The sequence below is a fragment of the Actinocrinis sp. genome (assembly GCF_035653575.1).
In the GTDB taxonomy this organism is placed as follows: Bacteria; Actinomycetota; Actinomycetes; order Streptomycetales; family Catenulisporaceae; genus Actinocrinis.
The window spans coordinates 1-57,671 of record NZ_DASRBQ010000124.1 but is presented as its reverse complement, the minus strand read 5'-3'; the positions used below and the strand labels follow the sequence as shown (position 1 = coordinate 57,671).

The following is a 57,671-nucleotide window of genomic DNA, read 5'->3' as shown; positions in this document are numbered from 1 at the left end:
CGTCCACGAACACGTACCGGCCCGGCTTGCCCTCCTGCACCAGCTTGCGTTCCGGGCCCGGCACGTAGAACACCGGCTCCAGCCTGCGGTACCTGCCGCTCTCCTCGTTGTAGCTGAAGGTCCGGTGCCGCATGAACTCGCGGAACACGAAGATCGGCGCGGAGACGAAGAAGGTGAAGGAGTTGTGCTCGAACGGCGAGCCGTGCCGGTCGCGCATCAGATAGTTGATAAGGCCGGCCGAGCGCTCCGCGTCCGAGCCGACCTCGGCCAGGGACTTCTCGCCCGCGGTGGAGACGCGGGCGGCGAACAGCACGTCGGCGTCCGCGGCGGAGGACTTGACGAGCTCGACGGTCACATCGGAGCGGAAGCGCACCTCCGCCAGGCCGGCGGGGGTGTCCTGCGAGTCGGTCACGGCCTTGCTCCCTGCTGTGGTCGATCGTCCTGGCGGTTGAGCCCAGGTTATCCGGGCCGGCCGACAGGCACGCCGACGGCGAGGGCGGGTCAGCCGGTGGGGTTCAGGTTGGTCAGCTTCGCGCTGTCCAGCAGACCGTTGACCGTGCCCGCATTGCTCATAAGCCGCAGCACGATGTCCAGCTTGGCCGGGAGGACCACGGACGGGTAGGTGCCCAGCTGCATCGCCGCGATCACTCGCGAGTCGATGCCGCTGCCGGAATTGCGCAGCGCGGTCTCCACCACGACGCGCTGGCCGCTGGAGGCCTGAAGCTTCGCCATGACCGCCGCGAAGATCGCCGTCGAGTGCGGGTACTTCGTGACGAACGTCTTTGTCGCGAAGTAGCCGTCCACGGGCACCGCGGACGCGTTACCGGTCGCCAGGTCCTGGTCCAGCTGCAGGCCGCCGCTGATCTCGGCCGCCGTCACGTACGGTTCCTGAAGCACCGCCGCCGTCGCCTGGTGCGACGCGACCGCTCCAATCGCCTGGGCCGGGTTCGGGTTGGCCACGATCGCCGGGCAGTTGGTCGGCAGCGGCGAGCCGAGCGACTGGAACCAGGCGGCCAGGGCCAGGTATTCGGTGCCCGTCTTGCTCGGCACCACGATCGAGACCGAACCGTTGCAGTTGAACGCGTTGCCGGCCCCGGCGCCCCAGGTCGGCAGGGTGAAGCCGGTGCGCTTCAACAGCCCGATCGTCCCCGAGCCGGCGTCGTAGCCCTCGCTGACGACGCGGATGTTGTCGCTGGTCGCCAGCGTCGAGCTGCCGTTGAGGAACTGCGCGTACTCGCCGTAGGCGATGTCGATCTTGTCCGACGCGAGCGCGGCCAGCTCCTCCTGCTGGTTGTCGAACTTCTGCACCGAGATGTTCAGTCCGGCGTCCATGAACGCGTGCGTCGTGGTCGAGCTGCCGATCTGGAACGGGACGGCGCCGATCGAGTCGATCAGGCCGACCCGCAGGTTCGGCTGGTCCGGGCTGCCGAGCCCGTTCGAGCTGCCGCTGCACGCGGTCGCCGCGGCGGCGAGGAGCGCGGCGGCCAGGCCGAGCGCGATCCCGGAGCGATGGCGCGACCGGCGGGCTGGCTGGCTCGGCTGGAACATGGCTACCTCTCGGGACGTTCAGTCGTCGGCGGCGCCATGCTAATCCACCGGATACCCGCCCTGAATAGCGGGCGTGGAAATCCGGTGTGCGCTGCCGGCGTGAATGAGGACACGAATATCGCATATTCAAGGCACCGATTGGCGATCTGATTCGGCACTTCGCTACGCTTCGCGGTCAATCGGCCACGAACCGTAGAAGATCGCATTCTCGCTGCTCAAGGCGAGTATCCGAGGCGCGGTCGGCAAGTGTGGCAGCGCGGTGGCCGAAAACGCCAGGGCGTGGCGGGAAAATCTCGGGAATCCTGTCCGGATCATTGTGTTATGTCCGGAAATGTCGCATGCTGCGGAGTGATTTATGTCGGCCCCGTCTTGGCCTCGGTGCCGGTGCTGTGCTGGAATGCGTTTCCTGAACGAACCGCCGGGCGAGGCCCGCCGCGGTCGAGTCGCGACGACCGCCGAGCAGCCCGCCGATCGCGGCCGGTGTGCCCGGCCGCAGTGTTACAACTGACATGACGCGCGCAGTATTTGGTGCGGTCACGAACTTGGTGAGGGCAAGTGCAGACACGTCCCGTGACCCCGCGACGCGAGCCTGCCCAGTCGGGGCCGCGCGCGGGCCGGCCGGGTGCGCCGGAGCGCCGCCGTCCGTCTCAGCCCGCCGATCCCGCCCCGGTGCAGTCCGCAGCCAGGCCCGGCCTGTTCTCGCTGCGCAGCTGGCGCGTGCGCAACCGGCTCACGCTGCTGGTGCTGCTGCCGCTGCTGGCCGCCGTCGGCCTGGCCGCCGCCCGTATCAACACCCTGTACCAGGACGAGACGCACTTCAGCAACGCCCACTTCGAGGCGCAGACCACCACCTCGGTCGAGGAGGTGCTGCTCGCGCTCCAGCAGGAGCGGCTGGCCGCCTCGGTGTGCCTGTCCGTCATGCAGCCGTGCACCATGGCCGCCGCCGACGCGCGCGCCCAGCAGAACCAGGCCGACCAGCAGAACTTGAACCTCAAGCCGCTGCTCGAGTCCTACGTCACCGCCTACACCGACGCCCAGCAGGCCGCCACCACCGCGATCACACAGGTCAGCGCGGTGGCCAACCAGGTCATCAGCGGCAACTCGTTCAACCCCAACCTGCGCGCCTTCGCCACCGAGGCCTTCGGCCGGGTCACCGACCTCGGTGAGATACGCAAGGTGGCTACTGGCAGCCAGGTGCAGTCGAGCCTGGCCTTCCGCGCCTACACCAGCATCATCGACGACGTCATGGCCGTCATCGGCCAGACCGCCAGCGACACCTCCGACGCGCTGGTCGCCCAGGACAACGCCGCGCTCTCCGCGCTCGACAACCTGGTCGAGGCCCAGTCGGTCGCGCAGCTCTACACCCAGGAAGTCATCGCCAACGGCCAGATCGGCGGGCAGGGCCCGAACCCGGACCCGGTCGAGGCGAAGATCCAGTCGACGAACCTCAACCAGGCCATCGCGACGGCGACCTCCGCGCAGAACGCCTTCCTGAACGTCGGCGCGCCCTCCTTGATCCAGTCGTTCCAGGCGACGGTCTCCGGCCCGGACATCACCGCGGCGCAGGCGGCGGTCGCCCGGGTGCTCTCGATCCTGCAGGGCAGCGCCACCTGGCAGAGCAGCAGCTCCCAGCTCGGCCCGGCCATCGTCGACGAGTCGCTGCCGGCCACCATCGGCGACCTGCGCACCGTGCAGGGCACCGCGATCCAGCAGATGATCACGGACTCCGGGACGCTGCTGAGCAACGCGCAGTCGGACCTTTACAAGAACATCGCGATGATCGTGTTCGCGTTGCTGATCTCCTTCTTCGGCATCGCGCTGGTCGCGCGCTCACTGGTCGGCCCGCTGCAGGCGCTGCGTACCGGCGCGCTGGACATCGCCGCCAACCGGCTGCCCGAGGTGGTCCGCAGGCTGCGTGACGCGGACAATTTCGACGCCGAGACCGCGGTCGATCCGATCCCGATCAACTCCAACGACGAGATCGGCCAGGTCGCCCGGGCCTTCGACGAGGTCCACCAGCAGGCCGTGCGCCTGGCCTCCGAGCAGGCGCTGCTGCGATCGAACGTCAACTCGATGTTCGTCAACCTCTCCCGCCGCTCGCAGTCGCTGGTCCAGCGCCAGCTGCGGCTGATCGACGAACTGGAGAACAGCGAGCAGGACCCGGACCAGCTGGCGAACCTGTTCAAACTGGACCACCTGGCCACCCGTATGCGCCGCAACGGGGAGAACCTGCTGGTCCTCGCGGGCGAGGAGCCGGGCCGCAAGTGGAGCCAGGCGGTCCGCCTGCTCGACGTGATGCGCGCCGGCGCCTCCGAGGTGGAGCAGTACGAGCGGGTCGCGCTGCGCGACCTGCCCGACGTCAACGTGCTCGGCCGCGTCGTCAACGACCTCGTGCACCTGGTCGCCGAGCTGCTGGAGAACGCCACCTCCTTCTCCGCGCCGGAGACCAAGGTCTCGGTGACCGCCAACATGCTCAACACCGGCGGCGTCATGCTGGAGATCGAGGACGCCGGCATCGGCATGACCCCCGAGGAGCTCGACGACGCGAACGAGCGGCTGGCCAACCCGCCGGTCATCGACGTCGCCATCTCCCGCCGCATGGGCCTGTACGTGGTCGGCCGGCTGGCCACCCGGCACGGCATCCAGGTGCGGCTGCGCCGCTCGGCCGGCGGCGGCATCACCGCCCTCGTGCTCGTGCCCAGCACGCTCCTCGCCGGCGCCGACGGTGAGCAGCAGGCCCCCACGCCTGAGCTTTCGGCAACTGGCGCCCGCTCGCTGGGCGCGCTGCCCCGCCGCGGCGGCGGCCAGGCGGGCTTCCCGGATCAGGAGGGGACCGGCGACATCGCCGCCTTCCCGGCCGAGGGCGCGGGTGCTCCGCCGTACCGCGGTGCCGCACCGTCCGGTCTCGGTACCGCACCGGCCGGGCCGGGCAGCAGCTCGCCCGCGGGTGTCGGTAACGCACCGTCAGGTCTGTCCAACGGCGACCAGTTCGCCGATCTGCCGCCCTTTGGTGGCGCCCCGACCCCGCCGAACGGCCCGGACGTGCTCCCGCGCCGCGGCGAGCCTCGCGACGGCGGCCCGACCGCGCCCAGCCCGACGATCCCCGGCGCGCGCACCCCGTTCGAGGACCGCCCCGGCATGGCCTCCGGCCTCGACGCGCTGCTCGACCCCGACGCCACTACGCAGTTCCCGCCGATCAGCGGCGGCCGCCCGGGCAGCCCGCCTGAGGGACCCGGCCGGTTCCCGCCCTTCGGCGGCGGACGCGACGCCGAGTCCGAGCGGCCCGCGCCCGGCCGGGACACCGCCGGCCAGGGTTCCAGCGGCCAGTTCGACATCCAGGGCCTCAGCCGCGAGCCTGGCCCCGGCCGTCCGGCCGGCGGCCGCGGACCGGACTCCGCCTCCACCGGGCAGATCCCGCGGATCCAGGACCCCTCCTCGACCGGCCAGTTCCCCCGGATCCAGGACCCCTCGTCCTCCGGTCAGTTCCCGCGGGTGCCCAGCCCGGACGCCGCGCCGCAGTTCCCCGGCCCGGCCACCGAGCGCCCGGACGCCGCGGCGCCCGGCTCGCGTCCGCAGGACCCGGCCTCCACGGGCCAGTTCCCGCGGATCCAGGACCCGGCCGGCCAGGGCCCCGGCTTCCCCGGCCCGGCCTTCCCGCCGCCCGCCGGACCCCAGGTCCCGGCCGACATGCCCGCGGCCCAGGCTCCGTCCGCCCCGGTGACGCCGACCGCGCCGCCGCCGGTGCAGGTACCGTCGGAGCTCGACCTGCCGCAGGCCGCGCCGCTGGTCCCGTCCTCCGCGCCGACCGCCGTGGAGCGGCTCTTCGCCCAGGACCCGCTGCCCCCGGCCCCGGCCACCGACGAACGGCTCCCGATCTTCGAGGCGATGGAGTCCGAGTGGTTCCGCCGCCGGGACGAGGCGCGCGCCCAGGCCGCCCTCGCCCAGGCGAACACCGTGCTGCCGCCGCTGCCCACGATGCCGCCGCCGGCCGCTCCCGCGACCTCCGCGGCGCGCGGATCGGGTAGTGGCGGCAACGGCACGGCTCCCGGCGGCGGCCTCGGAACCACGCCGGGAAGCGGCTCAGGCTCCACCTCCGGACCGGCGGTGACGGCCCCGGCAGCGGGATCGTCCAACGGCACCGGAGCCAAGTTCGACCTCGGGTCGACGGGCACAAGCACCAGCAGCTCCGTCTCCAGCCCGGCCGCTCCCACCCCGAGCGCGCCGAGCGTCCCGACCCCGTCAGCTCCGGTCGCCGCGCAGGCACCGGCGGCTTCGGCGAGCGCGCCCGCACCGGCCGCCTCCGCCGCGCCGCCAGCTTCCGCTCCGGTCGGCCTCCCCGTGCAGCCCCTGGCGACGGCGCCCGCCACCGATGAGAAGCCCGCCGCCGACTCCCGAGGAGCCTCGCCTATGGAGAACACCTCAGCCGCCTGGTCATCGCCGGGAGACGAGGGGTGGAAGGCCGCCCAAGCTGCGGCCAAGCCGGTGGCTGCGGGTCTGACCACGAAGGGCCTGCCCAAGCGGGTGCCCAGGTCGAACCTCGTGCCCGGTTCCGCGGGCGGCTCGGGCGCGGCGAAGGCCACCCCGCCGATCATCCCGCCGCGTTCCGCGGACGCGGTACGCGGCCGGCTCTCCAGCTTCCACCAGGGCCTGCGGCAGGGCCGTGACGCCGCGGCGACCGACCACGAGCCCGGCCAGGACGGGAAGAATGACGACTGATGACCGCTTCGCGTCCGGTGGGGGACGCCCGGCGGCCCGCCAACCGCTCCCCGCACTCCCGCACCTGCCCGACCATGTACCGACGTTCCCTTCGGAAGGGGATGCACTGTGAGTGAGCTGAGCCAGGCGGCGCAGAATCTCAACTGGCTGATCACCAACTTCGTCGACCGGGTCCCGGGGGTGGCGCACACCGTCGTGGTCTCCTCGGACGGCCTGCTGCTCGCGGTGTCCAACGGCTTCCCGCGCGACCGCGCCGACCAACTGGCGGCGGTGGCCTCCGGCCTGTCCAGCCTGACCCAGGGCGCGGCCCGGATCTTCGAGGGCGGCGCGGTCACCCAGACCGTGGTCGAGATGGTGCGCGGCTTCCTGTTCGTCATGGCGATCAGCGACGGCTCGGTGCTCGCCGTGCTGGCGTCCTCCGACTGCGACATGGGTCTGATCGGCTACGAGATGGCACTGCTGGTGGAGCGGGCCGGCGACGTGCTCACCCCGGCGCTGCGGGCGGAACTGCAGAACGCGCTTCCCCGGTAGTCTGCGGACCAGGCCGAAACGGCGGCGCACGATTTCAGCGTGAAGGACGGTTTCATTGAGCTCAGGACACGATTCGTCACCGCTCGTGCGGCCGTACGCCATGACCGGCGGCCGGACCCGGGCGCGCTACCAGCTGGCCATCGAGGCGCTGGTGTCCACGACGCCGCGCGGCCGCACCGGGGGTTTCGGCCTCATGCCGGAGCACCAGCGGATCTGCGACCTGTGCGTAGAGGTGAAGTCGCTGGCCGAGATCGCCGCGCTCATGCGGATGCCGCTCGGCGTCGCACGGGTGATGGTCGGCGACATGGCCGAAGCCGGCCTGATCGCCGTCCACCAGTCCAACACCACCGAGGGCAAGCCGGACCTCGCACTTCTGGAAAGGGTGCTCATTGGACTTCGCAACCTCTAGCCCGCCCGAAAGGACCGCGGGGCCGACGACCTCTGTCAAGATCGTCGTCGCCGGGGGCTTCGGGGTGGGGAAGACCACGTTCGTCGGCGCGGTCTCGGAGATCAATCCGCTGACGACTGAGGCGGTCATGACCGCCGCGAGCGACGGCATCGACGACCTGACCAAGGTTCCGGACAAGACCACCACCACGGTCGCGATGGACTTCGGCCGGGTGTCCCTGGACCGCGAGCTGATCCTGTACCTGTTCGGCACCCCGGGGCAGAACCGGTTCTGGTTCATGTGGGACGACCTGACCCGCGGCGCCATCGGCGCGGTGGTGCTGGTCGACACCAGGCGGCTGGCCGACTGCTTCTCCGCGATCGACTACTTCGAGGACGCCGGCCTGCCGTACATCGTCGCGCTCAACTGCTTCGACGGCACGCTCAGCCACGCCGTGGACGACGTCCGGGAGGCGCTGTCCATCCCGAGCGACGTGCCGATCGTGACCTGTGACGCGCGCTCCCGCGAATCGACCAAGCTGACGCTGATCCGCCTCGTCGAGCACGCGATGAGCCGCTTCGCCGCGATGCGCTGACCCCAGGCCGGCGCTTCGCCGCCCGCCGACGCCCCGCACGCAGCTGCCAAACGTGCGGGACCGGCGGGCGGTCGCATGCTCGCGGCCCGGCGTCGTCCTTTTGGACGTAGGTCGGCCCGCCTGAATGGCACCGGCGCGTGCTCCGTGATGTTGTTCGAGGTATGGCTGCCGTCAAAACCTCGCCCGCGGTGATCCCTCACGACGAGACCCATTTCGGGTACGTGGTCTTCATCGCGGCGGCGGCCGCGATGGGCGGGTTCCTGTTCGGCTATGACAGTGCCGTGATCAACGGCGCGGTCACCGGCATCCAAAAGCACTTCAACGTCGGCTCCAACCAGACCGGCTTCGCGGTCGCGGCCGCGCTGATCGGCTCGGCGATCGGGGCGTGGATCGCCGGGCAGCTGGCCGACCGGATCGGTCGGGTCAGAGTCATGCTGCTGGCCGCGTTCCTGTTCACGGTGAGCGGCGTCGGCGCCGGCCTGCCGTTCAACATCTGGGACCTGGCGGCCTGGCGGGTGGTCGGCGGCCTGGGCATCGGAATCGCCTCGGTGATCGCGCCGGCCTACATCGCCGAGGTCGCGCCCCCGGCATACCGCGGCCGGCTCGGCTCGCTCCAGCAGATGGCGATCGTCCTCGGCATCTTCGTCTCCCAGCTGGTCAACTACGCGCTCGCCCAGGCCGCCGGAGGAAAGAGCGAAAACCATCTGTGGGGCCTTGAGGCCTGGCAGTGGATGCTGCTGATGGAGGTCGGGCCGGCGCTGCTCTACGGCGCGCTCGGCTTCATCGTGCCCGAATCGCCGCGCTATCTGGTCGCCACCGGGCAGGACGAGCGGGCCCGCGAGGTGCTGGCCAAGGTGGAAGGGCACGAAGACAGCACCGCGCGCATCGCCGAGATCCGCGCGGTGCTGGCCTCCGACCGGCGCGCCGGCTGGCGCGACCTGCTCGGCCCGTCCGGCCGGATCCTGGCGATCGTCTGGATCGGCATCGGCCTGAGCGTCTTCCAGCAGTTCGTCGGCATCAACGTGATCTTCTACTACTCCTCGCTGCTGTGGCAGTCGGTCGGCATCAACGAGGCCAACTCGCTGCTGATCAGCGTCTCCACCTCGCTGGTCAACATCATCGGCACGATCGTGGCGATCCTCGTGATCGACCGGATCGGCCGCAAGCCCCTGGCGCTGATCGGCTCGACCGGCATGATGATCTCGCTCGGCTTGGCGGCCTGGGCGTTCTCCTACGCCACCGGAACGGGCAGCAACGCGCACATCCCCCGCGACGAGGGCACGGTCGCGATCGTCGCCGCGCACGTCTACGTGTTCTTCTTCGCGATGTCCTGGGGCGTGGTGGTCTGGGTCCTGCTCGGCGAGATGTTCCCGAACCGGATCAGGGCGCTGGCACTGTCCATCGCGGCCTCGGCGCAGTGGATGGCGAACTTCGCGATCACCCAGAGCTTCCCGAGCATGTCGCGGTGGGACCTGAGCGGCGCGTACATCATCTACGCCTGCTTCGCCGCGCTCTCGATCCCGTTCGTCGCGTTCCTGGTGCGGGAGACGAAGGGGAAAGCGCTCGAACAGATGGGCTGACCGCGCCTAACGTTCGACCTTCGCGGCCAGCGAAGCCAGCACACGTAGTTTCTCCGCGCTCTCGCTGCCCGCGTCCGCGTAGTAGACCACGAGGATGACGTCGTCGACCGGCAGCTTGTCGCGGTTGAGGCGCATCTCGCCGACGAGCGGATGGTTCACCCTGGTCGTGCCGCCCTCAAGCCGGCGTACGTCGTGGCGTGCCCAGAGTGCGCGGAAGCGGCCGCTCGCCAGGGTGAGTTCCCCGACGAGTTCGACGATGCGCGCGTCGTCGGTCGCGTCGCCGACGGATTGGCGGAACGAGCCCACGAAATGCGCTGTGGCCGCCTCCCAGTCGGTGTGGAACTCGCGCTCCTCGGGATCGAGCAACAGCGAGCGCAATCGGTTCTCGCCCGGCCGCAGCCGGGGTGAGAACGCGACGGCCAGCGGGTTCGATGCCAGAACGTCGAAAGCCCGGCCCTCGATGAAGGCCGGCACCTCCAAGGCCGCGAGCAAATGGTGCAGACGGGCCGGGACACGCTCGGCGCGCCGGCGGGAACCCCGTTGCCGGGGTTGCGCGAGGTCGAGCAGGTATTGGTATTCGACCTCGTCGAGCCGCAGGACCCGAGCGAGCGCTTGCAGCACCTGCGGCGAGGGGTTCTTGTCGCGTCCGCGTTCGAGCCGCAGGTAGTAGTCGGCGCTGATTCCGGCCAGCATCGCGACTTCCTCCCGGCGCAACCCGGGGACGCGCCGGTTGAAGCCGGCCGGGATGCCGGCCTGCTCGGGTGTGACCAGCTCGCGCCGGGCACGCAGGTACGTGCCGAGCCGATTCGTGTCGGTGTCGTGGTCCATCAAAGACACGCTAACCCCGCATCCGCCCGCAGAAGGGGGTCCTGTCACTCCCTGGATCAACGGGGCCCTTCCTGCTGCCCGCCGCGCGCCCGAGCGTTGAGACATACCGTCCGTTCCACACGAGGAGCCCGGCATGGATATCTCAAACCGCACTGTCCTGATCGTGGGAGGCACGTCGGGAATCGGGCTGGCGCTGGCCCGCCGGTTCGCTGCCGAGGGCAGCACCGTTGTCGTCGGCGGCCGCAAGACCGCGAACGTCGACGACCTCCCGACGGTGGACATCGACGTGACCGATCCGGACTCGGTCCTGCGGGCTCGCGACAGCGTGCTCGAGAGTCATCCGGACCTGGACGTCGTGGTGACGATGTCCGGAGTCATGCTCACCGAGGATCTGCGCGACCGGTCGCACATCGCCGCCGCCGAGAGCACGATCGCCACGAATCTGCTCGGCACGATCCGGGTGATCGACGCCTTCACCGCGCACCTCATCGCCCGCGGCGCCGGCACGTTCATCACCGTGACCTCGGGTATCGCCTTCCTGCCGTTCCCGCTGATGCCGACGTACGCCGCGTCCAAGGCCGGGGTCCACGCCTATAGCGAGGCGCTTCGTCAGCAACTGCTCGGTACGGGCGTCGAGGTCGCCGAGCTCGTGCCGCCGGCCGTGGCCACGCGGCCGGAGCACAAGCGGCTGAATCCGAACGCGCTGGACCTGGACGCCTTCATCGATGAGGTGATGGCCCTGCTGGCGCAGAACCCCACACCCAACGAGATCCTTGTTCGGGGCGTCCATATGCACCGCTGGGCTGAGCGAGAGGGCACTTACGCGGAGCTCGTGGCCCGCCGGTCCCAGGCGCTTGCGAACCTGCCAGGGCGCTGACAAGCCCCCGACCCTTTGACGCAGAACACGGATTCGGCGTTCGTTGTTCGGTGCCCAGGCGAACCGGACAGGGCGAATCAGGTTGCCGCGCGCAGCACCAGGATGGCCATGTCGTCGGACAGCGGGGCGTCGCCGAACTCCTCGACCGCGCGCTGCACTCGAGCCGCCACGGCGGCGGCGGACATGGTCCGGCACTCGGCCAGGACGCTCGCCAGGCCGTCCGAGTCGAGCATCTGATCGCCCCTGCGGCGCTCGCTCGCCCCGTCGGTGAACGCCAGCAGCGTCTCGCCCGGCTTGAGGATCAGCGAGTCGAGGTGGAAGCCCGGGTCGCCGTCCAGCACGCCCAGCAGCGGCTGGCTTTCCGCACCAGGCACGACCGCGCCGTCCTGGCGCAGCACCAGGGGCGGCGGGTGGCCGGCGCAGACCAGCGCGAGGTTGAGCGACCCGTCGGCCAGCGGCTCGGCCTCGGCGTAGAGCAGCGTCAGGAACCTGCTACGCTCGCCCTCGTCCAGGATCGCCCGGTTCAGCCTGGCCAGCACCGCCGGCGGCCTGAGCCCTTCCCGCGCGAGCAGCCGCAGCGCGTGCCGCGCAAGGCCGGTGACCGCCGCCGCCTGGGGACCGGTGCCGCACACGTCGCCGATCGCCAGACCCCAGCAGCCCTGCCGGATCTCGAACACGTCGTAGAAGTCCCCGCCGACCAGCGCGTCCTGGCTCAAGTGGGCCGGCGCCTCGGTGTTTCCCGCCGGGTTGTAGACCACCGCGATGTCCGCGCCGGGCACGTCGGGCACCAGGGGCGGCAGCAGCGAGGACTGGAGCGCGTGCGCGGTTTCCCTGCGGCCCGCGTATGCGAGCGCTGAGTCGTAGGTGACCGCGACGCGGCGGCCGAGGTCCCAGGCCAGTTCCGCGGTGTCGTGCGGGAACCGGTACTCGGCCGGGCTGGCCAGGGTGAGCGTGCCAAGCTGCCTGCCGCGCGCCGAGAGCGGAACGATGAGCAGCTCGCCGGCCCGCAACGCCTCCGCCTCCGGCACTCCGGCCAGCAGCGGCCACTCCTCCGCGGTGCTCGACTCCTCCGGCGCGCCCGAATCGATCACCGCCTTCTCCAGCGGGTCGTGCAGGCTCTCGTCCGCGTGCCAGACCAGCGCCAGGGTAGCCCGGCCCGCCTCGTCCAGCCGGTGCACCGCGCACCAGCGGGCGAGCGACGGGACCACCAGCTGCGCGGCCAGCGCGAGGGTCCGCTCCGGGTCCAGCGACCCGGCGAGCAGCTCGCCGGCCTCGGCCAGGAAGGAAAGCGCGCCGCGGCGGGCCCTGCCTGCTTCGGCGAGCCGGGCGGATTCGACGATGGCGGCTATGCGTTCCGCGCCCTCGCCGAGGCGCAGCGCGTCCTGTTCGGTGAAGCGGCCGGGCTCGCGGGAGACGACGCAGAGCAGGCCGGTGGTGCCGTAGAGCCCGGCGATGCCCGGTGTCGCGGTCAGGGGAGCCGTCGCCATGGAGCGCATTCCGCCCGCCGCCAGCGCACTGATGAGCGGCGTGCCGTGGTCGGACGGCCCGCGCAGATCCGGGTACACGGCGGGCAGTCCGGTCAGCCCGATCCGGCCGGCCGCGCTCGGCGGCGAGGTGACTTGCGGCATTCCCGGCGGCAAGCCGGTCTGTGCGCGCAACCGCAGTCCGTTGTCCGGGCCGCCGTCCTCCGCGAGCAGTACGAACGCGCCGTCCGCATCCAGCAGGCCCTTGATCTTCTCCGCGGTGAGCGCGAGGTAGTCGTCGAGGTCTGCGATGGCGTTGCGGTTGCTGTTCGCCGGACGGACGCTGCCTGCCTCGGCCGCGCTGGAAGAGCCCTGCGGCGGGGCGAGCACTGGTCCGTGATCGTCGCGCCCGCCGTCGAGATCGAGGACGAACCAGACCTGCTTCATCGAATGTGTGTACTGCACGCCCCAAGACGACGCGAGCTGCGCGGACAGGTAGAGGCCGCGGCCGCCTTCCGGCATCCCGACCTCAAGCCCGCCGACCTCCTCCTCCCAGCCGCCGTTCAGCGCCGGAATGGCCCGTCCCGGATGGCGGTCGGCCACCGCGACGCGCACCGCGGCCGCCTCGCCGTCGTAGTCGCGCAGCAAGGTGCAGGAGACCTCGGCCGGAGTTCCGGCGTGCACGATCGCGTTGGTCACCAATTCGCTGGCGATGAGCACGGCGTCGTCGACCACCGACTCGCCGCCCCACTTGCCGACTGTCTCGCGGACGAACGCGCGGGCCGGCCCCACCGCCGAGGGGTCGGGACCGAACAGTGCCGTGTTCAGATCGTTCAACGCGTCGTCATCCGCCTTGCTCACTCGTCGATCGTATCGACCCCGGCCACGATGTGAAGGAACGGAAAGTGTTCGTATGGTCCCGTTCTGTAGGTGGAATTCTGCCTTTCTTTCCCCATCGCCTGATACGGTGCGAGACTGGCTCAGGTGTGTACGTACCCGCCCGGTGTCTGCAGCTCACCCTGAGCCGCGACCCGGCCGGCCCGTGAGCGAGGAGTAGACCCCATGGCCCAGCGGACAGGGACGGCGGCCGAGCGGTCGGGAGCCGCGGTCCGGCTGGAGCTGGACGACGGCTTGGAGCTCGGCGGCCTCGTCAAGGTGCTGCGCGCGGTACGCGACGGCGACCTGAGAGTCCGGCTCGAGGTGGTTCCCGGCACCCCGCTGGCCGAGGCCGCGGCGCTGTTCAACGAGATCGTGGACCGCCAGCAGGTCTTCTGCGCCGAACTCGACCGGGTCGCCGCCGCGGTGGGCCGTGACGGCCGACTCACCGAGCGTATTCCTCCGGCCGCCGGGCGTGGCGCGTGGGAGCAGGCGGCGCAGTCCGTCAACGAGGTGCTCGACGGCATCGCCGGGCCGATCGCCGAGATCGACCGGGTCCTCGAGGCGCTGGCCGACGGCGAGCTGCAGGAAGCGGTCGCGCACCCCGCGAACCTGGCGCCCGACGGCCGCACCCTGCGCGGTGACGTGCTGCGCAAGGCCCGCGCGGTGAACCGGCTCGCCTCGCAGCTCAAGGACGTGCACGACGCGATGGCCTGGCTGGCGGCGACGGTCGGCGGCGAGATCGCGCTGACCGACAATCCGGCCGAGACCCCGTTCCGCCCGGACCGGATGCCGGGCGAGTGGGCGGGGCTCGTCTCGGCGATGGACCACTCGTGGAACCGGCTCGGCGGGCAGATCCAGGAGCTGCTGCAGGTCACCTCCGCGGTCGCGGACGGTGACCTGTCCCGCAAGGTGGAGGGCCCGGCGTCGGGGGCGATGGCCGGGCTCAAGCGCACCATCAACGACATGGTCGACCAGCTCTCCGACTTCTCCTCCGAGGTGATCCGGGTCACCCGGGAGCTGGGCACCGAGGGCCGGCTCGGCGGCCAGGCCAACGTCCCGGAGGCGGCCGGCATCTGGCGCGACCTGACCGACTCGGTCAACTCGATGGCCTCGAACCTGACCGCGCAGGTCCGCGACATAGCGGGAGTGACCACCTCGGTCGCGCAGGGCGACCTGTCACAGAAGATCACCGTCGAGGTCGCGGGGGAGATGCTGGAGCTGAAGGAGACCATCAACACGATGGTCGACCAGCTCTCCGCGTTCGCCGACGAGGTCACGCGGGTGGCGCGCGAGGTCGGTACCGACGGCAAGCTGGGTGGTCAGGCGCGGGTCCCGGGCGTGGCGGGCACGTGGAAGGACCTGACCGACAACGTCAACTTCATGGCGAACAACCTGACCGACCAGGTGCGTAACATCGCGCAGGTCACCACGGCGGTGGCGCGCGGCGACCTGTCCGAGAAGATCGAGGTGGACGCGCGCGGCGAGGTGCTGGAGCTGAAGAACACCATCAACGCGATGGTGGATCAGCTCTCTGCGTTCGCGGACGAGGTCACGCGGGTGGCGCGCGAAGTGGGCACCGAAGGTCAGCTCGGCGGCCAGGCTAAGGTGCCGGGCGTCGCAGGGACCTGGCAGGACCTCACCAACTCGGTGAACCTGATGGCGAACAACCTCACCACGCAGGTGCGTAACATCGCGCAGGTCACCACGGCCGTGGCGCGCGGCGACCTGTCGCAGAAGATCACCGTCGACGCGCGCGGCGAGATCCTCCAGCTGAAGGAGACCATCAACACGATGGTGGATCAGCTCTCTGCGTTCGCGGACGAGGTCACGCGTGTGGCGCGCGAGGTGGGCACGGAAGGGCGACTCGGCGGTCAGGCGCGGGTGCGCGGCGTCGCGGGCACCTGGAAGGACCTGACCGACAACGTCAACTTCATGGCGTACAACCTGACCAGCCAGGTGCGCGAGATCGCCCAGGTCGCCACCGCGGTCGCGCGCGGCGACCTGACCGAGAAGATCGAGGTGGACGCGCGCGGCGAGGTGCTGGAGCTGAAGAACACCATCAACACGATGGTGGATCAGCTCTCTGCCTTCGCCGACGAGGTCACCCGTATCGCCCGCGAGGTGGGTACCGAGGGCAAGCTGGGCGGCCAGGCCCGCGTGCCCGGTGTCGGCGGCACCTGGAAGGACCTGACCGACAACGTCAACGGGATGGCCAACTCGCTGACCAGCCAGGTGCGTAACATCGCGCAGGTCACCACGGCGGTGGCCCGCGGTGATCTGACCAAGAAGATCGACGTCGACGCGTCCGGCGAGATCCTGGAGCTGAAGACCACGATCAACACGATGGTGGATCAGCTCTCCGCGTTCGCCGCGGAGGTCACCCGAGTCGCCCGCGAGGTGGGTACCGAGGGCAAGCTGGGCGGCCAGGCCCGCGTGCCCGGCGTCGGCGGCACCTGGCAGGGCCTGACCGACAGCGTGAACCAGCTGGCCGGCAACCTGACCACCCAGGTGCGCGCGATCGCCGAGGTGGCCACCGCGGTGACCCGCGGCGACCTGACCCAGCTGATCGACGTGGAGACGGCCGGGGAGGTGGCCGAGCTCAAGGACAACATCAACCAGATGATCGCGAACCTGCGCGAGACCACCCGCCGCAACCAGGACCAGGACTGGCTCAAGGGCAACCTGGCCCGCATCAGTGGCCTGATGCAGGGCAAGCGGGACCTGCTCGCGGTCGCGCAGCTGATCATGGCTGAGCTGACCCCGGTGGTGAACGCCCAGCACGGCGCCTTCTACCTGCGCGAGTTCGACTCGGTGCGGATGCTGGCCGGGTACGGCAGGCTCACGTCGCTGCCCGGCGAGAACGGCAGCCCGGAGCCGATCCGCTTCCGGGTCGGCGAGGGCCTGGTCGGGCAGGCCGCGGACCAGCGCACCCCGATCCTGGTGGAGGAGGTCCCCCCGGGCTACCTGCCGATCTCCACGGGACTCGGGACCGCGCCGCCGGCCTCGCTGATCGTGCTGCCGGTGCTGTTCGAGTCGCAGGTGCTCGCGGTCATCGAGTTCGCCTCCTTCCACAAGTTCACCGAGATCCAGTTGGCCTTCCTCGACCAGATCGTGGAGACCATCGGCGTCACGGTGAACACCATCATGGCCAACAGCGTCACCGAGGACCTGCTGATCAAGTCGCAGCAGCTGACCGCGCAGCTGGAGGACCGGTCCGAGGAGCTGCAGCGCCAGCAGGAGGAGCTGCGCCGCTCCAACGCCGAGCTCGAGGAGAAGGCGGCGCTGCTGGCCAGGCAGAACAAGGACATCGAGGTCAAGAACTCGGAGATCGAGCAGGCGCGTCAGGCCCTTGAGGAGCGCGCCGACCAGCTGGCGCTGGCCTCGAAGTACAAGTCCGAGTTCCTGGCCAACATGTCGCACGAGCTGCGCACGCCGCTCAACAGCCTGCTGATCCTGGCCAGGCTGCTCGCGGACAACAACGACGGCAACCTGACCGACAAGCAGGTCGACTTCGCCGAGACCATCCACTCCGCGGGCTCCGACCTGCTCGGCCTGATCAGCGACATCCTGGACCTGTCCAAGATCGAGGCGGGCCGGATGGACGTGCAGGCCGCGCCGATAGCCGTCAGCACCCTGGTCGAGTACGTCGAGGCCACCTTCCGCCCGCTCACCGTGGAGAAGGGCCTTGACTTCAACATCAGGCTTGATCCGAAGGTCCCGCCGGAGCTGCACACCGACGAGCAGCGGCTCCAGCAGATCCTGCGCAACCTGCTGTCGAACGCGGTCAAGTTCACCGAGCACGGCTCGGTGGAGCTGCGCGTGACGGTGGAGGACGCGGTCCGGCTCGGCCCGGTGCCGGAAAGCGAGTCCGGGGACGCGGCGCCGCAGCGCGCGATCGCGTTCACCGTCGCGGACACCGGGATCGGCATCGCCGAGGAGAAGCTGCGCATCATCTTCGAGGCCTTCCAGCAGGCGGACGGCACGATCAGCCGCAAGCACGGCGGCACCGGGCTCGGTCTGTCCATCAGCCGGGAGATCGCGCACCTGCTCGGCGGCAACATCACCGTGGGCTCCACGCTCGGGCGCGGCTCGGTCTTCACCCTCTACCTGCCGATGGATCAGAACCCTGAGTCAACGGGGGCGCACCGCCCGGTCGGCGCGCGGCTGCCCGAGCAGCGCGGCGTGGTCGACGCGCACAGCATGGAGAAGGCGCTGGCCGGCACGGCGGTGGCGGATCGCGGCAAGGCCAACGGCAAGATGTTCACCGGACGCGATGCGGCCCGTGACGAAGCGCAGCGCTTCACAGGACGCTTCAATGGTGAGACCGTTCTCATCGTGGACGACGACGTGCGTAACGTCTTCGCCCTCACCAGCGTCTTGGAACAGAGAGGACTTTCGGTGCGCTACGCGGAGAACGGCCGCGAGGGCATCGACGTACTCGAACGTGCCGACCACATCGACCTGGTGCTGATGGACATCATGATGCCGGAGATGGACGGTTACGCGACGATGGCGGCGATTCGGCGGATGGACCGCTTCGCGCAGCTGCCCATCATCGCGCTGACCGCGAAGGCGATGCACGGCGACCGGGAGAAGGCGCTGGAGGCCGGGGCGTCGGAGTACGTGACCAAACCAGTAGACATAGACCAGCTGCTCGGTCTGATCAGGAGCTGGCTGAATGCCGAGGAGGACGGTCGACCGGTACGGTAGACCGATCGCGGAAACGGACAGGCGGCCGCAGCACCCCGGCCGCCGCTGACGGAAGGCGACGGAACGCGTGGCAGACCGAGCGAAGATCCTGCTGGTCGACGATCGACCGGAGAACCTGACGGCCCTCGAGGCCGTGCTCGGCGCGCTCGACCAGACGCTGGTGCGGGCCGGCTCCGGCGAGGAGGCGCTCAAGGCGCTGCTGACCGACGACTTCGCGGTGATCCTGCTGGACGTCCAGATGCCCGGACTCGACGGCTTCGAGACCGCCGCGCACATCAAGCGGCGGGAACGCACCAAGGACATCCCGATCATCTTCCTGACCGCGGTGTCCAACGGCCCGCATCACACCTTCCGCGGCTACGCGGCCGGCGCCGTCGACTACCTGTCCAAGCCCTTCGACCCGTGGATCCTGCGGGCCAAGGTCTCCGTGTTCGTGGAACTGCATCGCAAGAACCAGCTGCTCAAGGAGCAGTCCGCGCTGCTGGCGCACCGCCTGGTGGAGTCCGGCGGGGCCACGGAGGCGGACACCGGCTCGCAGTTGGTCGCGGAGTTGTCGGCGCGGCTGGCCGCGGTCGAGGAACACACCCGGACGCTTGAGAAGCTGGCCGGGGACGCGGAGCGCGAATCCGTGCCGCGCGAAGAACTGGCGAGCACCGTGGAGGTACTCAGCACCCGGCTTTCCCGGCTGCGTTCCGCGATAGACGCCTTGGCCTGACGGCGCTTCAGGCGTCACCGCGGCGCGGCAACACGCCTCGGCGTTGATCTTCCGCTAGCCTTCCGAACATGGCGACCTCTGCCCGAACGCCTTCGACCCGGCAGAAGAAGACGGGTTCGGATACGGGCATGTCCCCGAGCAGCGAGGGTGCGGCCAAGAACGGCGCCGGCTCGGGCGCGAAGCGCAAGAGCGGCGCGAGCGGCAAGGGCGGCACCGTGCGGCGCACCACGAGCAGCGCCGCGGGCACCAGGACCAGAGGCGGTTCGAGCCGGGCCCGGCGGGCGAACCCGTCGCGGCCGGTGACCAAAGGCCCGTTCGAGCTGTTCTGGCAGGGCATCGCCGTCGCCATATCCCTCGTGTGGATGGGCGTCGCGCGCTCCGCCGGGCACCTGTTCCGCCGGGCCGGCTCCGGCGCCCGCAACCTGCACCCCGACCACCGCCGCGACGGCATCGGCCTCGGCCTGCTCGCGGCCGCGCTGATCGTCGGCGCCGCGGTCTGGCACCAGCTTCCCGGCAAGGTGGGCGGCGCCCTGATCACCGTGATCACCGGCGGCGTCGGTGTGCTGGACAAGCTGGTCCCGCTCGTCCTCATCGGCCTCGCCATCAGGGTTATGCGACACCCGAGGGAGACCACGCAGGAGGCCGGCCGGATCGCCATCGGCCTTACGTTCCTCACCCTCGGCTTCGCCGGGCTCGTACACATCGCCCGCGGCGCGCCCACCCCGTCGATGGGCGCGCGGGCGATGCGTCACGGCGGCGGCTGGCTCGGATACATCGTCTCCGCACCGATCTCCGCGGTCCTGTCGCAGTGGCTTGCGGTGCCGCTGCTGCTCATCGTCGTCGCGTTCGGCCTGCTGGTGACGACGGCAACGCCGGTGTACCGCATCCCGGACCGGTTGCGCACGCTGCGCTTCAAGTCCGACGCGATGCTGTACCGCATCCTGCGCGGCACGCCGCCGCCGGATCAGATGCCGACTGTGGTCGAGGACGATCCGACCGACCTGCCCGTTCCGCAGCGACAGCCGAGGCGCCGCAAGCCAGGGCCCGTCGATCCGGCCCTCGACCCCGCGAACGGCCTGCCGCTCGGCGATCCCGTCCCTGGGCTCGACCCCGACGCCGATCCGGGCGAGGCCGAGCCGACGGTCGTGCTGCCGTTCCCGACCCAGGAGCGCAAGCCCTCGCGCGGCGGGCCTCCGTCCCCGGCGAAGGCCGGCGGCAGGTCACAGGGTTCTGAATCACAGCGTTCTGACGTGCCGGCCGTGCCGCGGGTCGAGCAGCTGACCCTCTCCGGCGACGTCGTGTACGAACTGCCCTCGCCGGACCTGCTGGCAAAGGGTGTCCCGCTTCGGGTGCGGTCCAAGGCCAACGACCAAGTCGTCGAGCAGCTCACCAGCGTCTTCGAGCAGTTCTCCGTGGACGCGCAGGTCACCGGGTTCACCCGCGGGCCGACGGTCACCAGGTACGAGGTCGAACTCGGCCCCGCGGTCAAGGTGGAGCGGATCACGGCCCTGTCGAAGAACATCGCCTACGCGGTGGCCTCGGCCGACGTGCGGATCCTCTCGCCGATCCCGGGCAAGCAGGCCATCGGCATCGAGATCCCGAACATGGACCGGGAGATGGTCTCGCTCGGCGACATCCTGCGCTCGCCGACCGCGGTCTCCGACCACCACCCGATGCTGGTCGGCCTCGGCAAGGACGTCGAGGGCCGGGACATCACCGCGAACCTGACCAAGATGCCGCACATCCTGGTCGCCGGGGCCACCGGCGCGGGCAAGTCCACCTGCATCAACACGCTGATCACCTCGATCCTGATGCGCTCCACCCCGGACGAGGTGCGCCTGGTGCTGGTGGACCCCAAGCGGGTCGAGCTGACCGCGTACGAGGGCATCCCGCACCTGATCACCCCGATCATCACCTCCCCGAAGAAGGCCGCGGAGGCCCTGCAGTGGGTCGTGCGCGAGATGGACCTGCGCTACGACGACCTGGCCGACTCCGGCTTCCGGCACGTGGACGACTTCAACAAGGCGGTGCGCGCGGGCAAGCTCAAGCCGCCGCTGGGCAGCGAACGCGAGTACCGGCCGTACCCGTACCTCCTCGTCATCGTGGACGAGCTCGCCGACCTGATGATGGTCGCGCCGCGGGACGTCGAGGACTCGATCGTGCGCATCACGCAGCTGGCCCGCGCCGCGGGCATCCACCTGGTGCTGGCCACCCAGCGCCCGAGCGTCGACGTGGTCACCGGCCTGATCAAGGCGAACGTGCCCTCCCGGCTGGCCTTCGCCACCTCCTCGCTGGCCGACTCCCGGGTCATCCTCGACCAGCCCGGCGCGGAGAAGCTGGTCGGCAAGGGCGACGCGCTGTTCCTGCCGATGGGTGCCTCGAAACCGGTCCGGCTCCAGGGCGCGTACCTGGCGGACAAGGAGATCGAGGCGGTCGTCAAGCACTGCAAGGAGCAGCTGACCCCGGAGTACCGGCCGGACGTCACCGAGTCGGTGGAGAAGAAGCGCGAGATCGACGAGGAGATCGGCGACGACCTCGAGCTGCTGATCCAGGCCGCGGAGCTGGTCGTCTCCACCCAGTTCGGCTCGACCTCGATGCTCCAGCGCAAGCTGCGGGTCGGCTTCGCCAAGGCGGGCCGGCTGATGGACCTGCTCGAATCGCGCGGCGTGGTCGGCCCCTCCGAGGGCGCCAAGGCGCGCGACGTCCTGATAAGGCCGGACGATCTGCAGCAACTGCTTGACTCGCTCCAGCCGCAGGAATAGTCCCCGATGCGGGCGATCCAGTGACGGATCGCCGACTCGCGCGTTAGGCCGGGCGAAGGAAAGCCAATCGGGCGAAAGCGGGCGGCCGGAGGGGAGGGCCACCGCCGGGCCGGGCATAGCTGATCTCAGACGCACGGGGCGACGCAGTCCGGTCAGCGCGGAACGAGAGGCGGGATCCAGGTGGCGCAGGAGCAGGGCGGGCAGCGGGATCCGCATCGGCTGATCGGCGAGAGGCTTCAGGGCGCGCGTCTGTCCGCCGGGCTGACCGCGCGTCAGATCAGCGAGCGCACCCGCATCACGCCCGAGGTGCTGCACCGGATCGAGGCCGGCGAGTTCGCGCAGTGCGGCGGAGACGTGTACGCGCGTGGACATATCCGCGCCTACGCCCAAGCGGTCGGCCTCGACCCCGCGCCGCTGCTCGCCGAATACGGCGCGATCCGGCTGCCTCCGCTGACGAAGCGCGACCTGCGCAAGCCGCGTGTCGTCGCGCAGCCCGCGAAGGAGGCGGTCGGTACCGCACCGCGCGGTGCACAGAAGGCGGCAGCGCAACGGGCACGCTCGGTACTTCCGACGATCGTGCCCGGTGCGGTGCCGTCGCTCGTGCCGATGGCGGGCGCCACCCCGCCACCCGAGGTGCCGCCGCTCAGGCACCGGCGCCGTGACGACTTCACCGACGCCGACGCGGGCTCAGCCGCCGCACTCATCGCCGGAGCCGAGGGACCGCCGCCGGTCAACGAGCGGCCCGCCGCCTTCCTCGCCGGCGCGAAGACTCCGGCGAAGGCCGGGGCGAACTGGTCGCTCGCCTTGATCGGCGCGCTGGCCGCGGTCGGCCTCGTCGCGGCCGTGCAGCTGTGGCCGAGCAGCTCGGAAGGAGCCGCGCACGCCGCCGCCACCGCGACGAGCCACGCGCAGCCGAAGGCAGCGTCCGCGAAGCAAGCGGCGCCTGCGGCTCCGGCGCCCCCGGCCGCGCCCAAGCCGAAGACGGTCGACCTGCGGGTCATCGCGGGCAAGGCGCCCAGCTGGCTCGGCGTCACCAACGCGGCCGGCCAGCAGCTGTTCTGGAACATCCTGCAGCCCGGCCAGTCGCAGGAGTTCACCGACGCCAGCAAGCTCGACGTCATCGTCGGCGACGCCGCGGCCGTGGACCTGGTCGTCAACGGCCACGACCTCGGATCCCAGGGCAGCTCCGGCCAGGTCTTCCGCGCCTCGTACAACCCGGCGTCGGGCGGCTGAGCCGCCAAGCCGGGCCGCTCCGGAGAAAAGGCACCGAAGCTCTCCGGATACCCTTGTGGGCATGTCCCGCACTGTGCCCACGGATCCCGGGGGCCGCACCGTCGCCCTGATCACCCTCGGCTGCGCGCGCAACGACGTCGACTCCGAGGAACTGGCGGGCCGGCTCGCCGCCGAGGGCTGGAGTCTGGTCGAGGACCCGGCGGCCGCCGAGGTCGCGGTCGTCAACACCTGCGGCTTCGTCGACGCCGCCAAGAAGGACTCGATCGACACGCTGCTGTCCGCCGCCGACCTCAAGGGCAACGGCGTCACCAAGGCCGTGGTCGCCGTCGGCTGCCTCGCCGAGCGTTACGGCGTGCAGCTGGCCGACGAGCTGCCCGAGGCGGACGCGGTCCTCGGCTTCGACCACTACCAGGAGCTCGGCGACCGGCTGCGCACGATCCTCAGCGGTGGACACGTCGCCTCGCACACGCCGTCCGACCGCCGCAAGCTGCTGCCGCTGACGCCGGTCGAACGCGCGGGCTCGGCGGTATCCGTGCCCGGACACGGCACGCACGGCCACTCAAGCATCGCCGACCTGCCTGAAGGCGTCGCACCGGCGTCCGGTCCGCGCACGCTGCGCCGCCGCCTCGGCGACGGACCCTCCGCCGCGCTGAAGCTGGCCTCCGGCTGCGACCGCCGATGCTCCTTCTGCGCTATCCCGTCCTTCCGCGGCGCGTTCCTCTCCCGCCGCCCCGCCGACATCCTGGCCGAGGCCCGCTGGCTGGCCGAGCAGGGCGTGCGCGAGGTCGTCCTGGTCAGCGAGAACTCCACCTCCTACGGCAAGGACCTCGGCGACATCCGGCTGCTGGAAACCCTGCTGCCCGAGCTGGCCGCGATCGACGGCCTGGACTGGATCCGCGTCTCCTACCTCCAGCCGGCCGAGATGCGCCCGACCCTGATCGACGCGATGGCGGCCACGCCCAAGGTGACGCCCTACTTCGACCTGTCCTTCCAGCACAGCGCCCCGGACGTGCTGCGGCGCATGCGCCGGTTCGGCGACACCGAGCGCTTCCTCGGCCTGCTCGCCTCGATCCGCGAGAAGCTGCCGCTGGCCGGGGCGCGCTCGAACTTCATCGTCGGCTTCCCCGGGGAGAGCGAGGCCGACTACAAGGAGCTCGAAGGCTTCCTCACCGAGGCGCGGCTCGACGCGATCGGCGTCTTCGGCTACTCCGACGAGGACGGCACCGAGGCCGCCGGCTTCGACGGCAAGCTGGACCAGGACGAGATCGACGAGCGGGCCGCGCGGCTGTCCGAGCTGGCCGAGGAGCTGACCGCACAGCGCGCCGCCGAGCGGATCGGCGAGCGGGTCGAGGTGCTGGTCGAGCGGGTCGAGACCGGCGCCGGCGGCGCCGAGGTCGAGGGCCGCGCGGCGCAGCAGGGCCCGGAGACCGACGGCTCGGTCCGCCTGATCGGCCCGGCCGCGGCCGGGTTGCGGGTCGGCGCCCTGATCAGCGCGCTCGTCGTGGACAGCGACGGGGTCGACCTCGTCGCGGAGCCGAGGTGACCGCCCCGGCGCAGCGCCCGTCCGTCGCGGACGGACCGCCGGTCCCCGAGACCGGGCGCGGCGCCGTGCCGCTGTGGAACATCGCCAACATCCTGACCCTCGTCCGGCTGGCGCTGGTGCCCGTCTTCGCCGTGTTGCTCCTGCACGCGGACGGCCGGGAGACCTGGTGGCGCCTGGCCGCGGCGGTGATGTTCATGATCGCCTCGTTCACCGACCGGCTCGACGGCCAGCTGGCCCGCGAGCGCGGCCTGATCACCGACTTCGGCAAGATCGCCGACCCGATCGCGGACAAGGCGCTGATGGGCACGGCCCTGGGCTCGCTCAGCGCGCTCGGCATGCTGTGGTGGTGGGTCACCGTGGTGATCCTGGTGCGCGAGTTCGGCATCACGCTGCTGCGCTTCTGGGTGATCAAGTACGGGGTCATCGCGGCCAGCCGCGGCGGCAAGCTCAAGACGCTGCTGCAGGCGCTGGCCATCTGGATCTACGTGCTGCCGCTCGGCGCGGTGCCCGGCCTCGGCTGGCTGACCTGGGTGAGCACCGTGATCATGACGGCGGCGCTGGTGGTGACCGTGGTGACCGGCGGGGACTACGTGCTGCAGGCGATCCGGCTGCGGCGTTCGGCCCGCACCACGCCGCTGCAGCCGGCCGCCGCGGCGCAGCTGACCACTTCGAGCGGGCCGAACGCGGACGGCGCCGCGGCTGCGGAGCGTGCGGCCAAGTGATGGACGGCTCGTACCAGCCCGCGCCCGGCCCGGCGCAGCTGGCGGATCTGGCCGAGCAGGTGCTCGCCCGTGCCCGCTACCTGCGCCTGACCATCGCCGTGGCCGAATCGCTGACCGGCGGGCAACTCGCCGCCGCACTCACCGCCGTCCCCGGTGCATCAGCGGTCTTCCGCGGTTCGGTTACCGCGTACGCCACCGACCTAAAGGCAGCAGTGCTCGGAGTCGACGGGGTGCTACTCGACCAGGTTGGTGCGGTACACGGTGAGGTCGCCAGCCAGATGGCCGAGGGGGTACGCCGCGTGTGCCGGGCCGACCTCGGCTTGGCCACGACCGGAGTCGCCGGGCCGGAGCCACAGGACGGCCAGCCGGTCGGTACCGTCTTCGTCGCGGTCGCCGGTCAAGAAGGAGTCGAGTTCGAGCAATGCCGTTTCGGGCTCGGCGATGGGCCCCCGGCGCGGGATCGAGCCCGTATCCAGCAGCTCTCTGTTGCGGCTACGTTACAACTGACGTTGCGTTATCTCGGAATGCGGACCGGAAGTTAACGGGTCAACAAAAGATTCCCCGCTTTCGCATGAACCGGCCGCTGGCGTGGCACGTCTCTGAGTGAGTACCCCTCCGCTGGAGTCCGGGAATAGCCGCAGGACGCTCAACGGTTGCGTACGGTTGTAGTGCCGGTTCAGGTTTCACCACCCGCGGTGAAGGCGGCGGCGCGAGCCGCCGAAAGCGGGTACGGTGGCGAGAAGACCTAGTGAGGGAGGGAGCGACGACATGATCCTCATCCGTCGCCTGCTCGGCGATGTGCTGCGGCGCAAGCGGCAGGACGAGGGGCGCACGCTGCGCCAGCTCGCCGCCGAAGCGCGGATCTCGCCGGGATACCTCTCCGAGATCGAGCGGGGTCAGAAGGAACCGTCCTCAGAGCTGCTCGCCGCCATCTGCGACGCACTCGACATCAAGCTGTCCGACCTGCTGCGCGAGGTCTCCGTTGACCTCGCCGCCGCGGAGCTCGCCGCCCGGATCGAGGCCGAGCGCGTGGGCGTCTCCGGCGCCGCGCCGGTGCCGCAGGCCCGTGTCGGGGCGACGCCGGTCAAGAGCGGCGTCGCGCTGGCCAAGCCGGTGGCGCGCACCGTGGCCCGGCCCGGCGCCCGCCCGGCGCCGCGTCCGGTCACCCGCCGGGTCCCGCCGCCGGTCGCCGCCGGCAGCGCGCCGGTACCCGGAGCGGTGCTCGCGCAGGCCGTCCTGGACCCGTCGCGGCTGGGCGAAGTGCCCACCGTCCCGACCAAGACCGCCGCGCCGCGCGCCGCCATGGGCCCGATGACCCCGCTCGGCCCGGTCACCAACGTCGGCATGAGTGGCGGCCTCGGGCGTCCGGTGGACGGCGACATCGTGTTCGCCTTCCCCCTGATGAACCTCGGGGACCTGGCGCTGCGATAGCCGCATCATCCGTTACGACGGCGGCCGACGGGTATGCGTGACCCGTCGGCCGCCGTAGTTCGTGAATACTCATAATTCGGTCGCTGGGCCTGTTCAGGGCGTGCGACCATCGAGAGGCAAGGCCGCCCGAGCGGCAGACGCCTCTGAAGGGAAGATATGACCAACTCGCGCCACCTCGTAAATCAGAGCAGCACCGACGAGGAGGAGCGTTACGGCGTCGATCCCCGCTACGGTGTTGAAGATCTTGCCGACGGCTACGACGGCGACCAGCTCGACCTGGCCGAACGCCAGTCGCTGCGCCGCGTGGCCGGGCTGTCCACGGAGCTCGAGGACGTCACCGAGGTCGAGTACCGGCAGCTGCGCCTCGAGCGCGTGGTGCTGGTCGGAGTGTGGAACTCCGGGACCGCGGCCGACGCCGAGGCCTCGCTCAGGGAACTGGCCGCGCTCGCCGAGACGGCCGGCTCTCAGGTGCTCGAAGGCGTCATCCAGCGCCGCGACCGGCCCGACCCGGCGACCTACATCGGTTCCGGCAAGGCCCGCGAGCTGCGGGAGATCGTCGCCTCGACCGGGGCGGACACCGTCATCTGCGACGGCGAGCTGACCCCGGCCCAGCTGATCCACCTGGAAGACGTGGTCAAGGTCAAGGTCGTGGACCGCACGGCGCTGATCCTGGACATCTTCGCCCAGCACGCCCGCTCCCGGGAGGGCAAGGCGCAGGTCGCCCTGGCCCAGATGCAGTACATGCTGCCCCGGCTGCGCGGCTGGGGCCAGTCGCTCTCCCGGCAGATGGGTGGCGGCGGCACGGGCGGTTCAGGAACAGGGGGCGGCGGCGGGATCGCCACCCGCGGTCCCGGTGAGACCAAGATCGAGCTGGACCGGCGGCGGATCCGGGAGAAGATGGCGCGCATGCGCCGGGAGCTGGCCGAGATGGGCAAGTCCCGCTCGACCCAGCGCCAGGAGCGCAAGCGCGGCGCGGTACCGGCCGTGGCGCTGGCCGGCTACACCAACGCTGGCAAGTCCTCGCTGCTCAACCGGATCACCGGAGCCGGGGTGCTGGTGGAGAACGCCCTGTTCGCCACCCTCGACCCGACCGTGCGCCGGACGCAGACCTCCGGCGGCCGCGCCTTCACCATCGCGGACACCGTCGGATTCGTCCGGCACCTGCCGCACCTGCTGATCGACGCCTTCCGCTCCACGCTGGAGGAGGTCGCCGACGCCGACCTGATCCTGCACGTGGTCGACGCCTCCGACCCGGACCCTGAGGGCCAGATCGCGGCGGTGCGCGAGGTGCTCGCGGAGATCGGGGCCGCCAAGGTGCCCGAGATCGTGGTGCTCAACAAGGCGGACGCGGCCGACCACGAGACGGTCGCCCGGCTGCTGCGCCGCGAGCCGCACTCGGTGCTGGTCTCGGCTCGCACCGGCGAGGGCATCGACAAGCTGCTCGCCGCGGTCGAGGCGGACCTGCCGCGGCCCGCGATCGAGATCGACGCGCTGGTGCCGTACGGCCGAGGCGACCTGATCGCGCGGGTGCACGCGACCGGCGAGCTGCTGAGCGAGACGCACCTGGAGTCGGGCACCCGGATCGTCGCGCGGGTGGACCCCACCCTCGCCGCCGCGCTCGACGAGTTCGCAGCGGTCTAACACACCGACGCTCCAACCCAGGACGGGCCCGCGAGTCACTGCACTCGCGGGCCCGTCTGCTCATCGGACTACTCACTCTTCACAGCTACGCTCGGTTGACCGCGCGATCACGATAGGTAAGGCTTACCTCACTTAATCTTCCGGTGCGGCCCGCCAAGGCCGGCGCCAAGCGGGGAGTGGTGAGATGGCCGTCAGCAGCGCCGCGATCCTCGATCGGCAGCGCGACCGCGAGTCCGCGGCACGCAGCTACGCGCGGCACCTGCCGATCGTGCCGGTCCGCGCTGAAGGCATGACGATTTACGGCGCCGACGGCCGCGCCTACCTGGACTGCCTTTCCGGCGCCGGAGTCCTCGCCCTCGGCCACAACCATCCGGTGGCCGTCGCCGCGATCCGCCGCGTGCTCGACTCGGGCGCGCCGCTGCACGTGCTCGACCTCGCCACGCCGATCAAGGACGAATTCACCGAGACGCTGCTCGGCATCCTCCCGCCCGACCTGGCCAAAGACGCGCGCATCCACTTCTGCGGGCCGTCCGGAGCCGACGCGGTCGAGGCCGCCATCAAGCTCACCCGGACCGCCACCGGAAGCACCGGCCTGATCGCTTTCACCGGCGCGTACCACGGCATGACCGCAGGTGCATTGGCTGCGACCGGCAACACGGCGGTCCGCACGCCCGCGCGCGTCAGCGATGCGGGCGTCACCCGCCTTCCCTATCCGCAGAGCTATCGGTGCCCGTATGGCGTCGGCGGCGGAGAAGGCACGCGGATCGCCGCCGAGCAGTTGCGGCGGTTGCTGCGTGACCCCGGCAGCGGCCTGACTCCGCCCGCGGCAATCATCGTCGAGCCCGTACAAGGCGAGGGCGGTGTTATCCCGGCACCTGACGAGTGGCTGCGCGCCCTGCGAGCCGAAAGCGCAGCACACGGCATCCCGCTGATCGCCGACGAGGTGCAGACGGGACTGGCCCGCACTGGCGAGGTGTGGGGAGTGGACCACTCCGGCGTCACACCGGACGTCATGGTCCTTTCCAAGGCCATCGGCGGCGGGCTGCCGCTGGCCGTGATCGCCTATCGCTCCTCGCTCGACGTTTGGGCCGAAGGAGCGCATACGGGCACCTTCCGTGGCCAACAGCTTGCCATGGCCGCCGGAACGGCGACGATCAGGTACGTGATGGAAAACGACCTGACGACTCACGCCCGCAAGCTGGGCGAACAGATCCGCACCGGCTTCGAGGAGGCGGCCCACGCGCTGCCCGCGATCGGCGAGGTGCGTGGCCGCGGCCTGATGCTCGGCGTCGAGCTGGTCGAGCCGGACGGCGCCCCGGACGCGCTCGGTGCCCGGCCCGCCGCGCCCGAACTCGCCCACGCGGTGCGCGCCGCCGCCCTGAGCCGCGGAGTGCTCGTCGAACTCGGCGGCCGCCACGGCAGCGTGCTGCGGCTGCTGCCGCCGCTGACGGTCACGGACCTGGAGGCCGAGCAGGTCGTCAGTGCTCTGATCGATTCGATCGCCGAGGCGTCCGGGCTGGCCGGTGCGCAGCGGGTGCGGGCCGGAGCGCGCTCATGACGGAGACCGAGATCCCGACTGACAGCCCCGCCGAACTCCCGGCGGAGAGTCCGGCCGAGAGCCCGACCGTTCGGACCGACGCGATCGAGCCGCAGGCCGCGCCCCGCGCCGATCGCCCACTGCCGCCCGGCGGCCCGGCCGCGGTCGCCGAGCGGGTCCGCGCCGCGCTCGGACCCGTGCTGCCCGAGCACGGCCGGGGCCAGGCCGCCTTCGACGAGCTCGCCGCCCTCCTCGTCGCGGAGACCGTGCACGCGAGCCACCCGCACACCGCCGCACACCTGCACTGCTCGACGCTGCCTGTCGCCGTGGCCGCCGACACGCTGGTCGCCGCGCTCAACCCGTCCATGGACTCCTGGGATCAGTCCGCCGCGCCGACCGTCATCGAGGACGAACTCGTGCGCGCCCTCGCCGGACTCTGCTTCGGCCAGCGGGCCTCGCACCCGGGCGGCACGGTGACCACCGGCGGCAGCGAGTCCAATCTCATGGCTCTGCTGTTCGCCAGGGACGAGTCGATCCGCCGCGGCTACGACGTCGATCCAGCCGAGGACGGCATTCCCGGATACGCGGCCGGGCGGCTGCGCATCCTCTGCTCGGCCGTCTCGCATTTCTCCATCGCCCGGTCCGCCGCGCTGCTCGGCCTGGGGGAGCGGGCCGTCGTGCCGGTCCCGGTCGGCAAGGACCACCGCATGGATCCGCAGGTCCTGGAGCGCATCGCGGCGCGGCTCGTCGATGCGGGCGATCGCATCGTCGCCGTGGTGGGAACGGCAGGGACCACCGACGCCGGCGCGATCGACCCGCTGGAGGCCTGCGGACGCGTCGCGCACAAGTACGGGGCCTGGTTCCACGTCGACGGGGCCTACGGTGGCGCGCTGATCTTCTCCGACGTGCTTCGCGACGCGTTGCACGGAATCGCCGAGGCCGATTCGGTGACGCTCGACCTGCACAAGTTCGGCTGGCAGCCGATCCCGGCCGGGGTGCTGCTGTGCCGGGACCGCGCCGCGTTCGGCACGCTCACCCGGCGCGTGGCCTACCTGTCAGCCCTCGATGACGAGCGTGCCGGATACCCGAACCTGCTGGACCGCTCGCTGCGCACGACCCGCCGCGCCGACGCCGTCAAGATCGTCGCGACCTGCCAGGCGCTCGGCCGCTCGGGCCTCGGCGCCTTGATCGAACGCTGCTTCGCGCTCACCGCCCACGTCGCGGCCGCGTTGCGTGCGCACCCTGATTTCGAGCTCGACCGGGAGCCCGCGCTCACGACCGTCCTGTTTCGCTACCGGGCCCGGCACGGCGACCCGGACCGGGTGAACGCGGCACTGCGTCGCAGGCTGCTGACGGAAGGCGCGGCCGTCATCGGACGTACCGAGCTGCCGGCGGTGGGGAACGGAACGGGGCTTGGCGGATCGGCTGTCCCCGGCTCGTTGCGGCTCAAGCTGACGCTGGTCAACCCGGAGACGTCGAGCTCTGATCTCGACCGGCTGATCGGCCTGATCGCCGCCGCTGGAGCCGCCGAGGACCGCGCCAGCCAGCCATAGCCCACTAAGCCATCGCCTCACCTGCCTGACCCATCAAAATCCAGACCAGTGAACGGTTGCCGGAGGACCTGCGCGTGATCCCGACAAGCCAGTTGTCGCCCCCTGACGCCCCGACGGCCCCCGCGGTGCCGACGCCGGACCGGCCCGTCGACGCGACGACGTTCCAGCGGGCCGGGAATCGGCTCGCCACGGAGGCGCTGCTGCGCTGCTGGATCCGCGAACGCCAGGTCCAGCCGCCGGCCGAGGGCGAACCGCTGGTCATCGATCTCGGCGGCAGCCTCCTGCGAATCCCGGTGGAGTACTGGTCGCGCGCCGGAATGCATCGGCTCGGCACGGCGGCAGGCCCGCTCGGACCGCTGAGCCCCGGCGGGCTGGCCCGCTTGCTCGGCGAGTCGGTCGGCGCGAGGGGAGAAGGGCTCGAACAGCTCGTGCAGCGCGTCGTGGAATCCGCGGAACGCGTCGGGGCGCATCTGGAGGCCCGAGCGGCCAGTCCGGCGCCCACAGAGCCCTTCACGCCGTTTCTGGTCGCCGAGCAGGGATTGCTGGCCGGGCACCCGCTGCACCCGACGCCGAAGAGCCGAGACGCGCTGACCGCTAGCGAAGCCGCGCGCTATTCGCCCGAGCTGCGCGGCTCGTTCCCGCTGCACTGGTTCGCGGCCGCCCCGGATCTCGTCGCGCATGACAGCGAACTCGGCCCGACCACACCGGATCTCGCCGCCTTCCTCAGTGGCCTGACTCCGGATGGCCGCGTACTCGTTCCGGCGCATCCCTGGCAGGCGAACGCGCTACTGCGGCAGGACAACGTGCGTGAGCTGATCGCCTCGGGGCGTCTGGAGCACCTCGGCGAGGCCGGGCCGGCCTGGTACCCGACCTCGTCGCTGCGCACCGTGTACCGGCCCGACCAGCCGGTCATGCTCAAGCTTTCACTCGCGCTGCGCATCACCAACTCCCGGCGCGAGAACCTGCGCAAGGAGCTACTGCGCGGAGTCGAGGCGCACCGGCTGCTCTCCGGCCGCCTCGGCATGCAGCTGCTCACCGCGCACCCGGGATTCCGTGCCCTCACCGACGCCGGATACCTCGCGGTGGACGCGGTGCCAGGGCTCGATGTCTCGTTCCGGCATTCACCGTTCCAGTCGAGCGACCACGTGTTCTGTCTCGCCGCCCTGACAGATCTGGGCCGCGGCGCTATCGCTGCCGACGGTCACCCGCACGAGCTGGCCGCGCACCTGCACAGCCTCTCCGCGGCGGAGCAGCGACCGGTACGCGCGGTGGCGCTGGAGTGGTTCGCCCGATACCTGACCGCGCTGATCACGCCGCTGCTCTGGCTCGACGCAGAGCACGGAGTCACGCTGGAAGCGCACCAGCAGAACACCTTGATCCAGCTGGACGCCGCAGGCTATCCCGGGGCTGGCTGGTACCGCGACAATCAGGGCTTTTACTACCGGCGCTCGCGCATCGCCCATCTCGAAGCGCTCAGCGGCATCAGTGCCCTCGGCCAGGAGAGCGAGACCGTCGTCGACGACGACGTAGTCACGGAACGACTCCTGTACTACGTCGGCATCAATAATCTGATGGGCGTTGTCGGAGCGCTCGGCTGCGCGGGTATCGCCTCGGAGCGTGAGCTCCTCGGGTTGGCCGCCGACCTGCTCGCTCCGCTGCGGGGCCACCAGCCCGTGGACCTGCTGCTGGGCGCGAAGTCGTTGCGCTGCAAGGCGAACCTGCTAACCCGCGCGGCAGACCTTGATGAGCTGGTCGGCGACCTGGCAACGCAGTCGGTCTACGTCGAGATCGCGAACCCTTTCGCGGGGCTCTCGCGAGAAAACGGCACCGGCGCGATGCGAGGAGACGCCGCATGACCGGGACGCTCGCCGCTCCCACCTGGTGGGACCTCACCACGCCGGCGGGCCGGTTCACGCTGTGCCCGGTGAAGATCGACCGCGACCTTCCGCTCATCCACCGCTGGATGAACGACCCGGCGGTCGCGCGCTACTGGGATCTGGACGGCCCGATCGAACGAACCAGCGCGCACCTGGCCGAACAGCGGGCTCTTCCGCACAGCGAGCCGTACCTCGCGCGACTCTCCGGGCGCCCGATCGGCTACTGGGAGCTGTACCGCGCCGCAGCAGACCGGCTCGCCGCCTACTATCCGGCGCACGCCGACGACCTGGGCATCCACCTGCTCATCGGCGAACCAGAGCTGCGCGGAGTCGGCCTCGGCGCGACGCTCCTGACAGCCCTCTGCGATGCGCTGCAGCGTGAGTCGAGTTGCCGCATCGTCGCAGAGCCCGATGAACGCAACGTCGCCTCCGTGCGCGCCTTCGTCTCCGCGGGCTTCCGCGTCAGCGCGACGATCGAACTGCCCGAGAAGCGAGCCACCCTCGTCCTCCGGGACTCTCCCGCATGACCTTCGAAGCCTGCTACGACCTGCTCGGCATCGGTCTCGGCCCGTTCAACCTCGCGTTGGCCGCGCTCGCCGAACCGATCCCCGGCCTGCGTGCGCTGTTCCTGGACGAGAATCCGCGCTTCTCCTGGCATCCGGGCATGATGGTCGACGGCGCGACGCTCCAGGTGCCGTTCCTCGCCGACCTCGTCACCCTGGTCGATCCCACGAGCCGGCACAGCTATCTGGCCTACCTGCGCGACGCCGGCCGATTGTTCGAGTTCTACTTCGCCGAGCGCTTCCACATCCCGCGCGCCGAATACGAGTCCTACTGCCGCACGGTCGCCGATGCGCTCGCGGCGTGCCGCTTCGGGTTTCGAGTGACCGCCGTCGCGCTAGCCACGCTGCCTGACGGACGCGACGGCTTCACGATCGCCTTCACCGACAACGACGGCCGTGCCCACAATGTGCTCGCCGCGAATGTCGTGCTGGGTATCGGCACCGAACCGGTCGCGCCCGATGCCCTCCACGCTCTCTGGCGCGAGGCCGGTCCGTCGGTGTGCCACAGTGCGCACTACCTCGACCACGCCGACCTGATCCGCACGGCCGATGACGTGACCGTGCTCGGCTCGGGCCAGTCCGGCGCGGAGATCGTGCTGGACCTCCTGCGCACCTGGCACCGCCCCGGTCGGCGGCTGCGCTGGCTGACCCGCAGCACCGCCTTCGAACCGATGGAGTACTCGAAGCTCGGCCTCGAACACTTCACGCCCGACTACGTCGACTACTTCTACGATCTGCCCGCCGCCCAGCGCGCCACACTGCTCTCCACTCAGGGCCGCCTATACAAAGCCGTCTCCGCTGACACGCTGGCCGCTATCCGCGAAGAACTCGACGCCCGTTCCTTCAGAACCGGCATCTCCGGTACAGGCGTCACGCTCATGCCTGGGGTCGAGGCCGTCGGCGGTAACTACGCCGATGACGCCCAAACGCTCACCCTCGCCCTAAGACATCGCGGCACAGGTGAAGCTATGGCGGTACGTACCGAACGCCTCGTGCTCGCCACCGGCTACGCCACACGCAAACCCGACTGCCTAGCGCCGCTCGAAGCCCTCATTCAACGCGACACGGAGGGCCGCCTCGTCATCGAGCGCGATCATCGCGTCGGCATGACCGACACGCGCGCGGGACTGTACGTACAGAACGCCGAGCTACACACGCACGGCGTCGGCACTCCAGACCTCGGGTTGGGCGCGTACCGCGCAGCGGAGATCCTCAACGCCGTAACCGGACGGTCGGTCTACCCGTTGCCCAGCCGTACCGCGCACACCGCGTTCGCCCCGACGGTGGCGGCAGCCGCCGATCCCGGCATCGCACTCGACCTGGAGGCCCCCGGCCATGAGCAGCACCGCAGCCAGTACCAGCCGGCCGAGCCAGGCGGTGCCGGCGCCGCCGTCCCCCTCCGGCGCCGGCCACAGCACATCGCCCAACCGCACCGGCTCGACCCAATCCCTGCCCGCTGACCCCGAACTGCGGTGGCGGCACGCGGGCCGGACCCTGTTGGCGAAGACCATTGCCGAACTCGCCTACGAGGAACTGCTGACCCCGACGGCGCAGGAAGACGGCTGGCACGCTCTCACCCTCGCCGCTCCCGCACACGCCCTTGACCGCCCCGACGGCGCCAGCAGCATGCCCGCTATCACGCCCACCATCGAGTACCGGTTTCGCGCCGACCGAGGCGCGTACGGGTCCTGGTTCGTCGACCCCGGCTCCGTGCGGCGCGGCGGACATCCGGCCGCAGACCCGCTCGCCTTCATCGCCGATGCCGCGCCGTCCCTCGGCCTTTCCGGCGAGACCGCAGGTCACCTCGTGCGCGAAATGGCCGCGACGCTCGCCGCCGACGCCCAGATCCTCGCCACCGCCACGCTCACCGCCGCGGAACTGGCAGACCTCGACTACGCGCAGCTCGAAGGCCACCAGACCGGACACCCGTGGATCGTGTTCAACAAGGGACGCCTCGGCTTCTCGGCCAACGACACCCTGCGTTACGCACCTGAGGCGCGCCAACCGGTCCGCCTGCCATGGATCGCGGTACGCGACGACTTGGCGCACTACCAGGCCATCCCCGGCCTAAGCGCCCGCCGGCTGTATACCGAGGAGCTGTCACCGGCGGCGCGCGTGCGGTTCGGCGCGGAGCTGATCAGGCATAGCTGCAACCCGGCACGGTACTGGTGGCTGCCCATCCATCCGTGGCAGTGGGACGAGACGATTCAACCGCTGTACGGGGCCGAGATCGCGTCAGCTCGCTTGGTGTACCTCGGCGAAGGTGACGACTCGTATCTGCCTCAGCAGTCGATCAGGACCTTTAGCAACATCAGCGTGCCGCACCGGCGCCACGTGAAGCTCCCGCTGTCCATCCTCAACACCATGGTCTGGCGCGGCCTGCCCACCGAGCGCACGCTCGCCGCACCCGCCCTCACGGCCTGGCTCCAGGGCCTCGCGGCCAGCGACCCGTTCCTCACGGACGACTGCAAGGTGATCCTGCTCGGCGAGGTCGCGTCCGTCACGGTCGACCATCCGGTGCTCGACCGCATCGACGCGGTCCCGTATCAGTACCGCGAGTTGTTGGGCGCGATCTGGCGCGAGCCGCTGCCCGCCGCGCTGCAGGAGGGGGAGAGGGCACGCACGCTCGCGTCGCTCCTGTCCTTCGGCGCGGACGGCACGCCACTGGCGGCCGAACTCATCGCCCGATCCGGGCTGGATGCCTGCGCATGGCTGGAACGCCTCTTCGGCGCGCTGCTGCCGCCGCTGCTGCGCTTCCTCTACGCCTACGGAACGGTGTTCTCTCCGCACGGCGAAAACGCGGTCGTGATCTTCGACGAGCGTGACATCCCGACGCGGCTCGCGGTCAAGGACTTCGTCGACGACGTCAATCTCGCCGCCGCCGACCTGCCCGAGCTCGCCGAACTGCCGCAGCAGGTCGCCTCGGTGATGCTGCGCGAACAGCCGGACTACCTCTGCCAGTTCCTACACGGCGGTCTGTTCATCGGACATTTCCGCTACCTGGCCCGGATCTTCGAGCAGCACCTCGACGTCCCCGGCGCCGAGTTCTGGTCGCTCGTGCGCGCCGCGATCCGCGCGTACCAGGACAGGTTCCCCGAGCACGCGGACCGCTACGCGCTGTTCGACCTCGGCAAGCCGCACATCGACCGGCTCTGCCTCAACCGCAACCGGCTGCTGCTCGACGGCTACCGCGACCGGCCGACCCGTCCGCACGTCGAGGCGCACGGCGCCGTCCCGAACCCGCTCGCCCCGATCGATTGACCGGCCGCCTCCTGTCATGCACTGCACCCTGCCGTCCCGCGCGCGCCGGATGCGTCCCGCTCTCTGCCGCGCCCCGAACCCCCTCGCCCCAATCGACCGACCTCCACCCCGGATCCGTCCTCGGCTGTCGGCCGGGCCCCGTACCCTAGTGGCTCATGGGCAAAGCTGATCTCGAAACCTTACTCGCGAGCGCGGTCGCCGCAGTCGGCGGCGAGCCGAGGCCGGGTCAGGTCGAGATGGCCCAGGCGGTCCGGCGCGCGCTGACCGAAGGGGATCCGCTCCTGGTCCAGGCCGGCACCGGAACCGGCAAGTCGCTGGCGTACCTCGTGCCCGCCATCGCGCACTGCCTCGACCGGCGGGACCGGCGCGTAGTCGTCGCCACCGCCACGCTCGCGCTGCAGCGCCAGCTCGTAGCGCACGACCTGCCGCTGATCGCCGACGCGCTCGCCCCGGCCCTCGGCCGCGTCCCGGAGTTCGCTCTGCTCAAGGGCCGCAGCAACTACGTCTGCAAGCACAAGATCGACGGTGGCGACGAGAACGAGGGCGAGGAGGCGCTGTTCGACGCCTCGGCGGTCTCCGACCTCGGCCGCCAGATCCTGCGCGTGCGCGAGTGGGCCGAGGAAACCGATACCGGCGACCGGGACGACCTCGTACCCGGCGTCAGCGACCGCGTATGGAGCATGGTCTCGGTCAGCGCCCGCGAGTGCCTGACCGCGTCCAAGTGCCCGTTCGGCACGGAGTGCTTCGCCGAGGAGGCCCGCGAACGCGCTCGCGAGGCGGACATCATCGTCACCAACCACGCGCTGCTGGCCATCAACACGTTCGACAGCGACGTCCAAGTCCTGCCCGAGCACGACGCGGTGGTCGTCGACGAGGCGCACGAGCTGGTCTCCCGGGCCACCGGCGCGAACTCCGGCGAGCTGACCGGAGGCATGGTCGACCGCGCCGCGCGCCGCATCCGCAAGCATGTGGACGAGAAGACGCACTTGGTCTTCGAGCAGGCAGTAGAGCTGTTCCGGGAAATGCTCGACACCGCGGATGCCCGCCGTTACCCGCAGCTGCCCGAGGACGTCGTCGAGGCGCTCACCGCGCTGCGTGACGCGTCCCGACAGGTCATCAGCGCTCTGGTGCGAGGCCGGGAGAAGGGCGGAGCGAAGGGGGCATCCCGGGCCGGGGGCGGCGAGGACGGTGCCGCCGAGGTCGGCGCGGGCACCGAGGGCGCCAGGCGGCAGGCCCAGGCGGCGATAGAGCAGATCTTCGAGCTCTCCGACCGGATGCTGCTCACTTCGCCCGACGACGTGATCTGGTTGGACCGTGGCGACCGATTCAGCTCCCTGCACATCGCCCCGCTCTCCGTGGCCCAGCAGCTGCGCCACCGCCTGTTCGCGCGCACGCATACGGTCCTGACCTCCGCGACGCTCAAGCTCGGCGGCGACTTCGACGGGGTGGCCCGTTCAGTCGGCCTGTACCCCGAGGAGCGAGCGGACCGGCTCCCGGCAGACAGCGCTGCCAACGGCCCTCGCTCCCGTCGAGCCCCTTCAAGCGACTCAGCTGACGACTCGTCGGACGCGGCATCCTCAGCTCAGGATTCGAACGCGACACCCGCGAACGCGTCGGCGTCCGACGAACAGTCGGCGCAGGACGACGCCCAGGACGACACCGACCATCCAATTCGCTGGAACGCCCTCGACGTCGGCTCGCCCTTCGACTATCCGAAGCAGGGCATTCTCTACATTGCCCGGCACCTCGCGCCGCCCGGACGCGACGGGATCCGGCCCGACCAGTTCGACGAGCTCGCCGGATTGATCGAGGCCGCCGGCGGCCGCACCCTCGGGCTGTTCTCCTCGTTGCGTGGCGCCCAGGCGGCGGCAGCGGAGATCTCCGACCGGCTGTCGTACACAGTGCTGTGCCAGGGCGAGGACTCGCTGCCGCAACTCATCGCCCGCTTCGGCGAGAACCCGCGCACGTGCTTGTTCGGCACCCTTTCGCTTTGGCAGGGGGTCAACGTGCCCGGACCGTCCTGCCAGCTGGTGGTGATCGACCGGATCCCGTTCCCGCGCCCGGACGACCCGCTGGCGGCGGCCCGTCAGGAGGCGGTCGCGCGCAACGGCGGCAACGGCTTCATGGCAGTCGCCGCGACCCACGCCGCGCTGCTGCTGGCCCAGGGAGCTGGACGGCTCATCCGGGCGGCCGGAGATCGGGGCGTGGTGGCGATCCTGGACTCCAGGCTGGCCACCGCCCGCTACGCGAGCTTCCTGCGAGCCTCGCTGCCGCCGTTCTGGCCCACCGACGACACGAAGTTGGTGCGCGCCGCACTGCGCCGCCTCGATGCCGAAGCCCCCTGATCCGAAGGTTCAAAAGAATCGAAGCCCCGCGAGTCGCTATCCCCCGTATCGCTGCCGCGTCTGTCGCTATCCCCGTATCGCTGTCGCCTCTGTCGCTATCCCCTGAGTCGCTCTCGCCCAAGCGATCGCGCTGGCATAGCTGTCAAAGCTCATCGCCCTCGCGCAGCCAACTGGGCATTCGCAGCCGTCAAAGCTGATTGCCGTCGCGCAGTCGATCGCATATTCGCAGGCGTGACGGCTCATCGCCACCGCACGAGCACCGGCGCCCAGCCGCCTACTTCCAGTCCTTCGCCCTATGCACTTCAAGGCACTGAGCGCGCCGCTCAGCCTTGCCGCCGCGGTCAGGTGTCTCCTTCCCGCGGCAAGGCGCCAGCACCGCGCACACACGCACCAGACTGTGCGCTCTCAGCTGCCTCGGTCAGCCGCCCCTTCCCACGACGGCCGACCGGGCCGAGAGAGACGGCCGACCCCACCCGCCTCTCTGTCCACGCCCTGCTCCAGCACCCGCGCGCGCTTACCTCACGTGTCCTCAGCGCCGCGCCGCCTGGGCAGGGTTCTGCGTTGCAGCTAGCTCGTCTAGTTCGTCTAGCTTGTCTATCTCCTCTGACTCCTCACAGCCGCCGCATCACCGCGACCACCCGGCCGAGGATCGACGCCTCGTCGCCCGGGATCGGGTCGTACGCCGGGTTGCGCGGCATCAACCACACGTGCCGGCCCGACGGCGTGTTCTGCAGCTTCAGCTGCTTGATGGTCGCCTCGCCGTCGATCATCGCCGCGACGATCTCGCCGGACTCGGCGGTCGGCTGCTGGCGCACCACGACCGTGTCCCCGTCCCAGATCGCCGCGTCCACCATCGAGTCCCCGACCACCGTGAGCGCGAACAGCGTCCCGTCGCCGACCAGGTCCCGCGGCATCGGGATGAGCTCCTCGATCTCCTCCTGGGCCAGGATCGGGCCACCGGCGGCGATCCGGCCGACCAAGGGCACGTACTCGGTCGCGCCGACCGAGCCGCCCATCGGCAGCACCCGGCCCGCGGTCGTGTCCTCGTCCACCGGGATCGACGCGGCCGGCGCGGCGATCTGCGGCACCGTCGAGGCGGCCGCGTGCGACTGCGCCATCCGGGCCCGCCACGCCTGGGTCGGGTCGCTCGGGCCGCGCACGATGTACGCCCGCGGCCGGTTCGGGTCGCGCCGGATGAACCCCTTGTTCTCCAGCACCACCAGCTGATGCCGTACCGAGGAGGTGGACTGCAGACCCACCGCCTCGCCGATCTCCCGCATCGACGGCGGATAACCGCGCCGATCGATCGACTCCTGAATAACTTCGAGCACCCGGCACTGCCGGTCGGTAAGCCGCAGCGACAGCGGAACTCGCGTCATATCCGCCGCCTCCGCCCCAGCTCCGAGCCGCCCCGGTCCGCGCCGACGCTGCCGCACCACCGCACCCGCGGGCTTGCCGTCGCCGCCCGGCTCCGCACCGCGCGCCGCGTCTCCGCGCGCGCCGGCACCGCGACGCCGCGCCGCGGCTGCACTGCTCCGTCCGGCCATGATCGTGGTTCCCTTCCCTTTTCTCGGCCGGGGGTTCGCCCCTGACCCGACCCCTGATCCCAACCGTAGCCGAAGCGTCTGACATCCGACCAACACTTGTTCGAATATGCTTATCGAACAAGTGCGCCGCAATCCCCTCCGCCGGTCGAGCTGGTGTGCCACAGACGCTTTCGCGCGGCCGCGCGCTCGCGTTCTTCTCTGGGCTGTTGCCGTACATCCTGCTGCCACTTCCGGCTGTTAATCCGGTTTTCCACAGCGAATTCATCCGGTCGAAGGAATTTGCGCCGAACACCCTTGCGCAGGACCCCCGAAGGTGTTCAAGGCCACCTGGACCGATCGCGGAGCGTAGCTAATCAGGACACGGACACTCGTCCTCGATCGGCCGCGTCGGGGTCGCGGGCGATCGGTCCGCGTGCTAGGTTTACCCCTACATCTAGTGGCTGGTCGTCCGGAGCGTTCCACAGATTGTGGTATCGACTGGGGATTGAGCGGTTCGGCAGGTCACGGGGTTATGCACAGGGTGTGTCCACAGGTCCGTCACAGCGAGTCGCGCGGCGGCGATTACCAGGGAGGCCGGTCAACCGTGCACTGCCCGTTCTGTCGCTACACCGACAGCAAGGTGATCGACTCGCGGACCGCCGAGGACGGCACCGTGATCCGCCGCCGCCGCTCCTGCCCGCAGTGCAACCGCAGGTTCACCACGATCGAGACCGCCGCGCTGCTGGTGGTCAAGCGCTCCGGGGTCACCGAACCGTTCAGCCGCGAAAAAGTTGTCGGTGGGGTGCGCAAGGCTTGTCAGGGAAGGCCGGTCTCCGAGGACCAGATCGCACAGCTGGCCCAGCGGGTCGAGGAGGCCATCCGGGCCCGCGGCTTGGCCGAGCTGCCCAGCCACGAGGTCGGGCTGGAGATACTCGGGCCGCTGCGGGACCTCGACCTGGTCGCCTACCTGCGATTCGCCTCGGTCTACCGGGCGTTCGAATCGCTGGATGACTTCGAGGCCGAGATCGCCGCGCTGCGCAGGACCGAGGCGGGGGACGGCCCGGACGCAGGCACCGATCGGGCGGGCGAACCGGCCGTCGCAGGCTGAGCCGCGGCCGCGGCCCAAACGTAAACAGACTTAGACGCATAAGCAGACGTAGCAGAGATTTAGCAGGCGTAAGCGCAGGGAGCGGTCCACAGCCGGTGGGGAAGCCGGTCGGGGGCTAAGACGTTGACACAGAGGGACGAGAGAGGACGCTTCTCATGACGGAGACCATCAGCGGGCCGGCCCGCAAAGCCGGCAAGCAGCACGGGGTGCCTGGTCAGGCGGGCGCCGCGCAGAAGCAGTCCGACGGCCCCTCCCGCGGTCTGCGTATCGAACGGGTCTTCACCAAGCCCGGCGTGCACCCGTATGACGAGGTCGAGTGGGAACGCCGCGACGTGGTCATGACGAACTGGCGGGACGGCTCGATCAACTTCGAGCAGAAGGGCGTGGAGTTCCCGTCCTTCTGGTCGGTGAACGCGGCCAACATCGTCACCACCAAGTACTTCCGCGGCGCGCTCGGCACCGACCAGCGCGAATGGTCGCTGCGCCAGGTCGTCGACCGGGTGGTCAAGACCTACCGCAAGGCAGGCGAGGAGCACGCCTACTTCGCCACGCCCGAGGACGCCGAGATCTTCGAGCACGAGCTCACCCACGCCCTCGTGCACCAGGTCTTCGCCTTCAACTCCCCGGTCTGGTTCAACGTCGGCACGAAGAGCCCGCAGCAGGTCTCCGCCTGCTTCATCCTGTCCGTGGACGACACCATGGACTCGATCCTGAACTGGTACCGCGAGGAGGGCCTGATCTTCAAGGGCGGCTCCGGCGCTGGCCTCAACCTCTCCCGGATCCGCTCCTCCAAGGAACTGCTCTCCTCGGGCGGCAACGCCTCCGGACCGGTCTCCTTCATGCGCGGGGCCGACGCGTCCGCGGGCACCATCAAGTCCGGCGGGGCGACCCGGCGCGCGGCGAAGATGGTCGTGCTCGACGTGGACCACCCGGACGTCCAGGAGTTCATCTGGACCAAGGCCCGCGAGGAGGACAAGATCCGGGTCCTGCGGGACGCCGGCTATGACATGGACCTCGGCGGCGCCGACATCACCTCGGTGCAGTACCAGAACGCGAACAACTCGGTCCGGGTGAACGACGAGTTCATGCACGCCGTCGAGCAGGGCGGCAGCTTCAACCTGCTGGCCCGCGGCTCCGGTGAAGTCATCGAGACCGTGGACGCCAAGGACCTGTTCCGGCAGATGGCGCAGGCGGCCTGGGAGTGCGCCGATCCGGGCATCCAGTACGACGGAACGATCAACGCCTGGCACACGAACCCGAACACCGGCCGGATCACCGCGTCGAACCCGTGCTCGGAGTACATGTCGCTGGACAACTCCTCGTGCAACCTGGCCTCGCTGAACCTGATGAAGTTCCTGCGCGACGACGACACCTTTGACTCGGAGACCTTCGCCAAGGTCGTCGAGCTGGTCATCACCGCGATGGACATCTCCATCTGCTTCGCGGACTTCCCGACCGAGCCGATCACCAAGACCACCCGGGACTACCGCCAGCTCGGCATCGGCTACGCCAACCTCGGCGCGCTGCTGATGGCGACCGGCCACGCCTATGACTCTGAGGGCGGCCGGGCCATCGCCGCCGCGATCACGGCCCTGATGACCGGCGCCGCGTACAAGCGCTCCGCAGAACTGGCCGGAGTTGTCGGCCCGTATGCCGGTTACGCGCGCAACGCCGAGCCGCACACCGCCGTGATGCGTAAGCACGCTGCGGCCGCGGACGCTGTAGTGACGCTGGAGAAGTTCGACGCGGACATCCTGGATGCGGCGAAGAAGGCCTGGCGTGAGGGCATCGATACCGGCCTGGTCAACGGCTGGCGCAACGCGCAGGCCAGCCTGCTCGCCCCGACCGGCACCATCGGCTTCATGATGGACGTGGACACCACCGGGGTCGAGCCGGACCTGGCGCTGGTGAAGTTCAAGAAGCTGGTCGGCGGCGGCTCGATGCAGATCGTGAACAACACGGTCCCGCGCGCGCTGCGCAAGCTCGGCTACCACGAGGAGCAGGTCGAGGCGATCGTCGAGTACATCGCCGAGCACGGCCACGTGGTTGGCGCCCCCGGCCTCAAGCAGGCGCACTACGAGGTCTTCGACTGCGCCATGGGCGAGCGCTCGATCGCGCCGATGGGCCACGTGAAGATGATGGCGGCGATCCAGCCGCACCTGTCCGGCGCGATCAGCAAGACGGTGAACATGCCGGAGTCGGCCACCGTGGAGGAGATCGAGGAGATCTACTTCCAGGGCTGGAAGCTCGGCCTCAAGGCGCTGGCGATCTACCGCAACAACTGCAAGGTCGGCCAGCCGCTGCAGGACGCCAAGGGCGCGAAGCGTGCCGCGGCCGCCGCGGCCGCCGCCGCCCAGCAGGCGGCCCCCGTCCCGGCGCAGAGTGCTGACGCGAGCGAGGCGGAGCACCGCCCGGTCCGCCGCCGCCTGCCGAAGAACCGCCCGGGCCGCACCACCTCCTTCGCGGTGGGCGGGGCCGAGGGCTACATGATCGCCAACTCCTACCCGGATGACGGCCTCGGCGAGCTGTTCCTGAAGATGTCGAAGCAGGGCTCGACTCTGGCCGGCATGATGGACGCCTTCTCCATCGCCATCTCGGTGGGCCTGCAGTACGGGGTGCCGCTGGAGACCTACGTCTCGAAGTTCACCAACATGCGCTTCGAGCCGGCCGGCCTGACCGACGACCCGGACGTGCGGATGGCGCAGTCGATCCTGGACTACATCTTCCGCCGCCTGGCCCTGGACTACCTGCCCTTCGACGTGCGCGCCGACTACGGCATCTACTCGGCCACCGAGCGCCAGCGCCAGGTGGAGACCGGCTCCTACCTGCCGGACGAGGACGCCGACCTCACCGAGATCGCCCAGTCCGCGCCGATAGAGGAGCGCGCCCCGAAGTCGGCCGACGCCAAGCCCGCCCAGGCCAAGGCCGAGGACTCCGCGGCGCAGGCTGAGGCCAGCGTCCGCCGCGCCCCCTCCGGCGCCGGCTCCTCGGTCGAGGTGCTTGAGGCCAAGCTCGGCCACGCCGCCGACGCCCCGCTGTGCCTCAACTGCGGCACCAAGATGCGCCCGGCCGGCAGTTGCTACGCCTGCGAGGGCTGCGGCTCCACCAGCGGCTGCAGCTGAAAATGAGGCCTTAGCTGGTTAAAATTGCTGTTCAGGGCGGTGGAGTCGGGTGGACCGGCTCCACCGCCCTTGTCGTTTCGAGGCCCGTGTTGCATTCAATGCAACACGGGCCAAGGGCTATGCCGGCGGCCCGGCCGACACCGCCAAATCCCGGCGGAGCCAATCGTTGTGCATGATCCAGTGCACTCCGGGGCCCTCGAGCAGCGCCGAGGCCGGATGATCACCTGCCAGGAGCGCGAGCAAGAACGTCACGATCCCGCCATCGAACCGGTAGGTCGTTACCGGGCCACGAGCCCACATCAGCACGGGCCACCGATCCGGGTCGGGATCTTGGGTCAGCCAGAAGAACGCGTCACCCATCATGTTCTGGCCCCAAGCCACAAGGCCACCAGGAGTCGGGTGGAACGGGTACACCGGACCGTCCCAGTCGGATTCGTCGAACTCCCCGAACAGCTCAGCCTCTCCGAGCTGGTATTCGAGCAGCGCAGGAAACCCGGCCGACGAGCTGTGTGGCGAGGGCGCGTTGCATGGAGTCACAACGCTCAAGAGCGGACCGCCGAGGCCGGCCTTGCTCAGTTCCCCACCGCCATACGCATCGACGAATGCTCGGTAGTCACTCGGAAGCTCTAACCCGAACTCTGTCTTTGATCGGTGCCAGGGCGGTGGCGCCACGGGTCCCAGTGGTGGTGGCACCAATCGGGCAAGTTCCGCCAGATCCGCCCGCACGGCAACCCCCTCGTCGACTGAGATCAGGTTAGATGCCGTGCGGTTGAAGGCGGAATACAGCAGCCCCGGAATACGTACGCTCCACCAGTACGGCCCAGGCGGCGGCCGCGCTAGGCCGCCGCTGACGCCGCTGAGCTCGGGTACGGGTGTGGCCCGGGTGTGAAGTCCCGTGGACGGGGGAATCGGTGACACACCGATTCCCCCGTCGCGTTTGCGGAGGTGAGCGATGGCTGGTGGGTTCCGGATCAAGCGCGTGCAGGACGACCCATCGCCGCAGGACGGCGAGCGCGTGCTCGTCGACCGGCTGTGGCCGCGCGGCGTCAGCAAGGAGCGAGCCGCGCTCGACGAGTGGGCGAAGGACGCCGCGCCATCCAACGAGCTGCGCAAGTGGTTCCACGCGGCACCGGACGAGCGCCGCGAGGAGTTCGCCGATCGGTACACGGCCGAACTCGACGGGCCGGATCAGAGCAAGAAACTGGACGAGCTACGCGCTCGGGCGGCGAAGCACACCGTCACCTTGCTGACGGCCACGAAGGACGTCGAACATAGCCATGTGCCCGTGCTGCTTAAGCAGCTCAAGCGCAAGTAACGCACGCTTCGTCGCGGTTACCTCAGCGCTCTGCGTCCTTTGTCTGGATGTGCGCCGCGATCATGCGCAGCGCCTCCGCCAAATCGTGCCCTGACGGCGCCGTCTCCGGATCGATGGCGTACTGGGCCATCACGCCGATCAGAATCGCGTGGTACAGCTTGCCGATCTGCATTCTCGCCTTCTCGTCGGACGAGGGGTCGGCACCCGGGAACAACTGGGACAGGCCCAGGTGCGCCTCCGGCTGAATCCGGGCGAAGAACGCGCGCATTTCCGGGTTCCGATCGAATTCGACGATGAGCTCCAACTGAGCGCGCCACAGCGGCTTGTTGTTCTCGAACGAGGCCACCATGTGCGTCCACAGGGTCTCGATCCGATCCAGCGCGCTGGCGTTCGGGTCCACCGCGGCCAGGGCTTCCTCGAAGCCCTCGCTCCACTCGCCGACGGCCTCGTAGACCGCCTGGTTCATCAGCGCCTCTTTGGAGCCGAAGTGGTAGCCGATGGCCGCCAGGCTCACTCCGGAGGCCGCCGCGATGTCGCGGGCGGTGGTGGCCCGGTACCCCTTCTCGAGCAGACAGCGCTTCGCGCCCTCGAGCAGATCCTCGCGATTTCCCATGTCCTGAGCATACTCCCGCCTTGGACGATCGTCTTGCACAACCGTACTAGACAGTTGTATTAGACGGTTGTACAGTTCCCGGCATGACGACTAAGCCGAGCGGCCCGCGGGCCGGACGCAGGGAATGGATCGGGCTCGGGGTGCTGCTGCTGCCGCTCCTGCTGGTCTCGATGGACGTCTCCGTCCTCTACTTCGCCGTCCCGTTCATCAGCCGGGACCTGGAACCGAGCAGCACCCAACAGCTGTGGATCTTCGACGTGTACGGGTTCGTGCTCGCCGGGCTGCTGATCACCATGGGCTCACTAGGCGACCGGATCGGCCGGCGCCGGCTGCTGCTCATCGGCGCGGCCTCGTTCAGCCTGGCCTCGCTCGGCGCCGCCTACTCGCACTCCGCCGGACAGCTGATCGCGGCACGCGCCGTGCTCGGCGTGGCCGGCGCGACCCTGATGCCCTCGACGCTCGCGCTGATCCGCAACATGTTCCACGACGAGAAGCAGCGCCGCACCGCCATCGCGATCTGGACCGGCGGCACCACCAGCGGAATCGCCCTCGGCCCGGTGCTCAGTGGCTTCCTGCTCGGCCACTTCTGGTGGGGCTCGATCTTCCTGATCAACGTCCCGTTCATGCTCATGCTGCTGATACTCGCCCCGGCGCTGGTGCCGGAGTTCCGCGCGCCGCAGGCCGGCCGGTTCGACCTGCTCGGCTCGCTGCTCTCCCTCGGCGCGGTGCTGCCGGTGATCTACGGCATCAAGGAGATCGCGGCCAACGGAGTGTCCGGCGAACGCTCGGCCTACATCGCGGCCGGGACCGTCGTCGGCGGCCTCTTCCTACTGCGCCAGGTGCGCAGTGATCACCCGATGATCGACCTGAAGCTGTTTCGTAGCCGCGGCTTCACCGGCTCGGTCCTGATGAACGCCATCGCGATGTTCGCCATCGTCGGCTTCGCCATCTTCACCACGCAGTACCTCCAATCCGTGATGGGCATGAGCCCGATGACGGCCGCGCTCTGGTCGCTCGTCCCCTCGCTCGGTATAGGCGCCATAGCCCCGCTCACGGGCGCCCTCGTGCAGCACTTCGACAGGGCGTACATCGCGGGAGCCGGATTCCTGCTCGGCTGCGCCGGATTCAGCCTGCTCACTCAGCTGCACGCGCAGTCCCGCATCTGGGTCGTGCTGGTCGGGGCGGGCATCTACGCCAGCGGGCTCGTCATGGTCATGACGATCGGCGGCGAGCTAATCATGGGCGCGGTACCGCCCGAGCGGGCTGGGGCAGCGGCGGCTGTGGTCGAGACGGGCACGGAGTTCGGCGGTGCGTTGGGTATGGCGGTGCTTGGAAGCATTGGCGCCGCGATTTACCGATCGGACCTCGCGTCTAACGCGCCGCACGGACTGCCGTCAGGAGTCCTGAGCACTGCGCGCGACACGCTCGGCGGTGCGGTAACCGTGTCCCACCAACTGCCCGGCCGCACTGGCGGCTCGCTGCTTACGGCAGCGCGGGATGCGTTCACGCACGGGATGAACGTGGCGGCAATCGGTGCGGCGGTGCTGATGCTGGCGGCGGCAGCGATGACCGTGACGTTCCTGCGCGGACTGCGCATCGAAACCGCACAATCGCAGCAGAATGAGGTGGAAAACCCGGAGCTGATCGGATCCGCATTCTGATTCGTGCACGAGAGAACCAAGCCCGCGGCAGACGAATAACTTTGATATACCTCGCATTCGGCGGTCACGGAACGTGTTCCCGTGGCCGCCGAATCGTCTTTAGTCTGGCTTTCGTTATTAGCCGGTGACCATACGAGCGCCAGCTCCCGGTAACGTCAGCGTGTGAGTGAGACACCCGAGAGCGCGTCCGGAGCGATCGACCGGGCCGCGGACTACATTCAGGGTCACGGGGGACCCTTCGATCTAGACCGCTTTTCCGCGCTGTTGGCCGCGACGAACCGGAAATCTGAGCAAACCGGCATTTCGATAGCGCCGGAGCCGCCGCAGAATATCGACGGCGGCTGGCCGGCGGCGTGGTCCGAAGGCGCCTCCAGTCTCGACGCCACGTGCCACATGCTCGACCTGCTCTCCGACTTCAGCTCACCGCCGCCCGCCGTCGACATCCCAGCGGCGATCGCCTTCCTCACTTCGACGCAACTGGACGACGGGACGTGGCGGGAAGGACCGAGCCACCGCACTCCCGACGCACTCATGCCGGGCTCGGCTGCCGCCCGCGTGTACCTCACCGGGAACTGCGCGCGTACGCTCATCGCGTACTCCGGCCCGCAGCGGGCCATCGAGCAGGCCGCGCAGGCGCTCGAATGGTCGCTCGACCCGCACGGCCGGCTGCCCGGCCCGCTCGTCGCGCACTGGCTCGGCGCACGGGTACTGCGGGTCGCCGGTCGTGACCTCGCCGCACGGCGGCTGTTGGACGTGGTCGGCCGAAGTTTCGACGGGCTCACCGCCGCTGATCTGGTCCAGTTCGGCTCGAACACGCCGCGCGGCGATCGCTGGACGCGGCGCATCGCCGCGCGCCTCATAGCGCTTCAGGCATCTGACGGTTCATGGTCGGGGGAGGATGGCGAACCGTCCGTCGCCGTGTCGATTACCGCGTGCCGCGTGCTCCTGAGGGCTTAGGCGTAGCTCATACGTATGGGCACGGCCCCGCGTGCGCGGAGCCGTGCCCATACATCGTCGGTATTCGATACCTATCGGTCAGTCGGATGGAGCGTCAGGTCAGGATGAGGCTGCGGTGAGGGTTACCTGCGTCGTCGAGGTCTGGCCGTTTCGCACGTAGGTAAGCGTCACGGGCGTTCCGGGCTTGTAGGACCGAATCGCGGCCACGAGCGAGTCGGCGCTGTTGACCTGCTGGTCGTCGACCTTGGTGATCACGTCGCCGACCTTGATTCCGGCCTTGTCCGCGGCGCCGCCGGAGGTCACCGACTTCACCACGGCGCCGGCCTGGGTCGCCGTCTGGCCCGGGTCGGTGACGCTGACGCCGAGCAGCGAGTGCGTCGCCTTGCCGTTCGTGATCAGCTCGTTGGCGATCCACTTGGCCTGGTTCACCGGTATCGCGAAGCCGAGGCCGATCGAGCCGCTCTGCGAGGAGCCGCCGAGGCCGCCGGAGCTCGCGGTCGCGATCGCCGAGTTGATCCCGATGACGTCGCCGTTCAGGTTGACCAGCGGTCCGCCGGAGTTGCCCGGGTTGATCGAGGCGTCGGTCTGGATCGCGTCGAGCACCGAGTTGGTCGAGCTCTGCGAACCGGTGTCGCTGGACGGCAGCACCGGGCGGTTCAGCGCCGAGATGATGCCGGTCGTCACCGTGTTGGACAGACCCAGCGGAGCGCCGATCGCGACGACGTTCTGGCCGATTGCGAGGCTCGAGGAGTCGCCGAGGGTGGCCGCGGTCAGTCCGCTGACCCCGCTCGCCTGGATGACCGCCAGGTCGCTGGCCTCGTCCCGGCCGACGATCTTCGCCGGGGTGATCTTGCCGTTGCCGAAGGTCACCGTCATGCTGTCGCCCGAGGTGGCGGCGGCCGCGACGACGTGGTTGTTGGTCAGGATCTCGCCGTTGGAGGAGATGATGATGCCGCTGCCCTCGTCGCCGGTGCCGTCGGAGGCGGTCACCGAGATCGTCACGACGGACGGCAGGATCTTGGCGGCGGCGGCCGTGACCTGATTGGCGTTGGCCGAGCCGGTGTTGAGGCCGCTCGAGGTGGTGTTGTTGGTGGAGCCCGCCAGGGACGAGGTCGTGGTCGTGTTGTTCTTGGTCACCGCGTAGGTGATCCCGGCGCCGAGGCCGCCGCCGATCAGGCCGGCGAGTACCGCGGTGACCAGGGCCAGCTTGGCGACCGGGCGCTTACGCTCGGGGCCGCCGCCGTTCGCGGACTCCGGCGAGCCGTACGGCGGCAGGCCGGTCGGGGCGGGCATGGCCCAGTTCGGCTGCGGGGGAGCGCCGGCGCCGGACGGGGCGCTCGCGCCTCCCCACCCCTGGTGCTGCTGAGACTGCGGCTGCGGAGGCGTGCCCCAGACCGGTGCGGTCGGCAGCGGCGCCGGTCCGGCGGGCGATCCGAGCGGCTGGTTGATCACCTGAGTCTGCTGCTCCCGGCCGGCCTCGGATGCCGGTATCGGCGCGGCGGCCGGCGACTGGTTCTGCGGCGCCTGACTCGGCGCAGGCTCCACAGGCCGCGTGGGCTCGGGAACGGCTGACTCGGCCTGCTGCGCATATGGCGACGGCGACTCGTACTGGGGGCGTGACTCGGAAGTCCCGGGGGTCGCGTCGGAGGGTGCTGCGGGCGCCGGCGGCTCGTATCCGGTCGCTGAGCCGGTGGAGTCGTCCGCCGGGTGGGTCGCGCGGTTGTCAGGCGTCTCGGTCATGGCTCTAACTTTCTTCCCTCAGTCTGAGATGCGGCTGAGACGGCGTGCAGAACTGGTTATGGAGTTGAGACTAGTTAGTCTCAGGTGCGCTCGGCCCGCCGTGTGAGCCGCTTGGAGCGGCCGTCGGCGGCAGCGCCGTGATGGTCGGCGCGTCAAGGGACGGATCGGCACCTTTGCCCGGCAGCCAGACGCCGAGCAGCGCGCCGCCGCCGGGCGCACGCGCCGCGGCGACTCGCCCGCCATGGTTCTCGGCCACCTGACGGACAATCGCAAGGCCGAGTCCGGATCCGGGCATCGTGCGGGCTTCGGGGGAGCGGTAGAAGCGTTCGAAGACGTGCGCGATGTCTTCCTCCGCGATGCCGGGGCCTTCATCGGCGACCTGGAGCGCGCCTTCACGCAGGCTGACGGTTACCGTGCCGTCGGGTGGCGACCACTTCGCTGCGTTATCCAACAGGTTTGTTACCGCGCGCTCCAGCGCAGCGGGATCGCCTTCCAGGTACCACGGGTCCAGGTGCACGTCGTACGTAAGCGAAGGTGCGCGGCGCTTAACGCGTTCGACGGCGTGCTCAACAACGTCGGCGAAGTCGATCTGTTCGATTGCGTGGGCCGGGTGTTCGTCCCGGGACAGCTCCACGAGGTCGGAGATGAGCAGGGACAGCTCCTCCATTTGCGCGCGCACGTCGTTCATGAGGTCGATCCGGTCCTGCGCGGAGAGCCGCGGATTGTCCGGCTCGGCCATGGCTTGCGCGAGCAGGTCGAGGTTGGTGCGGATGGATGTCAGCGGCGTGCGCAACTCGTGCCCCGCGTCCGCGACGAGGCGGCGCTGGTAATCCTGCGAGCGCGCGAGTGCGGTAAGCATCGTGTTGAAGCTGGTCGTCAGGCGGGCGAGGTCGTCGTCGCCGGTGACTTCGATGCGCCGTAGATCGCCCGTTTGGGCGATGTACTCGGTGGCCAAGGTCAGCCTTTGCACGGGCCGAAGGGCGGCCCGGCCGAGGAAGAAGCCAGCTGTTCCGGCGATGGCGATGCCGGCCAGGCCGACGAGGAGTGAAACGAGCCCAAGTGTGTGCAGCGTTGCCTGCGTGGGGGCCATCGACTCGGCGAGGACCAACGCCGCGCCGCTGCCTCGACCACCCAAGGGCAACGAGGTGACGCGGTACGTGGTGCCGCCTTCCTGGACCGTCCGTGTGCACCGCTCCAGATAACCTGACGCCACATCAAACTCCGGCTGCCCGAAGGGTGCCGCAGGATGCACGGTGATGGTCTGTCCACGCATCAAGATGGGGACAGTCGGCGGCTGCACTGGGTTTTGACCAGGAAGGATGATCGTTTCCTGTAGGCCGAGCGAGTGCAGCAACTCGGCGCCTTCAGTGCTGGTCGCCAGGAAATTCGGGTTCCCCAGATCCGATGCCTCGACGAAGATCGCGCGCTGGAACAGGTCGTCGTCGAAGTGGTTGGAGATCTCGTCGCGCACGACGACGTAGCTCACGATCGACGCAATGGTGAGCGTGAAGCCGACAGTGACCATGACCAGCAGGGACACGCGGGCACGCAACGGCATTCGATGCAGTGCCTCGCGTATGGAGCGGGCGTTCCACCAGGCCGGCGCCCTGAATGCCCACTTCCGGTCCTGCTGCTCCGCCTTCTCCTGTGCGGCCGTCGTCACGGCGCCGTCTCCCGCAGTGCGTAGCCGATACCGCGCACCGTGTGGATCAGTCGGGGCTCACCCTCCGCCTCGGTCTTACGCCGCAGGTAGCCGACGTACACCTCAAGGGAGTTGGCCGTGGTCGGGAAGTCGAAACCCCACACCTCTTCGAGGATCTGAGCGCGCGTTAGCACCTGCCGGGGGTGACGCATGAGCAGTTCCAGCAGGTTGAACTCGGTACGCGTCAGGCGCACAGTGCGATTCCCGCGGGTCACTTCGCGGGCGGCGCTGTCAAGCGACAGGTCGGCGAAGGTGAGGATGTCCTGGCCCGGGCTGTAGGCGGACTGGGTACGACGCAGCAGCGCGCGCAACCGCGCCAGCAGCTCCTCCAGCGCGAACGGCTTCGGCAGGTAGTCGTCGGCGCCCGCGTCCAGGCCCGCGACCCGATCGGAGACGGCGTCGCGCGCGGTCAACACGAGAATCGGCAGGTCCTCGCCCGCGGATCGCAGCCGGCGGCACGCCTCCAGGCCGTCCAGCCTCGGCATCATCACGTCGAGCACCGCCGCGTCCGGGCGGTTGCGCGCGATCGCTTCGAGGGCGGCGAGCCCATCCGTGGCCACGTCCACGTCGTATCCGTTGAACGCCAGCGAGCGGCGCAACGAGTCGCGCACCGCTTGGTCGTCGTCAACCACCAGAATCCGCATGCCCGAAGTGTTACCCCACGCGCTGAGAAGGTCCTGAGACGCGCCGAAAGCCTCGCCAACAAGCCGCCTCGGAACCCGTCCGATCCTCCTGATTTCGTACAACTACGTCCCAGGCTAATCGATGGTCGGATTATCAACTGCGCTGTTCAGGCGATGGTCTTTGTCCACAAGGGGCAGTTGTCCACAGGTGCCCGGAAATCTTCCCCACAGGGCTTGCAAACCGGTGATCTTTGATTCAGGGCGGCTGCGGCAAGCACCGTCCGATCCGCCGGTCGGCGGCGGAGACGATGCGAGGGAGGCAGGGCATGAGCATGACGACGGCTACCGCGGCGGGCGGCGTGTGTTGCGGCGGGCGGGAGTGTCCCGAATCGGACTGCGCGGGAGCGCAGATCATGGAGCCACAGGCGGACCGCTTCAACGGAATCCATCTCACCGCGGGCAGCGAGGACGAGGCGGAGGCACTGGCCGCGCAGTTGGAGGGCGGACTGCCCGGCGCGGTACGGCTGGGCTCCCCGGCGGAAGTGGCCGCGGCCATCCCGCACTTTTTTGGCTTCCATCCCGATTCGAGCATCGTGATGCTCGGGCTCGCCAGATCGCAGCACGACTGCCGGGCCGGGATCAGCCACGGACTGCGGGTCGACCTCTCGTCGGTGGCGCACGGTCCTGCCGCGTTCGGTCGCTGGGCTGCCGGGCGGCTGGTGGAGGCCGGGGCGAACGAGACGCTATGCGTGATCTACCCGCCGGAGGGCGGTCCGGCGCGGATGGCGGACTACCGGCGTCTGGTGGCCGGAATGTGCACGCCGCTGCGCCTGGCCGGTGTGCCGCCACTTGACGTGCTGTTTGTCGCGGACGGCCGCTGGTGGTCGTTCCTATGCGACAGCCCGACGTGCTGCCCTCCCGACGGCTCGCCGGTGGAGAGCGGCGCCAGCGCTATCGCCGCGCTCAGCGCCTACTCGGGACTGGCGGTGCTGCCGAACCGTGCGGCTCTCGCAGCCAGCCTTGAGCCGTATGGCGGTGAGATGGTCGAGCGGATGCGGGCCGCGTGCGATGACGCACTCAGCCGCATCGCCGCTGCGCACTTCGCGGCCGAGTCGGCCGGTGATTCCGCGTTTCGGCCGGAAGCCGCCTTCAGATCCGGTGCGGCCTGCTTCCCGGATGGCGGCCTCGGCGACGACACCGGCATCCCTTTCTATCCCGCGCTTGAGCCGGCCCTGGTGATCGGCGCCAGCACACCGCAGGGCGCCGTGGACTGCGAATCCGAATCCGAAGAGTGCGCAGCCCGCGAATGCGTAACCCCCGAAGAGGAGTCCGAAGGAATCTTCTGCGACGCCACCGATACGCCACTGGACGCCTCAACTTGCGACGAGGCGATCGCCGCACCTGAGCCACCCGCACCCGAGGCGTCCCAGCGTCGCCGGACACCGACACCGAGCCGGATTCTCGACTTCGACTGGGACGACGTGACACGCGCCTGGCAGCTCGCCGACAGCCTCTGCGACGGTCAGGTGCCGCCGGATCGAGCGATGACCGACGAGACCGCAGGCGCGCTGCTCGTTGCCTTGACGGACGTGCGGGTGCGCGACTACCTGGCGACCTGGTGCGGCGATGATCGCGCCGGGCAGGCGGTCGCGCTCAGCGTGGAGCTGGCTCGGCGCGCGGTCACGGCGGAGCAAGCGGCCGCCGCCTACTCGATCGCGGCGTGGGCCGCCTGGGCGCTCGGCTGGGGAGCGTGGAGCCGGCTTTGCCTAGAGCGGGCGGCGAACGCGGTGCCTGGTTACGCACTCGCAGGGCTGATCAAGCAGGGCCTGGAGCGGGGTGTCGGCCCGGAATTGGTCCGCGAGGCGGCTCAAGGCACCGCGCGTCGGCTCGACGAGATGCACGCCGAGCACTACGCGGCGCAGGAGCGGGAGTCCGGCCGACTGCACAGAGGGCGCTGAGACGATGGCGCGTAAGAACCTTTCATCGCTGGTTATCGTCATTCGGACGATATATGATGCCCGCTCATGGCGACGTCGCAGAGTCCGGCAGGCTACAACCCCCGTGACTGGCCGCCGTTCGCGGTCACCGTGGACCTGGTTGTCCTCACGGTTCGGGACGGCGCCCTCTCGGCACTGGTCGTTCGCCGCGGCGAGCAGCCTTTCGCGGGTTGTCTGGCGCTGCCGGGTGGCTTCGTTCGAGAGTCCGAGTCCCTCGGCAGTGCCGCCGGACGGGAGCTCGCGGAGGAGACCGGCCTGGCGGATCTGCCGGTGCATCTCGAACAGCTCGCCACCTACGGGGAGGTGGACCGGGATCCCCGCATGCGGGTCATCTCGGTCGCCTATCTTGCGCTCGCCCCCGATCTGCCCACCCCTCGCGCGGGTGGCGACGTGGTCGCCGCGGCCTGGACGCCGGTCGCCTCGATCCTGCCCGAGCTCTTCCCCGGCCACGCGGGTGCGGGTCCGGCCGGTGCGCCGCTGGCCTTCGACCACGCGAAAATCCTCGCCGACGGCGTCGAGCGGGCCCGTGCGAAGCTCGAGTACTCCCCGCTCGCCGCCGCCTTCTGCCCGGCCGAGTTCACGGTCGGCGAATTGCGCCGCGTCTACGAGGCCGTGTGGGGTGTGGCGCTCGACCCGCGCAACTTCCACCGCAAGGTCACCGGCACGCAGGGCTTCCTGATCCCGGTCGGCGACACGACGGCGCGTCAGGGCGGGCGTCCGGCGCAGTTGTTCCGTCTGGGTGATGTCACCTTGCTAAACCCGCCGATGCTGCGCCCGAACTAGCCGATGCAGGTCGCTGACCTCGGCTGACGGCAAGTCAGCTCGGTCACGCATATTCAGCTGCTGCGCGCCCCCATGCGGGTGATTTCCGGGACCGCGAGCGTGTCAGCCCGTCCGGCTCGTCGCCCGCGCCCGACGATCGAAGGGAGGTCAGCTCAACCGGGCAGCAGCGAATATCCAGGAGGCGCCAGGCGTGATCGAAGCCATCGACCTGACGGTACGGCGACGTGGCCGCACAGTTCTCGACGCGGTGAGCTTCGATGTGCGTCCCGGGCAAGTGACCGGAGTGCTCGGCGGCACCGGGGCCGGAAAGACGGTGTTGCTGCGCCGGATGGTGGACCTCGAGCGCGGACGCGGTGAGACGCTGTTCGACGGCCACCCGTATCGCGCGCTGCGCCGACCGATGCGAGAAGTCGGGCTGCTGCTCGATCCGGCGATCGGCGACCCGGACCGCACGGTCCGTGGCCACCTGCGGCTCGCGCTGGCAACAGACCGAGGCGCTGCGCGCGAGGGCGTCCTCGCCAGCGCGCGGCAGACCGCCGGCGGCGGTGCGGTCGCAAACCGGTACGGCCGTGGCGACGGGCGCGGGACAACCGAGAGCCTGCACGCGGTCGGCGCGCGGGCTGGCGCAGGTCGCGAGAGTGCTGATGCCAGGGTGCGGAACGGCTCGGGCCGGACTGCGAGTGCGGACGGCCTCGGCATTGACGCGGAGGAGGACGCTGAATTCGCGGAAGCTCTCGGCGTTCACAGCGCTCGGGTTGGGGCCGACGAGTCTGATGCCGATGCGATCGGAATCGGAGCACGCCAATCAGGGCGGCCGTATGACGACGGCGAGCGCGGTGACGGATTCGGTCGCCGACGGTGGCTTCGGTTCGGCCGCCGGTCGCTTCACGACGAGGGCGATCTCGCCGCCCGGCTCGAATGCGCCGAGAACGGGTGCGAGGCTCGCCACGATGAGAGCGAGTTCGAGCAGCGTAAGGAGGCCGCTGGACGCGGTCGCGGCGGCCTCGATGAGGGCGATCTGGCTGACGGAATCGAGGCCGCTGGACGCGGTCGCGGCGGCCTCGATGAGGGCGATCTGGCTGACCGAATCGAGGCCGCTCGACGCGGTCGCGGCGGCCCCGATGAGGGAGACCTGGCTGACCGAATCGAACGCACCCGCCGCGGGCGCCCCGCCGACCGGATCGATGCCGTCCTCGACATCGTCGGGCTCACCGAGCAGAGTCGCA

General features: G+C 70.0%; 38 protein-coding genes and 3 pseudogenes (1 of these 41 running past the window's edge). 30 read left to right on the top strand and 11 right to left on the bottom strand.

Going from position 1 to position 57,671, the window contains the following annotated elements; all coding sequences use genetic code 11:
* Both thyX and VFA06_RS17930 read right to left on the bottom strand, forming a co-directional pair.
* On the bottom strand, positions 1 to 412 hold the 5' portion of the coding sequence (gene thyX / locus VFA06_RS17935) for an FAD-dependent thymidylate synthase (RefSeq protein WP_324841753.1). 335 nt of this gene lie to the left of the window's left edge; only the first 412 of its 747 coding nucleotides appear in the window; it begins with the start codon at positions 410 to 412; the stop codon falls past the left edge of the window.
* Positions 413 to 501: 89 nt separating this feature from the next.
* Positions 502 to 1,548, bottom strand: coding sequence for an ABC transporter substrate-binding protein (locus tag VFA06_RS17930; protein WP_324841752.1), 1,047 nt, complete (start codon positions 1,546 to 1,548; stop codon positions 502 to 504).
* A 669-nt stretch (positions 1,549 to 2,217) separates the two neighbouring features.
* On the opposite strand from VFA06_RS17930, the gene VFA06_RS17925 reads away from it, so the two are divergent.
* The 5 genes from VFA06_RS17925 to VFA06_RS17905 all read left to right on the top strand — a co-directional run bounded on the left by VFA06_RS17925 (position 2,218) and on the right by VFA06_RS17905 (position 9,358).
* Positions 2,218 to 6,264: a nitrate- and nitrite sensing domain-containing protein gene (locus tag VFA06_RS17925; RefSeq protein WP_324841751.1), complete on the top strand. Its 4,047-nt coding sequence runs from the start codon at positions 2,218 to 2,220 to the stop codon at positions 6,262 to 6,264.
* A 108-nt stretch (positions 6,265 to 6,372) separates the two neighbouring features.
* Positions 6,373 to 6,795, top strand: coding sequence for a roadblock/LC7 domain-containing protein (locus tag VFA06_RS17920; protein WP_349260231.1), 423 nt, complete (start codon positions 6,373 to 6,375; stop codon positions 6,793 to 6,795).
* 100 nt (positions 6,796 to 6,895) lie between these two features.
* Positions 6,896 to 7,204 carry a DUF742 domain-containing protein gene (locus VFA06_RS17915; RefSeq protein ID WP_414639551.1) on the top strand — a complete coding sequence of 103 codons (309 nt, stop codon included), beginning with the start codon at positions 6,896 to 6,898 and terminating at the stop codon, positions 7,202 to 7,204.
* The gene (locus tag VFA06_RS17910; protein WP_349260230.1) at positions 7,185 to 7,778 is read left to right on the top strand and encodes a GTP-binding protein; all 594 of its coding nucleotides are present in this window, start codon (positions 7,185 to 7,187) and stop codon (positions 7,776 to 7,778) included. Before VFA06_RS17915 ends, VFA06_RS17910 begins: the two co-directional genes overlap by 20 nt.
* Before the next feature lie 161 nt (positions 7,779 to 7,939).
* Positions 7,940 to 9,358 carry a sugar porter family MFS transporter gene (locus tag VFA06_RS17905; protein WP_324841749.1) on the top strand — a complete coding sequence of 473 codons (1,419 nt, stop codon included), beginning with the start codon at positions 7,940 to 7,942 and terminating at the stop codon, positions 9,356 to 9,358.
* Positions 9,359 to 9,364: 6 nt separating this feature from the next.
* Here the strand turns inward: VFA06_RS17905 and VFA06_RS17900 are convergent, their stop codons facing one another.
* Positions 9,365 to 10,186: a helix-turn-helix transcriptional regulator gene (locus tag VFA06_RS17900; RefSeq protein ID WP_324841748.1), complete on the bottom strand. Its 822-nt coding sequence runs from the start codon at positions 10,184 to 10,186 to the stop codon at positions 9,365 to 9,367.
* A gap of 133 nt (positions 10,187 to 10,319) precedes the next feature.
* Between VFA06_RS17900 and VFA06_RS17895 the strand changes: the two genes are divergently transcribed.
* Entirely contained in the window at positions 10,320 to 11,063 is a 744-nt protein-coding gene (locus tag VFA06_RS17895; RefSeq protein WP_324841747.1) for an SDR family oxidoreductase, read from the top strand.
* A gap of 77 nt (positions 11,064 to 11,140) precedes the next feature.
* Here VFA06_RS17895 and VFA06_RS17890 read toward each other — a convergent pair whose 3' ends face one another.
* Complete coding sequence (locus VFA06_RS17890) at positions 11,141 to 13,387, bottom strand: SpoIIE family protein phosphatase (RefSeq protein WP_324841746.1); 2,247 nt, start codon at positions 13,385 to 13,387, stop codon at positions 11,141 to 11,143.
* Between the two features lie 201 nt (positions 13,388 to 13,588).
* On the opposite strand from VFA06_RS17890, the gene VFA06_RS17885 reads away from it, so the two are divergent.
* From VFA06_RS17885 to VFA06_RS17810, 16 genes and pseudogenes are all read left to right on the top strand, one after another.
* Positions 13,589 to 18,115, top strand: a complete 4,527-nt coding sequence (locus VFA06_RS17885; protein WP_324841745.1) for a HAMP domain-containing protein — start codon at positions 13,589 to 13,591, stop codon at positions 18,113 to 18,115.
* Positions 18,116 to 18,182: 67 nt separating this feature from the next.
* Positions 18,183 to 18,830 (top strand): response regulator, encoded by a 648-nt coding sequence (locus tag VFA06_RS17880; RefSeq protein WP_324841744.1) that lies wholly within the window; start codon positions 18,183 to 18,185, stop codon positions 18,828 to 18,830.
* A 128-nt stretch (positions 18,831 to 18,958) separates the two neighbouring features.
* A complete protein-coding gene (locus VFA06_RS17875; protein WP_324841743.1) occupies positions 18,959 to 21,592 on the top strand; it encodes a DNA translocase FtsK in 2,634 nt (877 codons plus the stop codon).
* Positions 21,593 to 21,772: 180 nt separating this feature from the next.
* Entirely contained in the window at positions 21,773 to 22,825 is a 1,053-nt protein-coding gene (locus tag VFA06_RS17870) for a helix-turn-helix domain-containing protein (RefSeq protein WP_324841742.1), read from the top strand.
* A 61-nt stretch (positions 22,826 to 22,886) separates the two neighbouring features.
* Positions 22,887 to 24,368: a 30S ribosomal protein S12 methylthiotransferase RimO gene (gene rimO, locus VFA06_RS17865; protein ID WP_324841741.1), complete on the top strand. Its 1,482-nt coding sequence runs from the start codon at positions 22,887 to 22,889 to the stop codon at positions 24,366 to 24,368.
* Complete coding sequence (gene pgsA / locus VFA06_RS17860) at positions 24,365 to 25,090, top strand: CDP-diacylglycerol--glycerol-3-phosphate 3-phosphatidyltransferase (protein ID WP_324841740.1); 726 nt, start codon at positions 24,365 to 24,367, stop codon at positions 25,088 to 25,090. The genes rimO and pgsA overlap by 4 nt, the downstream gene beginning before the upstream one ends.
* On the top strand, positions 25,090 to 25,632 hold the full coding sequence (locus VFA06_RS17855) for a CinA family protein (protein ID WP_324841739.1): 543 nt from the start codon (positions 25,090 to 25,092) through the stop codon (positions 25,630 to 25,632). Before pgsA ends, VFA06_RS17855 begins: the two co-directional genes overlap by 1 nt.
* A 226-nt stretch (positions 25,633 to 25,858) precedes the next feature.
* A pseudogene (locus VFA06_RS17850) lies at positions 25,859 to 26,161 on the top strand (helix-turn-helix domain-containing protein); the annotation flags it as partial.
* A gap of 516 nt (positions 26,162 to 26,677) precedes the next feature.
* The gene (gene hflX / locus VFA06_RS17845) at positions 26,678 to 28,162 is read left to right on the top strand and encodes a GTPase HflX (protein ID WP_324841738.1); all 1,485 of its coding nucleotides are present in this window, start codon (positions 26,678 to 26,680) and stop codon (positions 28,160 to 28,162) included.
* Between the two features lie 184 nt (positions 28,163 to 28,346).
* Positions 28,347 to 29,720, top strand: coding sequence for a diaminobutyrate--2-oxoglutarate transaminase family protein (locus tag VFA06_RS17840; RefSeq protein WP_324841737.1), 1,374 nt, complete (start codon positions 28,347 to 28,349; stop codon positions 29,718 to 29,720).
* Positions 29,717 to 31,252, top strand: coding sequence for a pyridoxal phosphate-dependent decarboxylase family protein (locus VFA06_RS17835; protein ID WP_324841736.1), 1,536 nt, complete (start codon positions 29,717 to 29,719; stop codon positions 31,250 to 31,252). The genes VFA06_RS17840 and VFA06_RS17835 overlap by 4 nt, the downstream gene beginning before the upstream one ends.
* A 74-nt stretch (positions 31,253 to 31,326) precedes the next feature.
* Positions 31,327 to 33,108, top strand: a complete 1,782-nt coding sequence (locus VFA06_RS17830; RefSeq protein WP_324841735.1) for an IucA/IucC family protein — start codon at positions 31,327 to 31,329, stop codon at positions 33,106 to 33,108.
* Entirely contained in the window at positions 33,105 to 33,656 is a 552-nt protein-coding gene (locus VFA06_RS17825; protein WP_324841734.1) for a GNAT family N-acetyltransferase, read from the top strand. Before VFA06_RS17830 ends, VFA06_RS17825 begins: the two co-directional genes overlap by 4 nt.
* Positions 33,653 to 34,966 (top strand): annotated as a pseudogene (locus VFA06_RS17820) (lysine N(6)-hydroxylase/L-ornithine N(5)-oxygenase family protein); the annotation flags it as partial. The gene VFA06_RS17825 and the pseudogene VFA06_RS17820, both read left to right, overlap by 4 nt.
* A 61-nt stretch (positions 34,967 to 35,027) precedes the next feature.
* On the top strand, positions 35,028 to 36,953 hold the full coding sequence (locus VFA06_RS17815) for an IucA/IucC family protein (protein WP_414639918.1): 1,926 nt from the start codon (positions 35,028 to 35,030) through the stop codon (positions 36,951 to 36,953).
* A gap of 155 nt (positions 36,954 to 37,108) precedes the next feature.
* On the top strand, positions 37,109 to 39,298 hold the full coding sequence (locus VFA06_RS17810) for an ATP-dependent DNA helicase (protein WP_324841732.1): 2,190 nt from the start codon (positions 37,109 to 37,111) through the stop codon (positions 39,296 to 39,298).
* Positions 39,299 to 39,909: 611 nt separating this feature from the next.
* Here VFA06_RS17810 and lexA read toward each other — a convergent pair.
* On the bottom strand, positions 39,910 to 40,677 hold the full coding sequence (lexA, locus tag VFA06_RS17805; protein WP_324841731.1) for a transcriptional repressor LexA: 768 nt from the start codon (positions 40,675 to 40,677) through the stop codon (positions 39,910 to 39,912).
* Between the two features lie 751 nt (positions 40,678 to 41,428).
* On the opposite strand from lexA, the gene nrdR reads away from it, so the two are divergent.
* Together nrdR and VFA06_RS17795 are read left to right on the top strand one after the other, a co-directional pair.
* Positions 41,429 to 41,932 (top strand): transcriptional regulator NrdR, encoded by a 504-nt coding sequence (gene nrdR / locus VFA06_RS17800; RefSeq protein WP_324841730.1) that lies wholly within the window; start codon positions 41,429 to 41,431, stop codon positions 41,930 to 41,932.
* A 155-nt stretch (positions 41,933 to 42,087) separates the two neighbouring features.
* Positions 42,088 to 45,054, top strand: coding sequence for a vitamin B12-dependent ribonucleotide reductase (locus tag VFA06_RS17795; protein WP_324841729.1), 2,967 nt, complete (start codon positions 42,088 to 42,090; stop codon positions 45,052 to 45,054).
* A gap of 117 nt (positions 45,055 to 45,171) precedes the next feature.
* Here VFA06_RS17795 and VFA06_RS17790 read toward each other — a convergent pair whose 3' ends face one another.
* Positions 45,172 to 45,600, bottom strand: a complete 429-nt coding sequence (locus VFA06_RS17790) for a hypothetical protein (protein WP_324841728.1) — start codon at positions 45,598 to 45,600, stop codon at positions 45,172 to 45,174.
* Positions 45,601 to 46,006: 406 nt separating this feature from the next.
* Between VFA06_RS17790 and VFA06_RS17785 the strand changes: the two genes are divergently transcribed.
* Positions 46,007 to 46,369 (top strand): DUF488 domain-containing protein, encoded by a 363-nt coding sequence (locus VFA06_RS17785; protein WP_324841727.1) that lies wholly within the window; start codon positions 46,007 to 46,009, stop codon positions 46,367 to 46,369.
* A gap of 22 nt (positions 46,370 to 46,391) precedes the next feature.
* On the opposite strand, the gene VFA06_RS17780 is transcribed toward VFA06_RS17785, so the two are convergent.
* Entirely contained in the window at positions 46,392 to 46,982 is a 591-nt protein-coding gene (locus VFA06_RS17780; RefSeq protein ID WP_324841726.1) for a helix-turn-helix domain-containing protein, read from the bottom strand.
* 83 nt (positions 46,983 to 47,065) lie between these two features.
* Here VFA06_RS17780 and VFA06_RS17775 point away from each other — a divergent pair, with 83 nt between their 5' ends.
* Both VFA06_RS17775 and VFA06_RS17770 read left to right on the top strand, forming a co-directional pair.
* Positions 47,066 to 48,643, top strand: a complete 1,578-nt coding sequence (locus tag VFA06_RS17775; protein ID WP_324841725.1) for an MFS transporter — start codon at positions 47,066 to 47,068, stop codon at positions 48,641 to 48,643.
* A 162-nt stretch (positions 48,644 to 48,805) separates the two neighbouring features.
* Positions 48,806 to 49,600 carry a hypothetical protein gene (locus VFA06_RS17770; RefSeq protein ID WP_324841724.1) on the top strand — a complete coding sequence of 265 codons (795 nt, stop codon included), beginning with the start codon at positions 48,806 to 48,808 and terminating at the stop codon, positions 49,598 to 49,600.
* Positions 49,601 to 49,699: 99 nt separating this feature from the next.
* On the opposite strand, the gene VFA06_RS17765 is transcribed toward VFA06_RS17770, so the two are convergent.
* The 3 genes from VFA06_RS17765 to VFA06_RS17755 all read right to left on the bottom strand — a co-directional run bounded on the left by VFA06_RS17765 (position 49,700) and on the right by VFA06_RS17755 (position 53,686).
* Positions 49,700 to 51,340 (bottom strand): trypsin-like peptidase domain-containing protein, encoded by a 1,641-nt coding sequence (locus VFA06_RS17765; protein ID WP_324841723.1) that lies wholly within the window; start codon positions 51,338 to 51,340, stop codon positions 49,700 to 49,702.
* Positions 51,341 to 51,410: 70 nt separating this feature from the next.
* Positions 51,411 to 53,003, bottom strand: a complete 1,593-nt coding sequence (locus VFA06_RS17760; protein ID WP_324841722.1) for a HAMP domain-containing sensor histidine kinase — start codon at positions 53,001 to 53,003, stop codon at positions 51,411 to 51,413.
* A complete protein-coding gene (locus VFA06_RS17755) occupies positions 53,000 to 53,686 on the bottom strand; it encodes a response regulator transcription factor (RefSeq protein ID WP_324841721.1) in 687 nt (228 codons plus the stop codon). Before VFA06_RS17755 ends, VFA06_RS17760 begins: the two co-directional genes overlap by 4 nt.
* Before the next feature lie 305 nt (positions 53,687 to 53,991).
* Here VFA06_RS17755 and VFA06_RS17750 point away from each other — a divergent pair, with 305 nt between their 5' ends.
* From VFA06_RS17750 to VFA06_RS26105, 3 genes and pseudogenes are all read left to right on the top strand, one after another.
* A complete protein-coding gene (locus VFA06_RS17750; protein WP_324841720.1) occupies positions 53,992 to 55,623 on the top strand; it encodes a DUF4192 domain-containing protein in 1,632 nt (543 codons plus the stop codon).
* Between the two features lie 66 nt (positions 55,624 to 55,689).
* Entirely contained in the window at positions 55,690 to 56,445 is a 756-nt protein-coding gene (locus tag VFA06_RS17745; RefSeq protein ID WP_324841719.1) for an NUDIX hydrolase, read from the top strand.
* A 190-nt stretch (positions 56,446 to 56,635) separates the two neighbouring features.
* A pseudogene (locus VFA06_RS26105) lies at positions 56,636 to 56,851 on the top strand (ATP-binding cassette domain-containing protein); the annotation flags it as partial.
* A 399-nt stretch (positions 56,852 to 57,250) separates the two neighbouring features.
* On the opposite strand, the gene VFA06_RS17735 reads toward VFA06_RS26105, so the two are convergent.
* Positions 57,251 to 57,671, bottom strand: a 421-nt coding sequence (locus VFA06_RS17735; RefSeq protein ID WP_324841717.1) for a hypothetical protein, incomplete at its 5' end; no start/stop codon positions are given.

What these genes read in the sequence shown, in the direction of transcription:
- VFA06_RS17930 (WP_324841752.1), bottom strand. Translation starts at nt 1,548, where the DNA reads ATGTTCCAGCCGAGCCAGCCAGCCCGCCGGTCGCGCCATCGCTCCGGG.
- VFA06_RS17915 (WP_414639551.1), top strand. Translation starts at nt 6,896, where the DNA reads ATGACCGGCGGCCGGACCCGGGCGCGCTACCAGCTGGCCATCGAGGCG.
- VFA06_RS17905 (WP_324841749.1), top strand. Translation starts at nt 7,940, where the DNA reads ATGGCTGCCGTCAAAACCTCGCCCGCGGTGATCCCTCACGACGAGACC.
- VFA06_RS17900 (WP_324841748.1), bottom strand. Translation starts at nt 10,186, where the DNA reads ATGGACCACGACACCGACACGAATCGGCTCGGCACGTACCTGCGTGCC.
- VFA06_RS17895 (WP_324841747.1), top strand. Translation starts at nt 10,320, where the DNA reads ATGGATATCTCAAACCGCACTGTCCTGATCGTGGGAGGCACGTCGGGA.
- VFA06_RS17885 (WP_324841745.1), top strand. Translation starts at nt 13,589, where the DNA reads ATGGCCCAGCGGACAGGGACGGCGGCCGAGCGGTCGGGAGCCGCGGTC.
- VFA06_RS17875 (WP_324841743.1), top strand. Translation starts at nt 18,959, where the DNA reads ATGTCCCCGAGCAGCGAGGGTGCGGCCAAGAACGGCGCCGGCTCGGGC.
- rimO (WP_324841741.1), top strand. Translation starts at nt 22,887, where the DNA reads ATGTCCCGCACTGTGCCCACGGATCCCGGGGGCCGCACCGTCGCCCTG.
- VFA06_RS17855 (WP_324841739.1), top strand. Translation starts at nt 25,090, where the DNA reads ATGGACGGCTCGTACCAGCCCGCGCCCGGCCCGGCGCAGCTGGCGGAT.
- hflX (WP_324841738.1), top strand. Translation starts at nt 26,678, where the DNA reads ATGACCAACTCGCGCCACCTCGTAAATCAGAGCAGCACCGACGAGGAG.
- VFA06_RS17840 (WP_324841737.1), top strand. Translation starts at nt 28,347, where the DNA reads ATGGCCGTCAGCAGCGCCGCGATCCTCGATCGGCAGCGCGACCGCGAG.
- VFA06_RS17835 (WP_324841736.1), top strand. Translation starts at nt 29,717, where the DNA reads ATGACGGAGACCGAGATCCCGACTGACAGCCCCGCCGAACTCCCGGCG.
- VFA06_RS17825 (WP_324841734.1), top strand. Translation starts at nt 33,105, where the DNA reads ATGACCGGGACGCTCGCCGCTCCCACCTGGTGGGACCTCACCACGCCG.
- VFA06_RS17815 (WP_414639918.1), top strand. Translation starts at nt 35,028, where the DNA reads ATGAGCAGCACCGCAGCCAGTACCAGCCGGCCGAGCCAGGCGGTGCCG.
- VFA06_RS17810 (WP_324841732.1), top strand. Translation starts at nt 37,109, where the DNA reads ATGGGCAAAGCTGATCTCGAAACCTTACTCGCGAGCGCGGTCGCCGCA.
- lexA (WP_324841731.1), bottom strand. Translation starts at nt 40,677, where the DNA reads ATGACGCGAGTTCCGCTGTCGCTGCGGCTTACCGACCGGCAGTGCCGG.
- VFA06_RS17795 (WP_324841729.1), top strand. Translation starts at nt 42,088, where the DNA reads ATGACGGAGACCATCAGCGGGCCGGCCCGCAAAGCCGGCAAGCAGCAC.
- VFA06_RS17785 (WP_324841727.1), top strand. Translation starts at nt 46,007, where the DNA reads ATGGCTGGTGGGTTCCGGATCAAGCGCGTGCAGGACGACCCATCGCCG.
- VFA06_RS17780 (WP_324841726.1), bottom strand. Translation starts at nt 46,982, where the DNA reads ATGGGAAATCGCGAGGATCTGCTCGAGGGCGCGAAGCGCTGTCTGCTC.
- VFA06_RS17775 (WP_324841725.1), top strand. Translation starts at nt 47,066, where the DNA reads ATGACGACTAAGCCGAGCGGCCCGCGGGCCGGACGCAGGGAATGGATC.
- VFA06_RS17765 (WP_324841723.1), bottom strand. Translation starts at nt 51,340, where the DNA reads ATGACCGAGACGCCTGACAACCGCGCGACCCACCCGGCGGACGACTCC.
- VFA06_RS17755 (WP_324841721.1), bottom strand. Translation starts at nt 53,686, where the DNA reads ATGCGGATTCTGGTGGTTGACGACGACCAAGCGGTGCGCGACTCGTTG.
- VFA06_RS17750 (WP_324841720.1), top strand. Translation starts at nt 53,992, where the DNA reads ATGAGCATGACGACGGCTACCGCGGCGGGCGGCGTGTGTTGCGGCGGG.
- VFA06_RS17745 (WP_324841719.1), top strand. Translation starts at nt 55,690, where the DNA reads ATGGCGACGTCGCAGAGTCCGGCAGGCTACAACCCCCGTGACTGGCCG.